Origin of the sequence: Lysinibacillus sphaericus (genome assembly GCF_015844675.1) — a bacterium.
Taxonomy (GTDB): domain Bacteria; phylum Bacillota; class Bacilli; order Bacillales_A; family Planococcaceae; genus Lysinibacillus; species Lysinibacillus sphaericus_E.
Map to the genome: position 1 here is coordinate 57,672 of NZ_LDGC01000062.1, position 52,926 is coordinate 110,597.

The 52,926-nt window shown below is 37.3% G+C and carries 50 protein-coding genes (1 of these 50 cut by a window edge); 11 read left to right on the forward strand and 39 right to left on the reverse strand.

Annotation, left to right across the window (positions count from 1 at the left end):
• Together feoB and ABE34_RS15410 are read left to right on the forward strand one after the other, a co-directional pair.
• Positions 1-1,633, forward strand: the 3' portion of a protein-coding gene (gene feoB, locus ABE34_RS15405) for a ferrous iron transport protein B (protein ID WP_197143388.1). It extends 347 nt beyond the left edge of the window; 1,633 of the gene's 1,980 nt are visible here — the last part of the coding sequence; the start codon falls outside the window, past its left edge; it ends in the stop codon at positions 1,631-1,633.
• A 10-nt stretch (positions 1,634-1,643) separates the two neighbouring features.
• Positions 1,644-1,823, forward strand: a complete 180-nt coding sequence (locus ABE34_RS15410; RefSeq protein WP_197143389.1) for a FeoB-associated Cys-rich membrane protein — start codon at positions 1,644-1,646, stop codon at positions 1,821-1,823.
• A gap of 187 nt (positions 1,824-2,010) precedes the next feature.
• Here ABE34_RS15410 and ABE34_RS15415 read toward each other — a convergent pair whose 3' ends face one another.
• On the reverse strand, positions 2,011-3,699 hold the full coding sequence (locus ABE34_RS15415) for a methyl-accepting chemotaxis protein (RefSeq protein WP_197143390.1): 1,689 nt from the start codon (positions 3,697-3,699) through the stop codon (positions 2,011-2,013).
• 307 nt (positions 3,700-4,006) lie between these two features.
• Between ABE34_RS15415 and vrrA the strand changes: the two genes are divergently transcribed.
• Both vrrA and ABE34_RS15425 read left to right on the forward strand, forming a co-directional pair.
• The gene (gene vrrA, locus ABE34_RS15420; RefSeq protein WP_197143391.1) at positions 4,007-4,549 is read left to right on the forward strand and encodes a VrrA/YqfQ family protein; all 543 of its coding nucleotides are present in this window, start codon (positions 4,007-4,009) and stop codon (positions 4,547-4,549) included.
• A gap of 73 nt (positions 4,550-4,622) precedes the next feature.
• The gene (locus tag ABE34_RS15425; protein ID WP_197143392.1) at positions 4,623-5,591 is read left to right on the forward strand and encodes a 4-hydroxy-3-methylbut-2-enyl diphosphate reductase; all 969 of its coding nucleotides are present in this window, start codon (positions 4,623-4,625) and stop codon (positions 5,589-5,591) included.
• 43 nt (positions 5,592-5,634) lie between these two features.
• Here the strand turns inward: ABE34_RS15425 and ABE34_RS15430 are convergent, their stop codons facing one another.
• Together ABE34_RS15430 and ABE34_RS15435 are read right to left on the reverse strand one after the other, a co-directional pair.
• On the reverse strand, positions 5,635-6,336 hold the full coding sequence (locus ABE34_RS15430) for a response regulator (protein ID WP_197143393.1): 702 nt from the start codon (positions 6,334-6,336) through the stop codon (positions 5,635-5,637).
• A 190-nt stretch (positions 6,337-6,526) separates the two neighbouring features.
• A complete protein-coding gene (locus tag ABE34_RS15435; RefSeq protein WP_430982169.1) occupies positions 6,527-8,107 on the reverse strand; it encodes an ATP-binding protein in 1,581 nt (526 codons plus the stop codon).
• Between the two features lie 112 nt (positions 8,108-8,219).
• Between ABE34_RS15435 and ABE34_RS15440 the strand changes: the two genes are divergently transcribed.
• The 4 genes from ABE34_RS15440 to ABE34_RS15455 all read left to right on the forward strand — a co-directional run bounded on the left by ABE34_RS15440 (position 8,220) and on the right by ABE34_RS15455 (position 12,176).
• Positions 8,220-9,269 (forward strand): TRAP transporter substrate-binding protein, encoded by a 1,050-nt coding sequence (locus ABE34_RS15440; protein ID WP_197143394.1) that lies wholly within the window; start codon positions 8,220-8,222, stop codon positions 9,267-9,269.
• Positions 9,270-9,567: 298 nt separating this feature from the next.
• Positions 9,568-10,830 carry a dicarboxylate/amino acid:cation symporter gene (locus ABE34_RS15445; RefSeq protein WP_197143395.1) on the forward strand — a complete coding sequence of 421 codons (1,263 nt, stop codon included), beginning with the start codon at positions 9,568-9,570 and terminating at the stop codon, positions 10,828-10,830.
• 200 nt (positions 10,831-11,030) lie between these two features.
• Complete coding sequence (locus ABE34_RS15450) at positions 11,031-11,570, forward strand: tubby C-terminal domain-like protein (RefSeq protein ID WP_197143396.1); 540 nt, start codon at positions 11,031-11,033, stop codon at positions 11,568-11,570.
• Positions 11,571-11,996: 426 nt separating this feature from the next.
• Complete coding sequence (locus ABE34_RS15455) at positions 11,997-12,176, forward strand: hypothetical protein (RefSeq protein ID WP_197143397.1); 180 nt, start codon at positions 11,997-11,999, stop codon at positions 12,174-12,176.
• Positions 12,177-12,226: 50 nt separating this feature from the next.
• Here ABE34_RS15455 and ABE34_RS15460 read toward each other — a convergent pair whose 3' ends face one another.
• The 18 genes from ABE34_RS15460 to ABE34_RS15550 all read right to left on the reverse strand — a co-directional run bounded on the left by ABE34_RS15460 (position 12,227) and on the right by ABE34_RS15550 (position 31,202).
• On the reverse strand, positions 12,227-13,120 hold the full coding sequence (locus tag ABE34_RS15460) for a PhzF family phenazine biosynthesis isomerase (protein WP_197143398.1): 894 nt from the start codon (positions 13,118-13,120) through the stop codon (positions 12,227-12,229).
• A gap of 52 nt (positions 13,121-13,172) precedes the next feature.
• Positions 13,173-13,739 carry a signal peptidase I gene (gene lepB / locus ABE34_RS15465; RefSeq protein ID WP_197143399.1) on the reverse strand — a complete coding sequence of 189 codons (567 nt, stop codon included), beginning with the start codon at positions 13,737-13,739 and terminating at the stop codon, positions 13,173-13,175.
• Between the two features lie 200 nt (positions 13,740-13,939).
• Positions 13,940-15,283, reverse strand: a complete 1,344-nt coding sequence (locus ABE34_RS15470) for a purine-cytosine permease family protein (protein WP_197143400.1) — start codon at positions 15,281-15,283, stop codon at positions 13,940-13,942.
• Between the two features lie 79 nt (positions 15,284-15,362).
• Positions 15,363-15,680: a cupin domain-containing protein gene (locus ABE34_RS15475; protein ID WP_197143401.1), complete on the reverse strand. Its 318-nt coding sequence runs from the start codon at positions 15,678-15,680 to the stop codon at positions 15,363-15,365.
• Positions 15,681-15,696: 16 nt separating this feature from the next.
• Positions 15,697-17,436 (reverse strand): hydantoinase B/oxoprolinase family protein, encoded by a 1,740-nt coding sequence (locus ABE34_RS15480; protein ID WP_197143402.1) that lies wholly within the window; start codon positions 17,434-17,436, stop codon positions 15,697-15,699.
• Positions 17,436-19,478: a hydantoinase/oxoprolinase family protein gene (locus ABE34_RS15485; RefSeq protein WP_197143403.1), complete on the reverse strand. Its 2,043-nt coding sequence runs from the start codon at positions 19,476-19,478 to the stop codon at positions 17,436-17,438. The genes ABE34_RS15480 and ABE34_RS15485 overlap by 1 nt, the downstream gene beginning before the upstream one ends.
• Positions 19,479-19,508: 30 nt before the next feature.
• Positions 19,509-20,054 carry a helix-turn-helix domain-containing protein gene (locus ABE34_RS15490; RefSeq protein ID WP_197143404.1) on the reverse strand — a complete coding sequence of 182 codons (546 nt, stop codon included), beginning with the start codon at positions 20,052-20,054 and terminating at the stop codon, positions 19,509-19,511.
• A 432-nt stretch (positions 20,055-20,486) separates the two neighbouring features.
• Positions 20,487-21,023 (reverse strand): NADPH-dependent FMN reductase, encoded by a 537-nt coding sequence (locus ABE34_RS15495; RefSeq protein WP_197143405.1) that lies wholly within the window; start codon positions 21,021-21,023, stop codon positions 20,487-20,489.
• 213 nt (positions 21,024-21,236) lie between these two features.
• The gene (locus tag ABE34_RS15500) at positions 21,237-21,485 is read right to left on the reverse strand and encodes a DUF2164 domain-containing protein (protein ID WP_197143406.1); all 249 of its coding nucleotides are present in this window, start codon (positions 21,483-21,485) and stop codon (positions 21,237-21,239) included.
• A gap of 861 nt (positions 21,486-22,346) precedes the next feature.
• Positions 22,347-22,571, reverse strand: a complete 225-nt coding sequence (locus tag ABE34_RS15510) for a hypothetical protein (protein ID WP_197143408.1) — start codon at positions 22,569-22,571, stop codon at positions 22,347-22,349.
• A gap of 15 nt (positions 22,572-22,586) precedes the next feature.
• Complete coding sequence (locus ABE34_RS15515; protein ID WP_197143409.1) at positions 22,587-23,708, reverse strand: Nif3-like dinuclear metal center hexameric protein; 1,122 nt, start codon at positions 23,706-23,708, stop codon at positions 22,587-22,589.
• Position 23,709: 1 nt separating this feature from the next.
• Complete coding sequence (locus tag ABE34_RS15520; protein ID WP_197143410.1) at positions 23,710-24,402, reverse strand: tRNA (adenine(22)-N(1))-methyltransferase; 693 nt, start codon at positions 24,400-24,402, stop codon at positions 23,710-23,712.
• 171 nt (positions 24,403-24,573) lie between these two features.
• Positions 24,574-24,924, reverse strand: a complete 351-nt coding sequence (locus ABE34_RS15525; protein WP_197143411.1) for a c-type cytochrome — start codon at positions 24,922-24,924, stop codon at positions 24,574-24,576.
• Positions 24,925-25,720: 796 nt separating this feature from the next.
• Positions 25,721-26,284 carry a hypothetical protein gene (locus tag ABE34_RS15530; protein ID WP_197143412.1) on the reverse strand — a complete coding sequence of 188 codons (564 nt, stop codon included), beginning with the start codon at positions 26,282-26,284 and terminating at the stop codon, positions 25,721-25,723.
• A gap of 250 nt (positions 26,285-26,534) precedes the next feature.
• The gene (gene rpoD / locus ABE34_RS15535) at positions 26,535-27,662 is read right to left on the reverse strand and encodes an RNA polymerase sigma factor RpoD (RefSeq protein WP_079563872.1); all 1,128 of its coding nucleotides are present in this window, start codon (positions 27,660-27,662) and stop codon (positions 26,535-26,537) included.
• 32 nt (positions 27,663-27,694) lie between these two features.
• On the reverse strand, positions 27,695-29,527 hold the full coding sequence (gene dnaG / locus ABE34_RS15540) for a DNA primase (protein ID WP_197143431.1): 1,833 nt from the start codon (positions 29,525-29,527) through the stop codon (positions 27,695-27,697).
• 207 nt (positions 29,528-29,734) lie between these two features.
• Entirely contained in the window at positions 29,735-30,547 is an 813-nt protein-coding gene (locus ABE34_RS15545; protein WP_197143413.1) for a pyruvate, water dikinase regulatory protein, read from the reverse strand.
• Between the two features lie 22 nt (positions 30,548-30,569).
• Complete coding sequence (locus ABE34_RS15550) at positions 30,570-31,202, reverse strand: helix-turn-helix transcriptional regulator (protein WP_079563877.1); 633 nt, start codon at positions 31,200-31,202, stop codon at positions 30,570-30,572.
• Between the two features lie 456 nt (positions 31,203-31,658).
• Here ABE34_RS15550 and ABE34_RS15555 point away from each other — a divergent pair, with 456 nt between their 5' ends.
• Positions 31,659-33,044 carry a glycine--tRNA ligase gene (locus ABE34_RS15555; RefSeq protein ID WP_079563879.1) on the forward strand — a complete coding sequence of 462 codons (1,386 nt, stop codon included), beginning with the start codon at positions 31,659-31,661 and terminating at the stop codon, positions 33,042-33,044.
• Between the two features lie 219 nt (positions 33,045-33,263).
• On the opposite strand, the gene ABE34_RS15560 is transcribed toward ABE34_RS15555, so the two are convergent.
• The 14 genes from ABE34_RS15560 to rpsU form a co-directional block, all read right to left on the reverse strand.
• On the reverse strand, positions 33,264-34,982 hold the full coding sequence (locus ABE34_RS15560) for an HD-GYP domain-containing protein (RefSeq protein WP_197143432.1): 1,719 nt from the start codon (positions 34,980-34,982) through the stop codon (positions 33,264-33,266).
• An 813-nt stretch (positions 34,983-35,795) separates the two neighbouring features.
• Positions 35,796-36,590, reverse strand: coding sequence for a DNA repair protein RecO (recO, locus tag ABE34_RS15565; protein ID WP_197143414.1), 795 nt, complete (start codon positions 36,588-36,590; stop codon positions 35,796-35,798).
• A 131-nt stretch (positions 36,591-36,721) separates the two neighbouring features.
• Positions 36,722-37,639: a GTPase Era gene (gene era, locus ABE34_RS15570; RefSeq protein WP_197143415.1), complete on the reverse strand. Its 918-nt coding sequence runs from the start codon at positions 37,637-37,639 to the stop codon at positions 36,722-36,724.
• Entirely contained in the window at positions 37,626-38,039 is a 414-nt protein-coding gene (locus ABE34_RS15575; RefSeq protein ID WP_197143416.1) for a cytidine deaminase, read from the reverse strand. Before ABE34_RS15575 ends, era begins: the two co-directional genes overlap by 14 nt.
• A 457-nt stretch (positions 38,040-38,496) precedes the next feature.
• The gene (locus ABE34_RS15580) at positions 38,497-38,847 is read right to left on the reverse strand and encodes a diacylglycerol kinase family protein (protein WP_197143417.1); all 351 of its coding nucleotides are present in this window, start codon (positions 38,845-38,847) and stop codon (positions 38,497-38,499) included.
• Positions 38,848-39,321 (reverse strand): rRNA maturation RNase YbeY, encoded by a 474-nt coding sequence (gene ybeY / locus ABE34_RS15585; RefSeq protein WP_079563471.1) that lies wholly within the window; start codon positions 39,319-39,321, stop codon positions 38,848-38,850.
• Between the two features lie 8 nt (positions 39,322-39,329).
• Entirely contained in the window at positions 39,330-41,450 is a 2,121-nt protein-coding gene (locus ABE34_RS15590; RefSeq protein ID WP_197143418.1) for an HD family phosphohydrolase, read from the reverse strand.
• 259 nt (positions 41,451-41,709) lie between these two features.
• Positions 41,710-42,666: a PhoH family protein gene (locus ABE34_RS15595; RefSeq protein ID WP_079563473.1), complete on the reverse strand. Its 957-nt coding sequence runs from the start codon at positions 42,664-42,666 to the stop codon at positions 41,710-41,712.
• Positions 42,667-42,668: 2 nt separating this feature from the next.
• On the reverse strand, positions 42,669-43,787 hold the full coding sequence (locus tag ABE34_RS15600; RefSeq protein ID WP_197143419.1) for a sporulation protein YqfD: 1,119 nt from the start codon (positions 43,785-43,787) through the stop codon (positions 42,669-42,671).
• The gene (locus ABE34_RS15605; RefSeq protein ID WP_079563475.1) at positions 43,777-44,037 is read right to left on the reverse strand and encodes a hypothetical protein; all 261 of its coding nucleotides are present in this window, start codon (positions 44,035-44,037) and stop codon (positions 43,777-43,779) included. The genes ABE34_RS15600 and ABE34_RS15605 overlap by 11 nt, the downstream gene beginning before the upstream one ends.
• A 276-nt stretch (positions 44,038-44,313) precedes the next feature.
• Positions 44,314-44,574, reverse strand: coding sequence for a hypothetical protein (locus ABE34_RS25180; protein ID WP_241756709.1), 261 nt, complete (start codon positions 44,572-44,574; stop codon positions 44,314-44,316).
• A gap of 26 nt (positions 44,575-44,600) precedes the next feature.
• A complete protein-coding gene (floA, locus tag ABE34_RS15615; protein WP_197143420.1) occupies positions 44,601-45,605 on the reverse strand; it encodes a flotillin-like protein FloA in 1,005 nt (334 codons plus the stop codon).
• A 3-nt stretch (positions 45,606-45,608) separates the two neighbouring features.
• Entirely contained in the window at positions 45,609-46,940 is a 1,332-nt protein-coding gene (locus ABE34_RS15620) for an NfeD family protein (RefSeq protein ID WP_197143421.1), read from the reverse strand.
• Between the two features lie 332 nt (positions 46,941-47,272).
• A complete protein-coding gene (rpsU, locus tag ABE34_RS15625; RefSeq protein ID WP_004227078.1) occupies positions 47,273-47,446 on the reverse strand; it encodes a 30S ribosomal protein S21 in 174 nt (57 codons plus the stop codon).
• A 222-nt stretch (positions 47,447-47,668) separates the two neighbouring features.
• Here rpsU and ABE34_RS15630 point away from each other — a divergent pair, with 222 nt between their 5' ends.
• Together ABE34_RS15630 and ABE34_RS15635 are read left to right on the forward strand one after the other, a co-directional pair.
• Entirely contained in the window at positions 47,669-49,006 is a 1,338-nt protein-coding gene (locus ABE34_RS15630; protein WP_197143422.1) for a TrkH family potassium uptake protein, read from the forward strand.
• Between the two features lie 25 nt (positions 49,007-49,031).
• The gene (locus ABE34_RS15635; RefSeq protein WP_197143423.1) at positions 49,032-49,688 is read left to right on the forward strand and encodes a potassium channel family protein; all 657 of its coding nucleotides are present in this window, start codon (positions 49,032-49,034) and stop codon (positions 49,686-49,688) included.
• Between the two features lie 68 nt (positions 49,689-49,756).
• Here ABE34_RS15635 and ABE34_RS15640 read toward each other — a convergent pair whose 3' ends face one another.
• The 4 genes from ABE34_RS15640 to ABE34_RS15655 all read right to left on the reverse strand — a co-directional run bounded on the left by ABE34_RS15640 (position 49,757) and on the right by ABE34_RS15655 (position 52,807).
• Positions 49,757-50,326 carry a manganese catalase family protein gene (locus ABE34_RS15640; RefSeq protein WP_079563480.1) on the reverse strand — a complete coding sequence of 190 codons (570 nt, stop codon included), beginning with the start codon at positions 50,324-50,326 and terminating at the stop codon, positions 49,757-49,759.
• A gap of 127 nt (positions 50,327-50,453) precedes the next feature.
• Positions 50,454-50,717, reverse strand: coding sequence for a spore coat protein CotJB (locus tag ABE34_RS15645; RefSeq protein ID WP_079563481.1), 264 nt, complete (start codon positions 50,715-50,717; stop codon positions 50,454-50,456).
• Positions 50,710-50,937 (reverse strand): spore coat associated protein CotJA, encoded by a 228-nt coding sequence (locus ABE34_RS15650; protein ID WP_197143424.1) that lies wholly within the window; start codon positions 50,935-50,937, stop codon positions 50,710-50,712. The genes ABE34_RS15645 and ABE34_RS15650 overlap by 8 nt, the downstream gene beginning before the upstream one ends.
• A gap of 539 nt (positions 50,938-51,476) precedes the next feature.
• A protein-coding gene (locus tag ABE34_RS15655; RefSeq protein WP_197143425.1) for an IS3 family transposase occupies positions 51,477-52,807 on the reverse strand; the annotation gives its coding sequence in 2 pieces (ribosomal slippage) (positions 51,477-52,429 and positions 52,429-52,807; 1,332 coding nt in all).
• Between the last annotated feature and the right edge of the window lie 119 nt (positions 52,808-52,926).

Below are 52,926 nucleotides of genomic sequence, written 5' to 3' on the forward strand. Positions count from 1 at the left end.
TGCAAAAAAGAAAGGCATTTCAATTGATGTCGAGAAATTACAGCGTTCTTTGGGAGTACCTGTTATTCCAATAAGTGCTCGTACTGGGAAAGGTGTTGAAGGTATTTATGCCGCGATTCAAGACTCAGATCGTACCCAAAAACATTTTACATTAACCTATGATGACCTAATTGAAGAAGGTATCGCAAAAATTGAAGCAATATTTCAGCATATACCTGAGGAACAAAAAAGATGGTGTACTATTCAATTTTTAATAGGGAATGAAGCTGTTGATGCTTATTTGAAAGATAAGGAATACTTTGAACAGCTAGCTGCAGTACGTGATGCTTTAGAGAAGCAAATTGGTGAACCATTAAATAAAACTATTGCTAAAAAACGTGATTTATATATTGCTAACATCTACAACGAAGTAATCATACAAGAGAAAAGTGAAACACAATGGACAGAGAAAGTTGATAACATTCTAACACATCCGATTTTAGGTATTCCGATTTTCTTAGCACTTATGTTTTTAATGTTTCAAGCAACATTTGCATGGATTGGTACTCCTCTATCGGATTACTTGGATGGGATTGTAGGCGGGCCTCTTACAGATACTGTTACTCAAGGCTTAGAAGCTATTGGTGCAGCCCCTTTTATTATTAATTTAATATGTGATGGGATCATTGCAGGGGTTGGTGGCGTCTTAGTTTTCATTCCACAAATCTTTGTACTATTTTTCTTTATTTCACTATTAGAAGATTCGGGGTATATGGCGAGAATTGCTGTTGTTATGGATCGTCTTATGGAATTTTTCGGCTTAAACGGCAAGGCCTTTATACCGATGATTGTAAGCTTTGGATGTAATGTTCCAGGTGTAATGGCTGCGAGAACAATTGAACAGCCAAGAGAACGACTATTAACTATTCTTGTAGCTCCGTTTATGAGCTGTTCAGCAAGGTTACCTGTATATGCTTTGTTCGGTGCAGCATTTTTTACTGCACATCAATCTTTAGTCGTATTCTCCCTATATGTAATGGGTATAGTGGTAGCGCTTATTGTAACAAAATTATTATCGATGACGATCTTAAAAAATGAAACTTCAGTTTTTATTGTTGAATTACCAGCCTATCATGTACCACAGCTAAAAACACTTTGGCGTTCCACTTGGGAAAAAGGGAAAGGATTTTTCCGCAAAGCTGGTACTATAATCTTTGCGGGCTCCGTGATTATTTGGCTTCTTTCTTATTTAGGACCACATGGCGCTAATGTCAATATGGATGATAGCTTTTTAGCAATTATTGGAGGCGCTTTCGGTGTGTTGTTTATCCCACTTGGCTTCGGAACATGGCAAGCCGGTGCATCCCTTATTGCCGGATTCCTGGCAAAAGAAGTGATTGTTTCGACAATGGCGATTATTTATGGCGTAAGTGAAGGTGTTTTATCGTCTACAATGACAACTCATTTTTCAGCTTTAAGTGCTTATACATTCTTGGCCTTTGTTTTACTGTACATGCCTTGTTTAGCCACTGTAGGTGCAATAAAAAGAGAAACACAATCTGTGAAATGGACATTATTCGCAACTATCTATCCATTTGTTGTTGCCTATTTAATTGCACTTATGATTTATGGTATTGGGAATTTATTGATGTGAGGTGTATAGAATGTCTTTATTGATTAATATATTAATCGGTAGCATTATATTTGGCTATGCTGGTATTACCTTATATAAGAGCATTAAGAAGCAGAAGAAGGGCAAATGCGCAGCTTGCTCCATACAGAAAAGTTGCTCCTCTAACGTTTGTGTTCCTCCTTCAAAACTGAAAGATTCTACTACTAAATAAATAGAGCGAGGTATTTCCAAACTGTTATTTCGTTGGAGATTACCTCGCTTTTTTGTGACCTTTTAGACATGAAGGGTAGGAATTTTGAAAGGACATTTTTCTAAAATTCATACCATGTGAATAAGTTGATTGGTGTTAAGGCTGGGCGACTCATTGGACGTAACCCCTCTTTATGGTGATGAGCATCTTAAATTTTAAATTTATTGATTTCTTCCTTCACGGACACCGCTTCTGCACTTAATGCCTTTGCAACAGCGTTAATTTCTAGAATAGTCGCAGCCTGCTCTTCTATTGTCGATGCTATTGTTTCAGATTGTAGTGCAGTATTACTGGAAGTAGTGGACATTTCATTGACCGATGCTGCTATTTCTTCAACACTTGCAGAAATTTGTTGTGTAGAAGCAGACACATCCTCAATCTGAGATGTCATATCACTAATCGATTTTAAAATTCCTTCAAAAGCATTTTGGGCATTCTGAATAAATGTGACACCCTCATCCACATTCAATACAGTTACACTTACAGCCTTTTGTACTTCCTGCGTTTCTTGCTGAATAAGCGATATTACATCTACTATTTGATTGGCAGATGCTTTGGATTCCTCTGCTAATTTGCGTACTTCATCTGCTACTACCGCGAAGCCTTTACCTTGCTCTCCTGCACGTGCCGCCTCAATCGCAGCATTTAGTGCTAAAAGATTTGTTTGCTCTGTAATCTCAGTAATTACATTCGTAATATTAACGATTTCAGATGATTGTGTGCTTAACTTCTTAATACGCTCATTTGTTGTATTAGAAGATTGTTGGATAATCGACATTTGCTCTTCTGCGACTTGCAACGTTTTTTCACCATTATTTGCAATAGATTGTGTGTCGACTGCTTTAGAATGAAGCATTTGAGTAGACTCTGCAATACGTTGAACACCCTGGGCAGTTTCATCCATTGCGATCGAACTTTCACGACTAGTAATAGCTGCTCGGCTATCACTAATTACCATTTTCTCCACAAGATTTGCAATATCATGAGCGGAATTTGAAATTTCATCTGTACTTGCTGCTAACTCTTCAGCTGCTGATGTTGTATGCTCTACATTTGCAGTCATGCTATGTATTAATGAATGTAAATTAGACTTCATCAAATTAAAAGAATCTGCCAAATCTTTAATTTCATCCTTCGTTCTAACTTCGATATCCTTTTGGCATAAGTCCCCTTTAGCAATTACCTTTGCTGCAGAAGTTAGCTTATTAACAGGAACAACTATAGAACGTACAAATAGTAACCCAACAACTATACAAATCATTACAATAATACAGAACATCCATAAGAACCACTGCTTATTATCATTAATAAGGTTCTCAACATGTGCTAAAGAATTTTGCATGTCTGTAATGTTTTCTTGTTGAAACAAATCTACTTTGTCATTAATTTCAATTGATGTAGTATCAAATTTTAGCATTATTTTATTTCCTAGCTCAGGCCCTCCTTGAATATAATTATGAGCCATTTTCTGACCGGAACTATAATATTCATCAAACGCTATTTTAATCGCATCTAATTGTTCCTGCTCTTCCGGATGCATTTTTTTCACTTGTTCCAAATCTTCATAGAAAATTTTGCTATACTTATCTGCTTGCTCAAATCCATCATCTAAATTATTGAGTGCTCTTGTGGCACTGATATCCGTCAGATACTGCTGAACCTGTACGACTGCTAGCTTCATTTCATCTGCTAATAACGTCGTTTCAAGTGTTTTTTCTTTTATCAAACCAACTTGCTCTAGTTGGGATTTGGCATTTTGTTGCTGAAAAATCCCCAACAGTAAAACTAATACGACGATAAGACCAAACGACACTATACTTCTCAGTTTAATTGACACAGTATACCTCCTATTTTTACCCTCTGCTATTTTAGTCTAGTAACTTCAAAATCATCTTTTTGTAAACTTAATGATACATTATACCTTTCTCATCGACCGAAAGAGTGAAAAAATGTGAAGTTTTTAAGAATTTTCCACCACTTACTAACTACCTATGAAATAAGTAAACCTGACAGAATATAGCGAGGTACATTTACAATCGCCCTTGTTATTTTTTTGTGTGTCGAACGCTAACTTACCCTTCTGCATATCATATTTATAATCAGGTATGTCATCAATGATAAATCACTATTGAAAGGAGATCGTTATGGTATTTAGACCACCTTATCAGTTCCCAATGTATTCTGGTGGCATGGGGATGCCAAGAATGCCCATGCAAATGCCGATGCAAATGCCAATGCAAATGCCTCCACAGATGTCACCACAGTCCTTTTTCCCGCCCGGAGGCTTCCCAAATCAAGCACGAATGCCGGGTGGCTTTCCAATGTCTAGTGGAATAGGATCATTTGGAGGACAAATGCCAATGCCATCTATGCAGGAACCGTCAAAAATTGGTTCATTTCTACAACAGGCGAATAGCTTATTTAACTCAGCGAAAACATATACGCCTTACATTCAGCAAGCAATGCCAATGGTGAAAAATATTCCGTCACTTTTAAAGTTGTATAAAGGATTTCAAGGGCTTCCTTCTGCAGGAGCTGCCGCAGGGGCTGGAGCAGTGGCAGCTGAAGCAGCAGCTAGCGGAGGAGGAGGTTCTAGCAAAAGTCGAAAAGCGTCTCGAGAAAATACATCATATACGCCAGCTAATCCACTCCCGTCTAAACCTCGTATTTTCCAGCCACCTATGTAGATGAAGGTTTCTTTGTATTCGCCGTTCTTGTCCGTTATAATGTAGATAGGTAAGCTTGAAAGGAGTCACAACCATGCAAGTATTAAAAATTAATCCACGTGGCTATTGCTACGGTGTTGTTGATGCGATGGTCATCGCTCGAAACGCCGCATTAGATAAAACATTACCAAGACCTATCTACATTTTAGGTATGATTGTGCATAATAAACATGTCACGGATGCATTTGAAGAAGATGGCATCATCACATTAGATGGCGAGAATCGTTTAGAAATTATTGAACAAGTTGAAACTGGCACTGTTATTTTCACAGCGCACGGTGTTTCACCTGAAATTCGTGAAATTGCGAAGCGAAAAGGCTTAGTATCCATTGATGCTACATGTCCTGACGTAACAGTTACACACGATTTAATTCGTGAAAAATCATCAAATGGCTATGATATTATTTATATCGGTAAAAAAGGCCATCCTGAGCCAGAAGGAGCAATTGGCGTTGCACCAGATCACGTGCATTTAGTGCAATCATCCACCGATATTGATGCATTAAATTTAACGAATGATAAATTACTAGTAACGAATCAAACGACGATGAGTCAATGGGATGTCGCTCATTTAATGGATAGTTTAAAAGAGAAATTCCCACATATTGAAGTTCATAAGGAGATTTGTTTGGCAACCCAGGTACGTCAAGAGGCAGTTGCTCAGCAAGCCGGGGAAGCAGAATTACTTATTGTTGTTGGTGACCCAAAATCCAATAACTCAAATCGTTTAACACAAGTATCTGTTGAAATAGCAGGTACGCCCTCTTATCGAATTGCAGACGTTTCTGAGCTAAAAATTGAATGGTTAAAAGGCATTAAGTCCGTCGCTGTCACTGCAGGGGCGTCAACGCCAACACCAATTGTAAAAGAGGTTATTTCATTCCTTGAGCAATTCGATGAAAATGATGAATCAACACATAACATTAAGCGTACAGTTACAATAGATAAAATTTTACCTAAAATTAAAACGCCAAAGCCTGTTGATAAAATTATGCCGAACTAACTGCAAAATCCTGATTGTCTGTTTCGACAATCAGGATTTTGCATTATTTACTAAAATAATAGTTGACCGGTCGACCAATGCCACCATAATGTACATCCATCGTAATTTCCTTTTGTTTTTCTAAATAATCTAAGTATCGTCTTGCTGTTACGCGTGCAATACCTACACCACTAGCAACTTCTTCGGCCGATGCTCCTTCTACAGATTGCAAATAGTGCACAACTTTCTCTAGTGTTGCACGATTAAAACCTTTAGGTAAACTTTTTTCCGGGCGTACGACATTTGTATGCTGCACCTCATTATGCCCATCATGATAATGGAATAATTGATCGAGCTCCCCCTGTGTTAACTCGCGCTCTGTTTGTATTTGCTTTTTGAAGCGCAAATAATTTTCAAGCGTACCTTGCACTCGTTCAAATGAAAAAGGTTTCATAATATAATCAAAGACACCAAGATGCAGGACCTGTTTGACCGTTTCCATATCATTAGCAGCGGTTACCGTAATTACATCTACTGGTAATTCAAGTTCACGAATTTTTCGTAAGCTTGTCACTCCATCCTGCTCTGGCATGAAAATATCCATAAATACTAATTCTGGTTTAAGTTTTCGAATTTGAGCAATCCCCTCTACTCCATTTGAAGCTTGTCCAATTACTTCAAAACCAGCTATCTTTTCAATAAATTGGCGATTAACTTCTCGCACCATTGGATCGTCCTCTATTAATAAAACCTTTGTTTGTGTCACTGTTAGCCCTCCATACACTCTGTTCTATCTCTATATGTGTAAATTTTCACTAAAGTATGCTTCTAAAGAGAGTCACACTGTTCCCATAGAATTTTTCGCTTCCTCTTCAATTATAAATACTTACATCCCTTAACTTTCAACTTCCTAGAATGACCCATAAGTAGTTGCTCAGCCTTTGGTAATACGCCTATTAAGTATGGTAAAAAGTTATTAAAAAGCTTGTTCCCTTATTCGGCTCACTTATGACTTCTATTTCTCCCTTTCCTTTTTGTACAATTTCATTTATTAAATAAAGTCCAATACCTCGACCTTTTTTCTCTTTTGTTGAATAACCGTTATCAAAAATATGTGATTTTACTTCATTTGTCATGCCTGTACCATTATCTGTTACTAGGATTGCAAGCACATCCTCATCCTCATCAACAGAAACATGGATCATTTTTTCTTCAATTTGTACATCCTTTAATGCATCAAAAGCATTTTCAATTAAGTTACCAAATAAAATAACGAAATCATGATGGTCTAAATTGTTAGGAAATGTTGTCAAACGGCTTTCTCTGTCAATCTCCAGTAGAATTCCTTGCTCTTTCGCATAGGAAATTTTACTAAGGAGAAGCCCTGAAATATTTTCATTTTTAATCCGTTCATTTAAAAAATTTGTAATTTCATCGTGTTCTTCTTTTACTTGCGTTAAGTAAGTAAGTGCTTGTTCATGATGTCCAAGCTGCAAAAGACCAGCAATTGTGTGCAATTTATTTTTATGCTCATGTGTTTGTACGCGTAATGCTTGTACGAATGCCTTAACACCCGTTAATTCCTCTGCAAGCATTTTCACTTCTGTACGATCCTTAAACATGGCCACAGCGCCAACCGTTTTTCCATTAACTTGTATAGGAATACGATTACTCATAATACTGTGATCATTAATATAGAGTTCACGATTGAAAATCGGTTGATCTAGCTCCAAAATTTCCGGTAGTCGTGTATCCGGTAATATATCAAAAATTTTCTTCCCTATTAATGTTGGTGGTTGTTTATGTACACCTAATATTTCACATGCTTTTTCATTAAATATTGTGATTGTCAATTCATTATCTATAGCAATAATTCCTTCATGCATTGCGTTAAAGGTTTCTGTTCGTTCTACATACATTTTAGCAATTTCATGAGGCTCTAACCCAAACATTTGCTTTTTCATATGAAGGCCTAACGTATGAGCCCCCCATGCACTAAAGAAAAGAGACAATGTGATTGTAATGATTAATTCTGTTTGAATCGATTGTAGTAACTCCGCAATAGTTAAAACACTATAGCCTACTACTACTACACCAATTTGTCTTCCTTCTTTACTCATTATCGGAACGAATGCTCGTACCATATCTCCATGTTCACCATGTGCAATAGATGTATAATAATGCTCAGAAAACGCTGCATTTAGATCACCTGATTGCGAAACTCGACCGATCTCTTCTGTTTTTGGATGTGAATACTTGCGCCTTTGCATATCAAGGACAACAATATACTGCGCTCCATTTATATCACGTATTTCTTCCACTACAGGATTAATGTGTTCCGTAGCCTCGTTAAAATTATTATTTGCAATGTACGTTTTTAGCTCAGGAAGCTGTGATACTGTTTTTGCGACAAGCAGAGCCTGATTTCCAAGCTTGTCCTTTTGTTCATTCATGACATACCCTAGCAAAAATGTACCACCTATACTAAAGGAGAGCATGAGAATAAAAAAAGTCAGAGACATAATTTTTCTCTTCATCGATAATTTTTGAAATTTCAAGATGTACGCCTCCCTCCTACTATATTTTAGCTTACTCCATATGTTAGAATAACAAAAACATCAGAAAATACGAATAAATTGGGTGTAATAGATGAAAAAATTTATTATTGGAACAATAGTAACCGTTTTACTATTAACGATAGCGATTGGTGTTCAACAAGGCTTACTATTTGCCAAGCCTCTTCCCTATGACGATGAGCAAAAAGGCTTGGATACACAAATAACGATTCATTTAAGTCATGTGGTGGCTGAGAATACACCAAAAGGACAGGCGGCAAGTAAATTCGCCGAGCTTGTTCAGGAAAAAACAAATGGTGAGGTGAAGGTACACGTCTACCCAAACTCTTCTTTGTTTAATGATGAAAATGAGTTTCAGGCTTTAGAAAATGGAGAAGTAGAAATGATTATCCCTACTTTTTCAAAGATGACATCCTATATACCAAATTGGCAGGTTCTTGATTTACCTTACCTTTTTAATACAGATGATGAGGTCCACGAAGTTCTTACAGGTTCGATTGGTGAAGAATTGTTAAATGAGCTTGAACCTTTTCATATAAAAGGACTAGGTTTTTGGCATAATGGCTTTAAACATTTAACTACTGTCAATCATCCTATTCATACATTTGAAGACTTAAAAGGGCTACGAGTCCGTACAATGCCAAGTAAAACACTTGAAAAGCAATTCGAGGCTGTTGGGGCTACACCAACTCCTATTTCCTTTAGCGAAGTTTTTAATGATTTAGAATCAAATACCATAGATGCTCAGGAAAACACAGCGTCCAATATTTATTCTAAAGGCTTCTATAAAGTGCAGAAGCATATGACCTTAACTAAGCATGGCATTTTAGGATACGCCGTTTTAATTAATGATAAGTTTTGGGAATCTCTACCTGCGAAAATTCAAAAACAGATTATGGAGGCTATGAAAGAAACAACAGACTGGCAATTTGAACAAGCTGTAGAAATGAACGAAGACGATCTGCAAAAACTTGAGCAGCAAGAGAACTTTGAGATTTATACGATGAGTAATAAAGAACGCCAACGCTTTAAAGAACAGCTAGAACCTGCCTATGATTTTTATAGAAATCATGTACAAAATAACGATGTTTTATCGGAAATTGAAAAAATTGTTTCACCTTAAAGTGAAAACTTTAATCATTGAAATGCAGGATCAATACTTTTGTTCATTAATGATAAACTCCTCACTAGCGTGGGGAGTTTTTTCTGTTGTATTATAATAGATTCTAAAATTATAAAACTACTATAAAACAGCTTCAAACCCTTGCTATTACTAGATTTATTCACCCTTCTACTAAAAATGAACAAAATGAACAATAGAAACATTACGGTCATAAAAACTATTGTCGGAAAATTTCAGCTATGATAACCACATGAAAGCGTTCACATAATATTCATAAGTAGTGTAAGGGGAGAACTTTATGCGTATAAATTTTAAAAACTTAACTGTACAAGTACTGATTGCCATCGTGCTAGGCATTATTGTAGGTGCTACGTTTCCAGAGTTCGGAGCGCAGTTAAAAATATTAGCAGATATTTTTATTAAATTGATTAAGATGTTAATAGCTCCTATCATTTTCTTAACAGTTGTTATTGGAATTGGTAGTATGGGCGATGTAAAAAAAGTTGGTAAAATTGGCGGGAAGGCATTAATTTATTTTGAAATTGTCTCTACTTTCGCACTTGCAATCGGCTTAATCGTTGTCAATATTGTACAACCTGGTAAAGGTTTTAATACAGCAGCTGCCAACGGTGCAGATGTTTCTCAATATACAGAGGCGGCAGCCGCTACAGAACATGGTGTTGGTGCATTCATTATGCAAATTATACCTGATAATGTTGTAGGTGCACTTGCAAATGGAGAGTTATTACCTGTTTTATTCTCAGCTGTTTTATTTGGCGTAGCTGCTGCTGCTATTGGTGAACCAGCTAAACCAGTTATTACATTTTTCGAACGAGTAGCAGATATATTCTTTAAAATTGTTAATATGGTCATGAAGGTTTCCCCGATTGGTGCATTTGGTGCAATGAGCTACACAATCGGAAATTTCGGCCTTAAATCACTTGGAAACTTAGGATTTTTAATGCTTTCCGTTTATATTACAATGTTTATTTTTATCGTATTCATCATTGGTCTTATTACACGTTACTTCGGGTTTAGTATTTTTAAGTTTATTAAATATATTAAAGATGAAATTTTTATCGTTATTGGGACATCATCATCAGAATCTGCACTGCCTTCGATGATGCGAAAATTAGAAAACTATGGTTGCTCAAAACAGGTCGTTGGTCTTGTCATTCCAACAGGGTACTCCTTTAACCTTGATGGCACGTCCATTTACTTATCCATGGCGGCTATTTTTATCGCACAAGCTTATGGAGTTGATTTAGATGTTTGGCATCAAATTACATTGCTTGCCATTTTAATGCTAACATCTAAAGGTGCAGCTGGTGTAACAGGCTCAGGCTTTATTACGCTCGCAGCAACATTAGCAGCATTCCCTATGATTCCAGTGGAAGGGATTGCACTTTTAATTGGGGTCGACCGCTTTATGTCAGAGGCTCGCGCCGTGACAAACTTAATTGGTAACGGTGTAGCAACTGTTGTCGTTTCAAAAATGGAAAAAGAATTCGATCCAGAGCAGGAAAAACGTGCTCTCGCAGGAGAAGTCACACCTCAATAATAAAAACGAAGGCTGTCCGAACGTGAAAAATTTCACATTATCGGTCAGCCTTTTTCATTGTTAAACTTTATTTATCTAAAAAACTTACACATTTTATCATTCATTTGTGATTCCTCTCTTTAACTATCTATCAAAATTTTGTTAAAGGTGAAACCTGGAGTTAAGCTTCCCCGTATAGTAAGTAGATTGGAGGCTTTTTTATGACTACATTTACCCTTACCTACCCAAAAGCTTTCGAAAGCTTTGCAAATATCCCTATTGTGAATGAACAAAATGAGACAGTTTGTGTGCTTCAAAAGATTGAACGTTCATCTGTTGGAAAAGTAATCAATGCTGTCATGCTCGTTGCTGCACAACAGACATTACCACATCGGTATGAAACCCGCACTACTTTAGGTGCACCACTTTTTCAAGTTCAATCTACACTATTAACAAAAGGCGTTAGCCATCAGCTTATTATGCCAGATGGATCCATTTTACCGATACAACGGAAGACGGTTCAATTACTTGAATCCTCCTACTCTTTTACAATGGATGGACTCGCTTTTCGCTTTGAAAAGGATTTTACTTCAACCGCCTATTTATATTGTAATGATGAAAAAATTGCAAGTGCTAGTACTATAGAAACTGAACTTGTGCATATTGGGATATCTTTTAAACTTTTTAACTCTGACGATACGCTCTTTGTTGCTTTGCTAGCGACTCTGTATCAGGCTTTATTCTCAATGAGTAATAAGTAGAACGATGCTTCTTTTCCATTCCAATTGGACACTTTCCTATGGGTTTCAGTCGCAAATTCCTAGGAATCGACCGGCCTCGTCTCAATATATACATAAAAATTCGGTTTTAAAAAGATATGAACGCTTAAACTCCTATTGCTGAACTGCGCCCCGATTGTTAGACACATCTAACAATTGGAGGTACAGTTCATTGCTAGGGGTTTTTTTGATGGTAGAAATTATATAAGTAGCTTTATTGCATTTACTACTGCTTGTCGCTAACTTTACATAAAAGCTAGGGTTTATATGTTTTCCTATACTGCTAGAATCATTCAATATATTCCGGGACACGAAATAAATTCGCTTTGTTTTGACCATTTTATGCCTCCCTTCTAAAAAAGGAGTACACTAAAGAGGTAGAAATACTATACTTTGGGGGCATTTAAAATGGATACAAAAGCAGCGGAAATTAAAAATTTAATGACATTAAATCTACTTGTACAAATCCTAGAAGAACGCGGTATTATGACAGATAGGGAATTAAAAGAACGTCTCACTAATAACGTTAAACTTTCCTCTATGGATACAGATTTGAAAGAAAAAGTTATTGAAGAAATAAAACATTAATGGAATGGATGGCATATCAAAAAGGGCCGCTTCCTGTAAGCGGCCCCTTTTTAAATATGCACTTTTAGTTCCTTTACATGTACAGCAGTTCCTGTTATCGAAATATCCAGTTTCTCCTCATATTTTTTTACATGTACATGCACACGACCATCCTTCCCAAGTTCCTGACCCTGTTCTATAGTAAGTGTTTTTGGCAATTGAGCTTCCCGATCGATATAATTTGCAAAATATGCTCCCATTACACCAGAGGCAGTGCCTGTAGTTATATCTTCAATTGTTCCAGAATAAGGTGATGAAAAGTGTCTTGCGTGCATATCTGCATTTTTATCAAATGCCTCTAAGCAAAAAGGATGCACGGATGCTTTTGGCATTTCTTCAAGAATGTCTGGAAAGTCTGCCGTTTGCGGAGTCATTTTTTCAAAGTAGGTTAAATTTTTAATAGGTATTAGCAATGTCCAAATTCCTGTACTTCCATAGACTATCGGCAAATTAGGATGTATCGCTTCCTCTGTTAGTCCAATGGATTGAGCAAGCTTAGTTTTTGAACCATTAAAGGCTTCAAATTGGGGTGCTGCATGCTGCATGGTGATGTAAATTCCCCCTGCTTTTTGTTCTTTAATCTCAATTGCAAGAATTCCTGCCCTCGTCTCGATAGTTAGTTTTGATTTATCTTCTAGTAAACCTTGTGTTTTTAATGCATGTATCGTAGCCATCGTTGCATGCCCACATAAATTCATCTCATGACCTGGTGTGAAATAACGTATACGTATATCTGCTTTATCCGATTTAAGTGCAAAGGCTGTTTCGTTAAAGCCTACTTGCTTAGCAATTGCCTGCATTTCTATTTCACTATACTGATCTCCCTCAACGACGACACCTGCTGGATTTCCCATATTAGGGATCGTGCTAAACGCATCATAATGGTGGACGGTAACCTTTTTCATATACTTTCCTTCCTTTCTTTAGGTTTTACAGCAAAGCTTGTCTACGCTCTAACTAACGTGTACTACCAAGCCTTTCAAACGGCCACAATATAAAGTCCGTTGTTCCTAAAATTGTATTCTGCGAAACAAATCCAACTTCCGAACTCCGACTATCTATGCTTCCTCGGCGGTTATCCCCCAGAACGAAAAAATAGCCCTCTGGTACAGTCTTTTTTCCCAATTGTTCCTCTAAGGTGAAATCATATGTAAAATCACCTTTATCAAGTAGGGCTTTTTTATATTCAGTTAAATAGGGCTCATCAAAAGCCTTTCCGTTTATATATAAAACATCATCTTTATAGGCTATTTGATCGCCTGGTAAACCGATGATTCTTTTAATATAATGCTTATCTTCTTTTGTTTCAAAGACAATAACATCGAAGCGGTCATAATTAGAAATTCGGGGTCCTACTTTATTAACAATAACTTTATCTCCATTTTCAAAAGTCGGCTCCATTGAAGCACCTTCTACAACTACAGGAGATAGAATAAAATAACGTACACCCATTGTAAAAACAATTGCCAGTCCAATCACTTTAAACCATGCCCAAAATTCATTCTTAGTTTGTTTTTGTGTCACACTTTACACTCCGATCCCTTTTATTTAGTTTCCAATTTACTTACATTAATGGATACGAATTTCCTGTTAAAAAAGTTCCATTATTTATTATAAATAATTCTAAAATATCTCCTATAAAAAAGAATTAGTGCAGAGACTTTTTGCCTTAGCACTAATTCTTAGTTTTTAGAACAAGATATTGAAGGGTGATATTTAATTTTCTACTCAGTTTTCCTTACTTCTTGTTCAACCATGAAACCTGTAAATTCATCTGGCGCTACTTGCTTTTTCAATCTCATAGCTATTAAATAGACAATCATTGACACAATTAAAGATTGAACTGCAGGTAAGCCCATTGGGTTAATATATTGGGAGTAGTAGCCTACTGCCACTGCTGCAACTACAGCAATCGTAGCCATCCAGTTCCAGCCCTTAATTTCTTTCCATTGCTTTTTGCGAATAAAGAAAAAATCAGCAAACATTACACCCGCAATTGCTGGATAAAGTAATGCAGTTAAGTATAGGAAATCTGTGAAGTAATCTAGAATCCCCATCAGTGCGATAATAATCGCAATAATTGTACCCACAAATGTGAGTAAAGCTCGTCCTTTTCCGGAAGTAACATTTAAAACGTTTGCTAATGCTAAACCCATACTATAATTATTGACAAGCTGTGATGTCCAAGTAGCTAACCATAAAATAAGGAACCCCCAAACTGGGAAACCTAGATTCATCATGACATTAACGATATCAGCATCGCCCACTCCAACAGACATGATTGCACCTACGATAAATAACGGGAACCCGATTAAAACGATACCGCTTGGAATTAATATATTATCTTTCCATAACGGCTTTGCGTAGCGTGTATAATCGGACGCAATTACCCATTGCGAGACATTTACGCCAATTACAAGACTAATTGCTGCTGCAATAGTCATCGACTGCTCTGGATTCCAAGATGAAATTGTTTCCCATCCTGTATTTTTTAAAGCTAAGTAAATACCACCAACAATTAGTAATAATCCTGACGGAACAGCTAAATAATCTGTCCATTTCATAGAACCGTAACCGATAATTGAAGGTGCTGCAAAAAGTAGACCCGCTATTATTGTTATCACTGCCCAAGCAAACCAATTATGCTTATAGTCGATTCCAAACATGGCAGCCATTGCATTACCAGCAACAGCCGTTTGTAAAGCCCACCATCCAAGAGAAACAACAAATATCGTTAAGCCAACGATTAATTTAGCTTGAATAGTACCAAAGCTTGTTTTTGCTATTACGGAAGATGGAAGACCGGTTTTAGCCCCGATATAGCCTTGTAATGTATTACCTAGCCATTGAAAACCAAATAATGAGATAATCAAGATTAGCAGGATTTTACCTAACCCAAAACTTGCTGTTAAACTAGCTCCTACCATTAAAACTGGTATTGTAAACTCAAGGCCACCAAAAATCATGGTTGGTGTGATCCAATGCTGTCGATCCGTTTCTGGTATTGCAGTTAATGCTGGGTCTTTACCGAGCATTGAAGTTTTTTCTGCATTCACTTCATTTTCCATTTCTACTTAACCCCCTTACTTTATCCAATGATATTATTTTAGTATGTTAGGTTCTCTCGATAAAAACAGAATATTCAATCTATTTAATATCTAATAATGCATAAACAAGCTCCACTATTTCTTCACTATCATTCATACACCAATGTGCTTCTCCAGCTGGAATAAAAGATGCCTCTCCTTGAGAAATTCGATAGTTTTTTCCTCCAGATTCTCCTGTTAGAGAACCTCTCATAATAAAGGAGTACTCATTTTCTATATGTGATGTAGTACCCGATAAAGGCAATCGTTCACCAGGTTTTATTTTGACGAAGCCAAACTTAATTTCACTTTCTTTATACTGATCTTGAAATAAATTTTGTTGAACAACATCTTCTTGTATAATCTCTTTAATTATCATGGCATTTCTCCTTTTACTACGCTTTTCGTTTTGGCAGTTCCTCGTAACTATAGTCCGTTTCATCTACTCGAACAAAAAAGAATGTTTCCGCTTCTTCCTTCGAAAAGTAGCCATTTTTAACATCGTGCGCTACTTGTGCAGCTGGGCGATTACGCGGATTTCCATAGCCTCCACCAGTGCCAGTTATTAATTGAACTACATCGTTCTTATTTAATTTATATCTTGGGTACACACCATATGGACCATCAATTTCACCAGATGCTTTTTTAATGTAAAACTCATTCGGTGAACCATAATTGCCATTATCAATCCCCCATGGTAAAAATTTATTCCGCCCAAATGTTACAGTCACTGCTTGATTATCTGTCATTGCTCTATAGGAACGAATAACCCCTTTACCACCAATATATTCTCCAGCACCTGCTCCATTTCTATCCTCTCTTAAACTATATTCATCAATTAATACGCCATAGCGTGTTTCTGCTACTTCTATTGGTACATTGTAAGTTTCACCATCTGAAAAGCAGAATTGACCAGATGCACCATCTGCATCATTTCCACCACCCCATCCACCTACAGATGGTTCAACAATTAAGAATGGATCTCCTGTATCATGGTGTGTTCCGCTTAATGTCACTGCACAAACCGATAAAAATTGACCAGCTGTTAATCGACTAGGAATGTGTGGAGCTAACGCTTTCCATACTAAATCTAAGCTGCCAAGCAATGTTTCAAAGTAATTGGAAACAGGCACTGGTCTTTCGGCAGACATAATTGATTGTGGAGCAACGATAATTTTTAATGGCTTAAATACACCATCATTTACATCTTGAGCTGGATTTGTAATAGCTAAAAAGATGGCACGTACCGCTGATACTAATCCAGTATAAGAACAATTGACTGGACCTGGTACTTGCGGCGAGCTTCCACTAAAATCACAAATAAATTCATCATCTGTAATGGTTACCTTAACTTTAATGGGAAATGGTCCATTTCCAATGCCATCAGTATCGATAAAATCCTCAGCATAAAATTCACCCTTTGGAAGCTTCACGAGCTCTTGCTTGGACATCAATTCTCCGTGTGCCAAATGATAGTCAATCGCTGCTAAAATAGTTTCTACTGAATGTTTATCACATAATTCATTGACGCGTTTTTCACCTGTTCTAAGAGCAGCAACTTGGGCAAACATATCTCCTAGCGATAGGTCTGGGAATCGCACATTTGAACGAATAATCTCGACAATTGCCTCGTTTAATTTACCTTGGTTATAGAGTTTTATGCACGAAAACTGAAGCCCTTCTTGGAAAATATCTACTGAGTCATTGGTAAACGAACCTGGATCCTTACCTCCAACTTCTGTCCAATGGGCCTTATTTGCAGAAAAAGCAATCAATGTCCCTTTATAAAAGATCGGCATAACGAGTCCGACATCTGACAAATGGGAACCCCCTCCTTGATAAGGATCATTGATAATAATAATATCCCCTTCCTTTAATTTATCGCCTGGATATTTTTTCAACGTTTCCTTAACCATAAAAGTCAGCATACCAATGAAACCTGTAACACCATTACCCTGTGTTAGCAAATTACCTTCTGCATCTGTTAAGCCACTTGCATAGTCTAAAACCTCATAGATTATAGGGCTCATAGAAGTTCGAGCCAAAGCAACGAACATCTCATCTCCAGCAGATAACAGAGCATCTTTCACAATTTCTAACGTAAAAGGATCCATTTGCGTGTTCAATGTAAACATTATATTTCCTCCTTTTCAATAACGATGTTTCCATAAGCGTCTACATAGAGCGACTGACTTTTATAAATCACAGTAGCGGCAGCTTTTTCTTCTACGATAACTGGACCTTTTATCTTTACTTCTATCGGCAGTAACTCGCGATCATAAATATTTGTTTTCACCCAACCATCCTGCTCATAATAAACATTACGTTGTTCTAGCAAAGCATCTTGTAAGCTACTTTGACGATTTATAGTTTTCAGCTTCGGCTTGTGAACCTTACCAAAAGCTGTCACATGGATATTGACAATTTCCGTCTCTGCGTCCGGCAATTTAAACGAAAAATTTTTCTCGTGTAAATGATTAAAATCTGCTATTGCTTCGTCAATTGTTGCTTGATTCCATTGACCACCATCTACAGGCACTTTAACGGTATGTTCTTGGCCCAAATAGCGCATGTCTGCAAAACGTTGGAAAAACACATTGTCCCTACTCATGCTCTCAGCTTCAAAATGTTGAATAGCATTGCTTTCAATTTCCGCCCATACTTTATTCATTTCAGCTAAATCAAGTTCATGCATTCGTTTAATATATGTTTGTATATAATCGTGACGTAAATCTGTCATAAGCATTCCCCATGCAGAAAATACAGGTGATGCAATAGGAATAATGACTTTTTTAACACCTAACTCAAGTGCTAAAGCAGGTGCATGCATCGAACCACCTCCACCAAAAGCAATCATTGTAAAATCTTGAGGATTATGACCTTTCCGAATTGAGATTAACTTTAGTGCATTTAGCATATTAGAATTTGCAATACGAATTATGCCGAGTGCAGCTTCTTCAGCAGACATGTTAAACTGATTCCCTATATTATTCTCAATTACATTTTTAACATTGTCGAGATTGACATTGAATTCAAAATTTTTCGGCGTCAATCTACCTGTTAATAAATTGGCATCGGTTGTTGTTGGTTCTGTTCCACCTTGCCCATAGGCAACTGGGCCAGGACAAGCGCCTGCAGATTGTGGCCCTACTTTTAAAGATCCTGCACTATCTATCCAAGCAATAGAGCCCCCACCATTACCAATCTCTACAATATCAACAACAGGTGTTTTAATTGGATAGCCTGCATGGCGATTATCTTTCTCAATATAATAATCTGTTGAAACCTTCACTTCGCCATTTTCAATTAAAGAGCACTTCGCTGTAGTCCCCCCTATATCAAAAGCAATAATATTTTTTTCATCTAATATTTCACCAAGTACAGCTGCACCTAAAATACCAGCAACTGGGCCGGACTCCACCATGTTTATTGGGGAACGCTTTGCATTATCAAACTTTGTTGTTCCCCCATTTGATTGCATAATATAGCTTTGTTCAATATTCACTGTTTCCTGTAATTTTCGCTCAAGACGATCAATATATGTTGTAGCAGTTGGCTGCACATAAGCATTTAATACTGCCGTATTTGTTCGTTCATATTCACGCCATTCTTGTGTAATCTCACTTGAAGCAGTTACTTGTATCTCTGGCCATAATTCCTTAATTTTTTGCACGGCCGCTTTTTCATGTTCATTGTTAACGTAAGAATGTAAAAAGGAGACGGCAATCGCCTCTACCTGTTCTTTCTTAAAATAGTCCACGATTTCTTCAAGCTCAGTAACATTTATCTCTTCTAATACTTGTCCTTTATAATTAAGTCTTTCAGTAACTTCTCTACGTAAATAACGCTCTACGAACGGTTGGGGTTTTTGGTACTTGACATTAAACAAATCTGGCCGATTTCCTCGTGCAATTTCTAATACATCTCTAAAACCTTTTGTTGTAATTAACCCAGTTTTAGCTCCCTTACGCTCTGTCAATGCATTAATGATTACTGTAGTTCCATGGACAAACATTTCTAACTGTGTTTGATTAACACCGCTTTTTTGAATGACATCTATGACTCCCTGTTCAAAATATGGCGGCGTTGTATTACTTTTCTCATAGCCAAAGTTCCCCTGCCCATCCACATATACTAAATCAGTAAATGTACCCCCGATATCTGTTGCAACTCTCATTTCATACACCCAACCTTCCTTATTAATTTTTTAGAAAATTACTGGCGTTAAAACAGATAAGACAACACTTTCTTCATTCAAAGGATTTTCCCATGAATGTGGTACTTCAGAAGGATAATGAATCGTCTCACCCTCTCGAAGAAAATATTCCTGTCCACCTACCTTAAAAAGTACTGCACCTTTTAGGACATAATAGAATTCCTCACCGGGGTGAATTGATTCTTGATTTATTTCTATCTGACCCGGAGCAAGTTTTACTAGTAACGGCTCAAGATTTCTACCACTAAAATTACCATTGAGACGCGTATACTCTACTGAAGATCCTTCTAGTTTAAAAGGTTTGCGATCCTCCTCCTTCACAACATATGTATTATTTGAAACCGATTCAAAAAAATAAGTGATAGGTACTGAGAAAGCATCGGCTATTTTTTTTAAAGAAGTAATAGCCAATGATGATGAACCTCTTTCAATTTGTGACAGAAAGCTAATCGATAGATTAGTCTTTTCGCTTAAGTTTTTTAGCGTCATGCCTTGCTCTATTCTCGTTTTTTTTATGATTTGATGTATTTCTTCCAAATGGCCACCTCTTTTTTAATTACACTGTAATTTTTAAAGTATCAGTGAAATTTTTTTAATAATACCATATTATTTTCCGAATAGAAAGATAATTCAGATTTTCGATCTACATTTTTCGATGAAATTAGATATTTCTCTTAATCTGTGAATATAAAAACTTTTAATACCCTTTAAAAATCTCCAGCTAGTAATAATTATGCCCCACATAAAAAATAACAACGATACCATTAAGAAAAATGATAGCACAACAAAATTTTTAGGAATATTTGTAACATGGTGATATATAACGAAAGAAACATAAGTAAATCTTAGTTTATAAAAGGACGGAATTACGAAAAAAGGAGCATTAATAAATTTGAAAAAACAACAATCAAAACGAGTCAAATAAAAAAAGCAATATGTACTTTTTACTGTACATACTGCTAAAGATCCCTATCGAATCGTTTTTAATGCTGTTGCCCAAGGAACAAGCTGATCTAACATTTGATTTACTGAATCTGCTTGAACATCCTTCGGTTTAAAGACCGAGCCGTTTTCGAAGTCAGTAAATAAGGATAGAGCGGGATGCACGCGAACATCTGCTACTAATAATTCACCAAGAATTCCACGTAAATGTTCAGCCGCTCTTGCACCACCGACAGAACCGTAAGAAACAATACCTGCGGCCTTATTATTCCATTCCACGCGTAAGTAGTCTAAGGCATTTTTTAGTGCACCGGTAATGGAATGGTTATATTCTCCAACGATAAAAACAAACCCATCACATGCAGCAACACTTTGTGACCACTCAGCTACTCCAGAAGTATTTCCTCCTGGCTCACCTAGCAATGGTAATTTAAAGTTAGCGATATCAATTATTTCATATTCCGCATCACGACGCTTTTCTGCTACTGCCTTTACCCATTCACCAACTTGTGGGCTTAAACGCCCTTCACGAGTACTCCCTAAAATAACCCCAATTTTCAACATATGACTCCTCCTTCATTCATCCCTTAAATTGTGGCCGAATCATTCACTTACATTAAAAACAGTTCTCTTAGCCATGTTATACAGAAATCCATTTCTTTATTCAATACACATATAGTTAATTAAACCATTTTTATTTTGAACTAAATTATCTTTAATCCAAGATAAAAATATCATATATTTATAAAAATTGCCAATTATTTCATTCGAATTAAATTATTTTAATTTAATAGGTCTTTCTAATGCTGCAAGTTCATCCTCAATCGATGCATATTGTCTTTCTACAACATATTTTGTATCCGATATAGCTGCATTATAAATATGCGGTGCAATATTTTCCTTTATAAAATCAAATACTCTCTCTGCTTCAAATTCAGAAATATCCTCATCTCGATGATTGTAGAAAAATCGTTGAATATCAGCTATTATTGTTTCTTGTTGTTCTTTTGTTAATCGAATAAACAATCCAAAACTCTCCTCTCATTGCAATTAATACTCCCTTTCATATCACTCTAAAATTAATCCAAACATAAAAAGACTGAATTATATTAAATACTGTAATTCAGTCTTAGTATTACATATTTTGCAAATTAAATTAAAGTTTCACAATAAATTATGTTCGGCTCTTCGGCAAAACAAGGAGTTGATTTCCGTTCCGGCTGGGCGCTTTGTTGCTGCCGCTACGTTAGCACTACGCTTTCGCACAGAGCAGAGCTTCCTGGGGGCGTCCGATGAGCCGCTTCACTCGCGTTGCTCGCTCCAGGGTCTCATCTATGACGCTAATCCCCGAGGAGTCGCCCAGCCTCCACTCCAATCAACCACTTCACACAGCATGTATCTATTAGCATGTTATTCTAATTTAAAATAATACAACGAAGCAGCGACGGCATCTTTGTGCAAAATCTAAACGTTAGCAATAATAGGTTTACAATTGCGTCATTATTATAAGACTTTTCTGTTTGATCATGGTGAGTAGCAATAGTGTTCCCTGGTGAAATGAATAAAATTGATAAAAGTTATACGTTATTGCTGATTGGAGTGGAAGGCTACTCGGCTCCCGTGGGAAAGCGAGACCTTGAGCCCAACACGATGTTGGTCACGAAGTCGTTGCCACAGGACGTGACGCACTTAGCCTTCGTTCCTTTAGCGGAGGAAGTGGCTCGACGCCCGACCGCAGGAAGCCTTGCTCTGCGCGAAAGCGAAGCGTCAGCGACAAAGCGAGTAGCCTGGAACGGAAATTACCCTCACAAAGATTTCCTTAAGCATTTTGTTTTCAACATAAAAAGGCTGAATTATATTACATACTATAATTCAGCCTTTTTATTATTACTGGTTACATTTAAATGAATAGTTTGTTGATAGAAACTTCTTTTCTTTTGAGACGATGGCTTCGCCGCCATCTTTTTCACATTGCTCGGTCATCGCATCAATTTTTTTTGCATTCATCGTATTTGTCATAAATGTCATGCCTACCCCAAACACAGCAATTAGCAAACCGATCATGATCCATAACTTGCCGCCTTTATTGCCAGCAGGTCTTTCATTCGTCACAGATATTCCCCTCTCTTACACGAATAAAAACGGTTCTGTATGAATAGTAGATTGTACAAATTCCACAGAATATTTTTTATCCTCACACATTCTTGCCATCTTTTTAGCTACACCGGCAATCATCACCTTTTCCACATGATGACCTGGGTCTACGACTTGCAGACCAATTGCTTGAGCGTCCTGGGCAGTATGGAAATACATATCTCCTGTTAAAAATACATCTGCCCCAGCGCGTTTCGCAGAATAGATATATTTATTGCCGTCGCCTCCGACAAGCGCAACTTTTTTTACTTTCGACTGTAAATCGCCAACAACTCGTACAGCAGGTACGTCTAACTGTTTCTTGACAAATTGTGTGAATTCGTGAAGAGTCATTTCTTGTGGTAAATAACCAACTCGCCCTAAGCCCATTACATTTGTTTGCTGGTCTAGACGAATGAGGTCATATGCAGGTTCTTCATATGGATGTGCATTTAACATTGCCTTTAACACACGATTTTTTACGGATTCCGGAAATACTACTTCTATCTTTACTTCTTCTTCAACATGTAATTCACCGATAGCACCTACATGAGGATTTGCACCATCTAATGGACGGAAGCGCCCTTCCCCCATTGTAGTATAACTACACGCTTCATAATCTCCAATACGACCTGCTCCAGCCTTTGCTAATGCCTCACGTAAATCAGTGGCATTTGCAGTCGGTATAAAAACAGCCAGCTTCAACATATTTTCCGCATATGTTTCTTCGAGAATAAAACGGTTTTCAAGCTGGAGAGCATCTGCTAGTAAATCGTTAACACCACCTTCAGCTACATCTAGATTCGTATGTGCTGCATAAACAGCAATATCATTTTTAATAAGCTTCTCATATAAACGCCCAGCTGGATTGTCAGTACGAATATTCGAAAGTCGTCTAAAAATCGGTGGATGATGTGCAATGATTAGTTCGCATCCTTGAGCAATAGCCTCATCGGCTACTTCTTCATTCACATCTAACGTGACTAATACTTTACTTACAGGTTTGTTTAAAGTGCCGATTGCAAGACCAATAGGGTCATTTTCCATACAGGCTAGCTTTTTAGGCGACCATGATTCAAACAATTGAATAATTTCCTGACCGTTTACTGTTTTCATCTCACAGAACCCCTTCCACTAAATTGAGTAGAGCCTCTAACTCTGCACGTTTTTCTTCAATTTCAGGTGTTTGATCTGCCCCTTCAATAGACTGTAATACACGCTGCCAATTTTCTTTTTCACGCGTCCATTTTTTAACAAATGCTGGTGATTTCCGTTGCATTAATCTCGGACCAAATATAATTTCCGGTTCCGTTAACGTCATTGTGCTTCTTTGCAATACAAGAATTTCATAAATTTTTTCGTCTTCTTCTAAAATCTCTTCGTCCTGGATTGCCCAATTATGTGCTAATGCCCATTCGCGAATCACTTTAGCATGAATATTTGGCTGCAAAATAAGCCTTGTTACCCCATTTAATTTTTCAGGATGCTTCTCTAAAATGGAGACAATCAAAGGACCGCCCATTCCAGCAATAGTAACAGTATCAACATGGTCCGTTTCTTCCACTGCCGCTAAACCATTCGCAAGTCGGACTGTAATTTTTTCTGTTAAGCCTTCTTTTTGCACTTGTCCTACTGCTGATTCAAATGGCCCTTTCACAACTTCTCCTGCTACTGCATAAGAAGCAATACCTTTATGAATTAAGTAGCATGGTAAATATGCATGGTCGCTCCCAATATCAGCTACAACTGCGCCTGAGGGAACAAAGCTTGCTACTGTTTCTAATCGTTTTGATAATTTTTGTGCATTCATTTTTTTACCGCCTGTCTTCAATAGTGTTCATTCTTAGTATGTATGATGTCGAGAAAAAAAACAAATGGAGTTGTCTCAAAAATTTTGAGCAACTCCATTAATACTGAAGATAAATAAATTGTAGCTGCACCAATTACGATTAAACGCTTTCAGTACAGCTACATCTTGAAATTATTTTAGAGTTGAAATGTACTTAGCGATTTCTTTTGCTTCCGCTTCAGTTTTCATTCCAGGTGTCATTGGTGTACCTTCGATACCGTTAGTTAAAACGTCTACGATACGAGCCTCATCTAACCCATGTAAGTTTGGACCTACAGAACCAGTTAAGTCAGCAGCGTGACAGCCAATACAAGATTGTACTAAAGCTGAGCCGTCATCAGTAGCTTCTGTCTTCTCGCCACCGCCCTCTTTTTCAGCAGCAATTTCTTTTTTGTTATCTGCACCTGTTAAAGACATGAAGAAAATAAGACCAACACCAAATGCAAGAATTAAGATGTAAGGAACGACTGGATTGTTTTTCATATGTTTCCCCTCCTCATTGTAAATCTACTTCTATTATAATATAGAATCAGTCAACATCTAATATTGTACTTCATTAACCGTGAAACGAAAAGACCATTCGCTAAGTTTTCCTTTGTTTGTAACAAATTCGACATTTCTGTATCTATTGGATAAAATATGTCTTGAAATCGCCAATATTTGGACTATCTATTATCTTTTTAGCAATCAATTATGCCTTTCCAAATTTGCTTCTATAATCGGCTTGAAGAAGTTTAACTTAGATTCTTTACACGTTGTTATCTTTCCTCTATTTACGCATTCATATACCAAGAAAATTAAAATAACTTATTGATATTTGCTAATAGTATAAGCCATAGTAATACTTATTATCATGTCTCATCACCATAAGATATGGTTGATTTCCGTTTCGACTGGGCGCTTTCCTGGGGGCGTCCGATGAGCCGCTTCACTCGCAGGCTCGCACCCGGGTATCGGGCCAATAGGATGTTGGTCACGAGGTGTTATCACCGGACGTGATGATTTTAGCCTTCGTTTCTCTATATCGCTGATCCCCGAGGAGTCGCCCAGTCGTAACGAAAATCGACTTATATAAAAGTCAGCCGCAACTTCCGGTAATTAACCACTAATACTTTATCCAATATCAGTAACAAAATACTCAGGTCATTGTTTTTGTTCTTCAGCAATTTACATGGGCTAAATTTCGAGATTACATTTTGATACAAAAAGAATCTGTAAGCTTTATAAAAGCATACAGATCCTTGTCATTTGTCGGCGAACTAATTTACAAAATGAGTTCTTATAATAAGTTTATGATATAATAGCTAATCAGTGCTAGGAACCCTAGGACACCTGAGACCGTGAAATAAAGTAGCTTCATTTTCAAACCTGACCAAAGCCAAACCCCACAGTTCGCTGCAATCAAGCAAAACAATGCGATATTATTTCCGTTAAAATATGTAGTGTAAATTCGAATAGACATACTGAACAATAAAACAGCGGCTAGCAAATGGAAAACAGGCGCTAATAAATCATTTTTTCGTGCCATTCGAAATGCCGTCAGTAATAACGCTACAGCAGCTATTCCAACAACAACCGTTAATATGATCATGAAAGATGGTATTGTAAAATAAAAAGTTAGCAGAGTAATCATCGCAATACATATACCTGCAATTACAAGTAGCAGCTTTCTCTTTTCAGAAGGCAAAATAGCTTGTTTATGATGTACTGGTTCTAACTCCTCTAAATTTTCCCCCTCTGCATAAAGAGCGGCTAAAAAGTCACAGTAATGTTCTGGTAATAGCTTATTTTGCTTCCAAAACAAAATCTCATTCAAGATTATTTTTTTTCGAGGATTTGTCATAATTTTTGCTCCAAACATTGCTTTATATGGTTGTTATTCCAATTTTATCTCAAAACATTGCACAGCACATCTATATAAAGTAGCAAAAATATTTAGTTTGTCACATTCTAGTACATGATATAAACATTTTCGAAACAATATTTTCTTTTGATAGACTTTGTTTATACGCGTATTCTCCTGATTCAATAGTAGCATAAAAAGAGCTATCCAATTAGTCATCACTAATTAGATAGCCCTAGCCTATATAACCTTATTCTAAGAAATCTTTTAAACGTTTGCTACGAGAAGGGTGGCGTAGCTTTCTAAGTGCCTTAGCCTCAATTTGGCGAATACGTTCACGTGTTACACCAAATACTTTTCCTACCTCTTCTAACGTACGTGTGCGACCATCATCTAGACCGAAACGTAAGCGAAGTACATTTTCTTCACGGTCAGTTAATGTATCTAACACATCCTCTAATTGCTCTTTTAATAATTCATAAGCTGCATGGTCAGATGGAGATTGAGCTTCAGAATCCTCAATAAAGTCTCCTAAATGTGAATCATCTTCTTCTCCAATTGGTGTTTCAAGAGATACTGGTTCTTGCGCAATTTTTAAAATTTCACGTACTTTTTCAGGTGTTAAATCCATTTCTTCCCCAATTTCTTCTGGAGATGGTTCGCGACCTAAGTCTTGTAGTAATTGGCGTTGTACTCGAATTAATTTATTAATTGTTTCGACCATATGCACTGGAATACGAATTGTACGTGCTTGGTCCGCAATAGCACGTGTAATTGCTTGACGGATCCACCATGTTGCATAAGTAGAAAATTTAAAGCCTTTACGGTAGTCAAACTTCTCAACAGCCTTGATAAGCCCCATATTCCCCTCTTGAATTAAATCAAGGAATAGCATTCCACGGCCAACATATCGTTTTGCAATCGATACAACAAGACGTAAGTTTGCTTCCGCTAGACGTTTACGTGCTTCTTCATCACCTTGCTCAATACGCTCAGCTAGAGCGATTTCTTGCTCGGCAGAAAGTAAATCAACTCGACCAATTTCTTTTAAATACATACGTACAGGGTCATTTATTTTAACACCCGGTGGTACACTCAAATCATTTAAATCGAAAGTCTCTTCGTTTGCTTCTTCTTTCATTAAGCTTTCTTCTTCAAACTCTTCTTTTCCAATGATTTGAATGTCTTTTGCCTTTTCAAGATCCTCAGCAAAGTGGAAAATTTCTTCGTTCTCCAATTCATAAGGCGCAAGTTTCTCTGAAATTTCTTTCATTGAAATTTCACCTTCTGTTTTTGCTTTTTCTTGTAGTAGCTTTTTTGCTTCATCTAATGTAATTTCTACTTCTACCTCTTTTGAACGTTCTGACTTGTCCGCCATAAACCTTCCTCCTTCTAAACAACCGAATCGGGTTAAATCGCCGATAACGATTTTCTTAAATGAATAATCTGTTGGGCGATTTCAAGTGCACGCGCATACTCGTGCATCTTCTCCGCTTCCTTTGACTCATGCATCTTTTGTTGAATTTCTTGCTCAATTCTATATTTTTGCAGCTGACGTATTGAGTCTGTGACCTCTGCCTCTGCTTGGTCGGGATCCCGTTCCGTTAAAGCCGCTTCCATTACTATCTTGCGTAATTCAGAGTCATCTAATATTTCAACAAAACGCTGATAATCAGGATGACCATATTCCTCATAAAATCCTACTAAGCGAACAAAAACAGCCAAATAGGCATCTCGTACAAACGGTTCTTTTTGTTCACTACGTAATACCCTGTCCACTACATCTATATTATGAAGCATATGAGCCAGTAATAAACGTTCTGCACGTTCTGCTGCGTCCATAGGCTTATGTTGCTGAGTGACCGGCATCGAAGGCGCCTGAACGGGCATTTCTACTTTTGTAGAACGCACCTGATTTGCCTCTAGCTTTCGGAATTGAGCATAAATCGCTTCTTCCGAGATATTTGTCTCATTCGATAGCTGCCTTATATACAAATCTCGTTCAACTGGTGACGATCTACCTACCAATTGCTCAAGAACTTCTTGAATATATTGAAGCGTATCATTTTCAAACTGAAAGTTCTTATTTCGTCTAGCATGCATCATCATAAAAGCAATATACGCATGAGGGTTTTCCAAAATTTGTTCTTTAAATGCTTGTCCACCTAAACTACGAATGTATTCATCGGGATCTAGCTTATCTGGTAACACCGCAATATTGACTTTCATACGTTCTACTTGAAGTAACTGTGCCGCTCTTTTTGCCGCATCAAAACCTGCATTATCACCGTCATAGCAAACCGTAACCTGCTCTACTAAGCGCTTTAGCTTTGTGATATGCTGATTCGTAAGCGAAGTGCCCATTGTTGCTACAGCATTCGTTACACCAACAGAAGTTGCTGCTAAAACATCCATAAACCCTTCCATCAATACTACTTGACGATTTTTTCTAATGGAGGTTCGTGCTTTATCTAGGTTATATAGCACTTCACTCTTTTGAAAAATCGGTGATTCTGGACTATTTAAATATTTTGCCTCTTCACCAGTAGACGTAAGAATTCGTCCTGAGAATGCTATAATCTTACCGTTCTCATCACGGATGGGAAACATAATACGCCCTCTAAAACGATCAAAATAGCGCTCTTCCCCTTCACGCTTAATCACTAAACCGCTTTCCGCGATTTCTTGTAAGTTATAACCTTTTCTTTCAAGCAATATCGTTAATGCATCAAAGCTTGGAAGAGACCATCCAATGCTATTAGATTCTATAAGTTCCCTTGTAAATCCTCTTTCTAGCAAATAATTTAAAGGTTCTTCACCATCTTCCGTATTTAACAGTAAATGATGAAAAAAATCTGCTGCAAAAGCGTGTGCTTCTTTCATCCTTTCTTCTGCTTTAGATACCTTTTTCGTTACTTCTGGTAAACTTGGCCCAACATCTAAATGTATGCCAATACGTTCACCAAGTTTCACAACAGCGTCAGGAAAAGAAATACCTTCTATATCCATGACAAAAGTAACAGCATTACCACCCGCACCACAACCGAAGCAATGAAAAATTTGTTTGTCTGATGACACAGAAAAAGATGGCGTTTGTTCTCCATGAAAAGGACAGAGTCCAAACCAATTTCGCCCACGCTTAGTAAGCTGCATGTATTCGCTTATGACATCAATAATATCCGATTGTGTGCGAATCTGTTCAATCACTTCTTCAGGAATCTTCCCTGCCACATCCATCACCATCTTTAAATTACGTTCTAAAACACAATTCGCTATCCGATTTAAAAATCCTTTATTTCTCGACAAAAAAATAGGATTTTTCTCTTAATAAATATTTTTACCACAATTTTATTATTATAAAACATAAATTAGTTTTTATCTATACTATTTTCAAACCCGACTCAAAAAAACCGCCTCTTATAACCGAGGTGGTTTATCATCATTCGTTTCTTATTTACAGTTTAAAATATGCTCAATAATGACGTTTGCTGTTTCTTCAACAGCTTTGTTTGTCACATCAATCACTTTACAACCAATTTTTGAGACAATTTTTTCAAAATGCTGGATTTCATCTAATATTCGATTATGCTGCGCATAGATAGCATCATCATTCAATCCTAGAGACATCAATCTCTCTTTTCGAATTGAGTTTAATTTATCAGGAGAAATAATTAAACCAAAACATTTTTTCGGATCAATTTTTAAAAGTTCTTCAGGTGGCTCCACTTCTGGTACTAAGGGTACGTTCGCCACCTTATAGCGTTTATGTGCTAAATATTGTGATAGCGGTGTTTTAGAGGTACGGGAAACACCAACTAGCACGATATCAGCCTGTAAAAGACCACGTGGATCTCTACCATCATCATATTTTACTGCAAATTCAATAGCCTCTATTTTTTTAAAATAATCATCATCTAGCTGGTGAACAATTCCTGGAGCCTCTAATGGGAATTCTTCTACAAAGGTTGCCATTGTTTTTAAAGCAGGCCCTAAAATATCGACAGCATATACATTTTCTTGCTCACACAGTTCACATAATAACGATCGCATCTCCTGTCGAACTAGTGTATATACAATAAATGCCTTCTGTTTCGCTGCGAGGCATACAATTTTACGAATGAGCTCCTCTGATTGTATATGAGGAAAACGCCGAATTATCGTGTTTTCCAAACCAGGTCGAAACTGACTAATAACCGCTTTCGCTACTTGGTCACCAGTTTCACCGACTGAATCAGATATAACAAAAACGCGTAGTCTTTTCATATTACTGCTCTCCTTCAACTATTTAGTCATTTTGTGCAAGTGATAAGAAAGCTCGTGTAATCGTCGTTTTTGTTAGACGTCCAACAATCGTCAATCCACCTTCTTGTGGCTCAACTACTGGTAGCGAATCAACTTCTCGATCAATTAGTTTATTCGCTGCGACGACTAAAGAATCTGATCTTTCACAGTACGATATATTTGGCATGCGTGTCATAATTATATGTACAGGAATTTTGTTTAAATCCTGCGTGCCAATACTTGTACGTAGTAAATCCTTACGAGAAAGTACCCCTGTCAAAAATTCATTCTTATCTACGACAAATAGTGTACCAACATCCTCAGAAAACATGAAGCAAATCGCATCATAAACAGTCATTGTTTCTGGTACAACAACAGGTCCTGAATGAAAATCTTTCACCTTTAAATTGTTAATACTATCCGTCAATGTAACGGACGTTTTTTTACCTGAATAGAAATAGCCAACACGAGGTCTAGCATCTAAAAAGCCCGCCATTGTGAGTATTGCTAAATCTGGTCTTAAAGTTGCTCTTGTCAGATTGAGACGTTCTGCAATATGTTCGCCTGTGATAGGGCCGTTTTCTTTCACAATTTGTAAAATGTCTTCCTGACGTTTATTGAGTTCGATTGGACTCACCGCCTCAAATCTAATAGTGTTATACTTATGCTCAATTATTATATACTATTTTAATAATTATTGCGAAGAAAAGAACTACATGCTACAATATTGACACATACGCTTGCTCTCGATGTATTTTCGAGTGATTTGCGTTATATAGGCGATGACGGGAAAAAAGTATCTGTTCCATTTTAAAGCGAGTAGAAGATGGTGAAAGTCTACACAGTAACAGAGAAAAGGCACTCCTTGAGCTAACTTTTCGAAAAGAGGTTTTAAACAATTCGTTTAAAACAATCAGGGTGGAACCGCGGGTTTTAGCACTCGTCCCTGGGCATTTATTGTGCCCGGAGACGGGTGCTATTTTTAATTTAGTCCTACCTAAATTAAAAATATTTAGCGAATTTATCAATTGTATAAGTACGCTAAAACAAAATCAAAGTTCACTCTTTGAAAACTATAAAGGAGGCTATTTTTATGGCTAACAAATCAATGGAAACAATTGTATCATTAGCGAAGCATCGCGGCTTTGTCTTCCCAGGTTCTGAAATCTACGGAGGCTTAGCAAACACTTGGGATTACGGTCCACTAGGTGTTGAATTAAAAAACAATGTAAAAAAAGCATGGTGGCAAAAATTTGTCCAAGAATCAGAGCACAACGTTGGGATCGATGCTGCAATTTTAATGAATCCAAAAGCTTGGGTTGCTTCTGGTCACGTTGGTAACTTTAATGATCCAATGATCGATTGTAAGGCATGTAAAGCACGTCATCGTGCTGACAAAATCATCGAGGATGCTGCGCTAGCTAAAGGCGATGAAATCATTGTCGATGGTATGACATTTGATCAAATGAAAGAAACAATGGTTAAATATGACGTAGTTTGCCCGGATTGCGGTAAAGCTGATTTTACAGATATTCGTCAATTTAATTTAATGTTTAAAACATTCCAAGGTGTAACAGAATCTTCTACTAACGAAATTTATTTACGCCCAGAAACAGCACAAGGTATTTTCGTGAACTTTAAAAATGTACAACGTTCTATGCGTAAACGTACACCATTCGGTATTGCACAAATCGGTAAGTCTTTCCGTAACGAAATTACGCCAGGTAACTTCACTTTCCGTACACGTGAATTTGAACAAATGGAACTTGAATTTTTCTGTAAACCAGGCGAAGATCTTGAATGGCACGCATACTGGAAAGAGTTTTGTAAAAATTGGTTATTAAATTTAGGCATGAAGGAAGAGTCTATGCGCCTTCGTGATCATGAAGAAGACGAATTATCTCACTACTCGAATGCTACAACTGATATCGAATTCAAATTTCCATTTGGCTGGGGCGAGCTTTGGGGCGTAGCGGATCGTACAGATTACGATTTAAAACAGCATATGGAGCATTCTGGTGAAGATTTCACTTACATCGATCCAGTATCAAACGAACGTTATGTACCATATTGCATCGAGCCATCTTTAGGTGCAGACCGTGTGACATTAGCATTCCTTTGCGATGCTTATGACGAGGAAGAGCTTGAAGGCGACGATAAACGTACAGTTTTACGCTTCCACCCTGCTCTAGCGCCATTTAAAGCTGCGGTCCTACCACTTTCTAAAAAGCTTTCTGATGAAGCTACTGATGTTTGGGCAGAGCTTCGTAAATCATTCCCAGTTGACTTTGACGAGTCACAATCAATCGGTAAACGTTACCGTCGTCAAGATGAAATTGGTACACCATTCTGTATCACTTACGACTTTGACTCAAAAGAGGATGGTCAAGTTACAGTACGTCACCGCGACTCAATGTCTCAAGTTCGTATGCCAATTACAGATGTTAAAGCATATATTGAAAAACATCTTCAATTCTAAATTCATAAGATATAAAAAGGGAGTCGCATTTTAAGCGACTCCTTTTTTCTGCGGAAAAATGACTACTCGCACAAATGGTGAAGAACCAGTGATTTTCCTCGGACTCCAGCAAGAGACTTGCACTGAAAGCATCTGGAAAGTAGAGGCCAAGCCCGCAGAAATTGCCCACTCGGAGTGAAAATCAACCTTTATTTAATGGATACACATTTCATTCTTTTGTCAGATCTTAATTGATGAAAACAAGCGCTCTTGCATCTTCTCCTCAAATGAAAACCTTTTCATACTCATACCTACTAAGCTTATTAAAATTTCCTCGATATCTACAAGCGTATAATAAAGGAATGTTCCTTCTCGCATTGGTCGAACCCTCTTATCGATTGTTAGTTTATCCTCAATAAAGTAAGCAACATTTACGTTACAATGTTCCATCAATTGCGAAATACGTTGGTCATCATCTGGATTAATAAAAAACGGAACAATTTTGTCAATGTATAAAATACTTTGCACAAGTTTTATAAAGAAATTTTCACGAAGTTCAGTTTCCACAACTACTACAGTTGTTTTTTCATGCTGGTAATCCATATACAATATATTTATTTGCTCTTCTAATAATTTTTTTAGAATATCAATAGAATTTCTATACTTCGTCATATCCGTTTGGATTTCTCTTGTTAATAAACGTAGAATTCGAAAAGCAGGTAAAAATATTTTTAAAACAATTTCTTTAGGATGTAAATGATCTATTAATTTTTTAAAGTAAACTCTTAAGCTATTTTCATCACAGCGAATTAATTGTTCTACAAATAAGTTAAAAATCTCTTCAAAGCTGTTAGTACGATAATCTATAATTTTCGAAATTTTCACACTATAATTCAAAGGCAAAATCATAGACTTTTGCTCATCTAATAACTTAACTTTAGGCAATGTCGGGAATAAATCATAGACAAGTTCTACTTGTGCACTTCGATTATCTGATAATTGAACGACTGAGTTGACAGGATAAATTCCTAAGCACTCAACAAATTTATGCATAAATTTTTCGTTATATAAATGTCGATCACGATATAAAACAGCTAATGCATCTGTTGCAGCATATCCCGAATGATATACTCGCTTTGATGTCATCGCTGAATAAACATCAATAATCTGCAGTATTTGAACTCCCTCACACATATCATCCTCACAAAGCTGATTCGGATAACCTTTACCAGCAAAGCGTTCATGATGATCACGTGCTAAATAGGCAATATCCTCTTCTCCATTTTCGATGAGTAGCTCATAACCTTTAGTCGTATGAGTTTTGACAATATCAAACTCATCTTCCGATAATTTTCGTTTTAAATTTAATATTTCTTGCGGAATACATACTTTCCCAATATCGTGGAATAAATAGCCTCTTGCTAGCGTTTCAATATCCATTAAACCTAATTCTCGAGCAAAGATTGTACCTAAAACGAAAACATCAAATGAATGAACAAAAGAATATTCATCCCATTCTTTTAATCGCATGAGTAATTCATAGCGATGTTTCTTTTCTAAAATTTTTTCAAAAACACCTCGTACATAAGCGGTATCTTGGATGCTTTTTAAAACTTGGCCATAGCGTAATTCATGCACAACATTCTCTAATGTAGTCATAAAAAGCTGACTTACTGTTTCTTTATACTCATCTACATCATCATTTTTATCCATTAGCGGTGCAAATACATCCTCGTAATCCTTTGAACGTTGAACACTCAAATCATGAACAATTCGGACTGAATTAGTCGGTAAATAAACAGATAATTCGTCAACTTTTCTAAGTTTAAGTAATGCAATAATTCGTTCTGTTAAAACAAGATCTTTTTTAGCTAATAAACGATAATCAGAAAAAATATCTTCAGCTAAAATATCATCCGCTTCAACTTCATCAATACTTAACGTCACTTTTCTTAGCATAATTTCTGCCACATACGCAATGCTTAAGCATTATGTGACTCCCTCCTTCTCCCGTAAGACTGCGTTGTTCGTTGTTCGTCAATTATACCTCGGCATAATTGGTTCGGAATTGGCTTTTTATTTAGGCCTGCAAATGTTTTTTGTGCGAAAGCAAGGCGACAGCAGCAATATGAAGACCAACACGATGTCGGTTCGGTAATGCCACGGCATGGCTTTTTGCAGGCCCATTAGCTGTTATCACACGGATGAGATGGTTTTAGGCTAACATCCAACGCTAACTCCTTACCGATTCCATGACATCTGCGGGAGGCTTTAACTTCTTTCACATGTGTAACTTTCGCTACAGTGAATATTTACTGTAAGAAGTTAAAGATCATCATCTATATCAATTACAATATCATAGATTAAAATGTCTTTTCAACTAGTATATGGCATCAGAATGAATAGTTTCTACTATGTTTATATTAAAAACTCTACTAAAATTAATATTTTATACCTAACGAATCACTTTGTACTACTTGTTAATTTGAAATAAAAAGAATATAAAGACCTGTTTATAAAGAATTATTAGTTTTTATTTATAAGTTTTAGTTAAATTTCTCTCATAAATAATATTTCTACAATTGATAACGGCTTAATCAATTTGTCCTAATGCCATTTACAAAAATCAATGCACCTACAAAATAAATAGCATTTTGATAAAATAACTACCAAGCATGCGAATAGGACATTAGAAAATCCCATTTTTCCTGTGTTTCACCAAAAGTAGCGGATGACATTTGTTAAAAACGTAAAAATGCCAGAAGATCAATGTTAATGGTCTTCTGGCGTTTTTTCTTGTTCTGTATTTGTTCTTAACTGAAATTCAGGTGTTCGCTCTAGCTGTTCAATAAATTTTTTAGTCTTAAAACGAATACCCGTTTGTTCCTCGTAAATGGTTGTAATTATTTTTTTAATAAAATATTTTGTTTCCTTTTTCAGGTCTAGTTTCCCAATCTGGTCAATTGGTACAGTATAGAACATCCGAATAAGCTTAAGCTGGGTCGGTGTTAATCGAATGATATAAGGATCCTGGTGATAACAGCGATGACACAAAAAACCACCCTGTGTAAAAGAAAATGCAAATTCACCGTCTACGGCACCACAAGCAGCACAAGCATGTAAAATAGGCTGTACACCTGTATAGGGTAGCATTTTCCATTCTACGAACAATGTAATAGCCTCCGGGTCATAACCTTCCTCAATGGCTTGTAATGCTTGTAGGAGCACATCAAATGCATATGGCTCAGGCTTCCCCTCTTCTACTACTCGCTCGACAAGTTCCATTATAAAACTTGCATATGCTGTTGCCATAATATCCTCACGAATATGGCGCATTGAATTGAGATGCTCACCTTGTTGCAATGTTCCCATACCAGTATGATGCTGCACCATAAACATGCCATACGTAAATGGCTGTGTCACAGATGCTAGTCTACTAGAAGGCTTCTTCGCTCCTCGAGCCATCGTCGCAACCTTACCCGCTTCTCTTGTTAGTAATGTTACAATTTTATTTGATTCTCCATATGCACGCACCTTTAGGACAATCCCTTCCCATTTATGAAGCATCGATCCCCCTCCTTTCTACAAGCTTCGCATGAAAATAGAGCTCTCCAATAAATTTATTGGACAGCTCCATTTAAAACTACAGCGACAATAAGATTGTTGTAAAGTTGCTTCTTACCTTTAAACAGATCCTATTAATATTCATCATCACGGAAACCGAAGTCACGTAAATGCGTTGATTTATTTCGCCAATCCTTTTGCACCTTTACCCAAAGCTCTAAATACACTTTTGAACCAAGAAGCATCTCAATATCTTTTCTTGCACGTATCCCTACTTCTTTTAATAGCGCACCACGTTTACCAATGACAATCCCTTTTTGCGAATCTCTTTCCACGATAATCGTTGCTGCTACACGAATTTTATCTTCATTTTCTTCATCACGGCGAATTTTATCAATCACAACAGCGATGGAATGAGGTATTTCTTCGCGCGTTAAATGCAACACTTTTTCACGGATTAACTCTGAAATAATGAAACGTTCAGGATGATCCGTTACTTGATCTGCTGGATAATATTGCGGACCCTCTGGTAAATATTTCGTTATTGTCGTTAATAAATCTTCTACATTATTCCCTTGTAATGCTGAAATCGGCACTATTTCAGCAAAGTCATAACGGTCTTTGTAGCTTTCAATAATCCCTATTAATTCATCAGGATGAATTTGATCGATTTTATTGATTACCAGGAAGACAGGCGTTGGATTACCTGCTAGCATTTCAAGGATGAATTCGTCACCCTTTCCAAGTTTCTGCTCTGCATTAACCATGAACATAATAACATCCACTTCACGCAATGTATTTTTAGAAACCTTTAGCATAAAATCCCCTAGCTTATGTTTCGGCTTGTGGATTCCTGGTGTATCTATAAAAATCATTTGGCTATCATTTGATGTTAGTACACCTTGTACTTTATTTCGTGTTGTTTGTGGCTTATCACTCATAATCGCAATTTTTTGACCAATAACACGGTTTAAAAATGTTGATTTCCCAACATTCGGTCGACCGATTATGGAGATAAAACCTGACTTATAGCCATTATTATTTTCCAGCATTCTCTAAATCCTCCGTTGTAAATGCAAACGGTAGTAATTCGCCTACAGACGTTACCGTGACATCACCTTTTAAATTTGTTAAATATACAGGCATAGTTGGCTTACAAAACTCAATCATCACTTGACGACAAGCTCCGCATGGCGCACACGGTCCATCCGTATCAGCTACAATAGCAATCGCCTCAAAATCATAAATACCTTCTGACACAGCTTTGAAAAATGCTGTACGCTCAGCACAATTCGTCATACTATAGCCTGCATTTTCAATATTGCAGCCATGAATGACCTCTCCATCTTTCGTTAAAATCGCCGCGCCAACTTTAAATTTTGAGTAAGGTACATAAGCCTTTTCACGCGCTTTTTTTGATTCTTCTAGTAATGCATGCATATCAATTGTCATCAATGTTCACCTCTACATAATCAATTTCGCCTCGGCGTAATTGCGTCCAGATTTCGAAATGTGACTAGGCCTGCACGAGGGCCGACACGATGTCGGTCATTCCCGTAATGCCACAGGACGTGGCGTTTTTACCGAGGCAGGTCAGCTAGCCGTTTTCGCAGTATGCAAAGTTGTTAGGCTAACATCCTTTGTACATTCCTTTCACAATCCGTGACATCCGCCGAGGCTTTATCTTCATTAATGAAGATAAATAGCTCATCACCTTAAAAGCGGGGTTGATTCCCGCTCCGGTTGGCACTTTCCTAAGGGTGTCAGATGAGCCCCAAGGAGTTGCCCAACTTCCACTCCAATCAACTTATAATTCATTTTAACAAATGACATCCCAAACTTTTGGTGAGTCTAATAAATCATAAATTCTCCAGCACAATTGCTACTACTTCATGACCGAATAGTAGTATTATAACCACTTCGGTATAAATATGAGTAATCCGATTATAGCACTGAATATCGCAAATACAAGTACTGCACCCGCAGCAAGATCTTTCGCCTGTTTAGCAAGCGGATGGATCGTAGGTGAAACTAAATCCACTACTCGTTCAATTGCTGTATTAATCATTTCAAGTGCAAACATTAAAGCAATTAATAACAATACAATATACCATTCTATACGTGATAAACCCGTAAAATAGCCAGCAATCAAAACTATTCCCGCACTAAGTAAGTGGGATTTAAAATTTTGCTCCGCACAGGCTGTAATAATACCTTTAAAGGCATACCCAAAAGAGCGTACAAATTTGCGAACATTCATTTATTCTCGTCCTAAGCCGAAAGATTGTAAAATCTCATCCTGCTTACCGAACATCACCTTTTCATCTTCTGGCACCATATGATCATAGCCAAGTAAATGTAAGAAACCGTGGACTGCTAAAAAGCCTAATTCTCGCTCAAATGTATGCCCATATTCCGCTGCTTGTTCTTTTGTACGATCTGTTGAAATAATAATATCTCCTAATATACGAGGCATCCCTTCAAATGTTACTTCCATTTCTCCCTCACCTAATTCCTCCAGGGCAAAAGAGATAACATCTGTCGGTTGATCCTTGTCACGATATTCTCGGTTTATTTCTTGAATCGCTTCATTTGTAACGAACGTCACAGACACTTCCGTTTCCGGTTCAATATTCTCTAGTTTAGCAGCTAGCTGCAAAAGCTTTTCAACAAGCTCCATATGCTCAGTAGCCACTTCATTTGTTTCATCTGTAAAATCAATTGTTAAAATCATAGATCCTCCTACTTATCTGCCTTTGGATATTCAATTCGTGAGTGGAAAATTCCATTCAACGTTTCACAAAGTGCTCTCTCTATACATTTTAACTCTTTTATCGAAATATCGCATTCATCAAACTGACTGTCTTGTACTCGATCATCAATAATTGCTCGTACCAACTTTTGAATTTTCTCTGCATTCGGTTCCTTCATCGATCGAACCGCTGCCTCAACGCTATCTGCAACACTAATAACTGCCGCTTCCTTCGTTTGTGGTTTCGGACCTGGATATCTGTACGTTGTATCATCTAAGCATTTTCCTTCTTCCTTCGCTTTAAAGTAGAAGTATTTTAACAAACTAGATCCGTGATGCTGCAAAGCAATATCAATAATTTCCTGTGGCATCTTATATCGTTTTAGCATTTCAGCTCCATCAGTAGTATGCGCAATTATAATTTCCGCGCTTTTTTCCGGAGACAATGAATCATGGGGATTAATACCAGACATTTGATTCTCGATGAAAAAGGCAGGACGCTTCGTTTTGCCAATATCATGATAATAGCATCCTACACGAGCTAGTAATCCATCTGCTCCAATTTCCTCACAAGCAGCCTCCGCTAAGTTCGCCACCATAACACTATGATGATATGTTCCCGGAGCCTCCATTAGTAATTTTTTCAGCAATGGATGGTTCGGGTTCGACAATTCAATTAAACGCAATGACGACAATAAGCTAAATGCTGATTCAAAGAATGGTAAGAGACCCATTGTAAGAGCTCCTGATAATAAAGCCGATATCATTGCCGCGATAAAGTAAAACACTAACTCTGACAAGCCATAGGAAGATTGTGTCATCAGTAAATAAAATGCAATAAATAACATATTTACGAGCCCTATAATACCTACACTATGTAGAATATGCGAACGCTTTTCCATACTTTGTAAAAAGAATAAACTCGCAAATCCTCCAAAAATTATATACAGTGTAATTTCCATCTGCATAACAGATGAATAACCCTCTTGGAATATAACACCCGCAGATGCTGCTGTCATAACCGTAATAAGAACCGCAGCCCGGTCATCCGCTAGTAACCGTACTAGCATTGTTGCCAAAGCTGTTGGGAAAAGGAAGGCAATCGTAACATCGAAACTTCCTGAGACTAGACTAATAAATTTCATCAGAAGGATCGATAAACTATAAACAATTACTGTTACCAACAGGGCATTACGTTTCTTGTACTCATCTATATGCCAGCGTTCGAATAAAACAAACATGAACATCATTTCAAGAAGTATTAAAATAATCAGCCCTGCAATCGGTTTCATCGATGCCTTATTACTTACCATACCAAGAAGTTCTAATTGTCGGAATGCCTCATTATCAATAATTTGACCTTCCTGTACGATGATTTGACCTTGAAGAATTCGAGTTGGTTCAACTGATTCCTTCACTTGTTCCTTTCGAATTTTCGTTTGTTCCTCGTTTATTGTCTCGTTTTCAATAATACTCGTACGACCAATTAAAACTACCGTATTAAATATTTTATCAGGATAGCCTCGTTGCCCACGAATTTTTGTCTCAAAATCATTTTGAGACGCAAACACATTTTCAGATCGAATGGATTTTTGTAAATATTCCTGTACGAGTTTTGATAGTTGCGTACTTGTTCTTTTTAAATCCGCCTCACTTTGTACTAACAATCCTTCTAGTTGTGAATCAGTGAAGACAATAGGCATTTGCTCTGAATCTATAGATTCAAGTTTTTTACGAAGCTGCGCCACTTGATCGACAACAGGAATAGGTTCTTTGCTACTCTCAACATCTGCTTTTACCTCAAGAACATAGTCGAATAAAGACGTTACAATCGAAGCTCGCTGTTTAGCAACATCTGCAGAAAATTGATAGACTGGCGCAACTGCATTTGTTGCTTTTTCTCGTTCCTGTTGCGTTTTATAAGTATCTTCTATCGTTTTAGTAGATCGTACGGTTTCAGGCGCTAGTTGTAATGGTTTAAAATCATATGTAACACCTTTAACATTGCCATACATAAAAGTAAATTGTAGGGCTCCTGTTAAGATGAGAACGACAATTAAAAAGTAGCGAAAGCCAATAAGTTCTGTTATTTTTTTTAATTGTTTCTCCATCTTGCACCTCCTCTATCTACCTTCTATCATACCAATTCAAAAAACATTTTTCCCGAAAAATGTATAAGAAAGTAAAAAAACAGCTATACACATCGTATAGCCGTCACAAATTTTTCCATTTTTAAACCATTTTCTATTTGTTTGTTCTTTTATATCCGCGGCTAAGCTTATAATGCAGACTTTCTAAAACCGTTGCACCTGTCGTTACGTTTCACTTCACTTTCGGTGCAGACTTTAATATGACCGCTAAGCGGTCATATTAAAGTTGCTGCTCTTCGTAGGCTTGGATGATTTTTGCTACGATTGGGTGGCGTACTACATCACCTTGTTCTAAAATTTGGAAATGTATAGATTTTACGTACTTTAATGTTCGTTCTGCTACGATTAATCCAGATTCCATATTTTTTGGTAGGTCAATTTGTGTTTTGTCGCCGGTAATGACCATTTTCGAGCCAAATCCTAGTCGCGTTAAAAACATTTTCATTTGCTGATGCGTCGTATTTTGAGCTTCATCTAAAATAACAAAGGCATCATCTAATGTGCGACCACGCATATATGCTAAAGGCGCAATTTCTATTGTGCCTCGTTCAATAAGCCTTTGTGTTTGTTCTGATCCGTAAATATCGTTTAAAGCGTCATAAAGAGGGCGTAAATATGGATCTACCTTTTCCTTCAAATCCCCCGGAAGAAAGCCTAGTGACTCGCCTGCCTCTACTGCAGGGCGTGTTAAAATAATACGCTTAACGTGCCCGTTTTTTAGCGCCTGTGTTGCCATGACTACCGCTAAATACGTTTTCCCAGTACCGGCTGGTCCGATACCAAAAACAACGTCTTTATGACGGATTGCTTGTATGTATTCTCGTTGACCTATTGTCTTTGCACGAATAGGTTTACCTTTCGTCGTGCGAGCTATTTCTTCATCATAAAGTTCTGCAAAGTATTCAATCGTTCCTTTTTGTGTCATTTCAATTGCTGTTGCAACATCACGTTGATCAATATTAATTCCTTTACGAATGACCTTTAAAAGAGCATGTAAAAGGAATGTTGCTTGTTCCTTTGCATCCTCTTCACCAGCAAGCTGAATTTGTTCACCACGTGTAATAATATGGACTTTTAGAGCCTCTTCGATTAATTTCATATTTGCATCGGAAATTCCGAGTAGCATGACCGCTTCGTTTGGATTATCCACTTGTAATACAGTTAAATGTTCTGACATAATCATTCTCCTTGTAGGCCTTGTATTGGACTGGCAATGTTTTCATTGACTAAAAATAGAACTTTCCCTTCAACTGTACCATTCCCCCACTTTACCTGTAAAAGGTTTTCTTTTTTAATAACCGTTTTCGCAGGTAGTGAACGAAGTACCTTTTCATGAAGCAATGGTATGAGCAATGAATCTATTTTGGATTCATTAAGCTCTACTTGCACTTTTTTTGTGTACTGCTCCTCAACAACCGAAACATATGGATCTAGCCAATCAGGTAAATCTTTCTTTTGCACATAGTCAACTTTATCTTTTTTTTCATGAATGCCTTTCACTAATACGCGCCACTGCTTTTGTTGTAGCGTTTCCATCGTTAGTTTTGTTGGAATTTTAAATGAACATTCAAGCCAATAATCTGCGTAAACTTCTCCCTTAGCCCCAACAAAGACTTGATCTTCACCACTTTCAATTACACCGCTCACGAGAACATCACCTTCGTAAGCCGTATCGTTAACTGAAATTTTCCGTTCTCCATTTTGAATATTAAAGTGAGTAATTACACCACTTTTTGTTGCTACTAAATGCTCCGCTAACTTTTCATTCGTTTGTTTAGTTTGTTTCGGGGACTCCTGAGGTCGTAAAATTACACGTCCACCGTATTTTTCAATATGCACCCACGAAAGGTCTCGATGCCCTTCTAATAGCTTCTGTCGCATGACTGCATCTGAGGGTAAGCTTTTTTTAGAAATGGGTGTTTCTAATTGAAAGGTATCTTGAAAGGTCTTTCCTAGACGCTCCTCTAACTCCGGTGTTGCCGCTTTAATATCAATCCGCCAAATAACCTGCGCACATAGTAATGGTATTAATATCATCAACGCTAGGCCAAGCAAAGTCCAAAGCTGCGCTCGAAAAACTTGAAGTTCATCTGAATAATAGATCGCCATTTTTAGTCGGTAACGCCTACGCACACGTCGAATCTTTGGTAGATAATGCATAGTTGTTTCAAAGGCAACCTCTTGCTCACGAAAAACAACACGCTTTAATGGCACATGTTGTGCATGCAATGCTTGAATAAAAGGATGAACATTTTCATGACGCTTTATACGTATGATAATTGGCCGATTATTCCACATTATCGCTCACACCCATATTCTTTGTCATTTTCATCTGAAGCTCCTGTAAATCCTCTACAGAAAGATGCAGCATATCTTCTTTAAGAGCATTAATTTCTACTGATTTTCCACGCACAGTAATATGATAGTCTGCATAGATAAAAGAGCACGATGAAGCATCAGCATGTAGAAAACGATACGGGCCAATGATTTTTAGTGTTTCATATTGTAATAATTCAAGTAGTGGCGTTAATTGAAATAGTTTTCTCATAAAAAAATGCCTCCTTCTTCGGCAATATATGCACCGAAAAAGGAGGACATGCTAGTTATTTTCTTTTTGCTTTTGGAGGGCCTAAAACTTCTGCCATTACAACAGCCTGCATGAATGATTTTTTTGATTTCGGTAATTGAAAAGCCGATTGTGATTCAGTTACTTCCGCGACTTTCTTTCCAGCTGCCAAACGGCCAATACTTTCTCTATTCGAAGTACGACCCACTTTCTCAGTCGGGACTAAAGAGGGAGCTACATAGCTCGGTGTTTTTTCAATTACTGTTTTTTCGACATTTTTTTCGGCTCTTCGAATGGGGGCTGTTCATTTTCCCATTCACCTAAAAATCCACGTGCAAAATCCTCAAAACTCTGTGGTTTAGATTGTTGCTGTTGCGTCACCTCTGCTCTTTTTATAACAGGAGGCTCTACTTGTGAATCCTTGTTAAAAGGAGGCATTGGTTTTTGTTCTTTCTTTTTTGATTTACCGAAAATAGAGCTGACTATGGCAATTATCACAAATATAATTAATTGTTCCATTAACTAGTACCGCTCCTTTCAGTTTTTTATTGGTTGGATTCATTAGTTTCTGATTTATCTGAGCCTACTTTAGAAATGGAGTCTCGCATCGCTGTATCTGCTTGAATGTTACGGTAGTTCATGTAATCCATAATACCAAGATTACCCGAACGTAGAGCCTCTGCCATAGCCTGTGGTACTTCAGCTTCAGCTTCTACTACTTTCGCTTTCATCTCTTGTACGCGTGCAATCATTTCTTGCTCGTTCGCTACAGCCATTGCACGACGTTCTTCAGCCTTAGCTTGTGCAATGTTTTTATCAGCCTGTGCTTGTTCAATTTGTAATTCAGCACCGATGTTTTTGCCGATGTCAACATCAGCAATATCGATCGATAAGATTTCAAATGCCGTACCTGAATCTAAACCTTTTGATAAAACAGTTTGAGAAATCATATCAGGGTTTTCTAAAACTTCTGTATGATGCACAGCCGAACCAATTGTCGAAACGATCCCCTCACCTACACGAGCAATAACCGTTTCTTCACCAGCACCACCGACTAAACGCTCAATGTTTGCTCGTACAGTAATACGTGCCTTCGCTTTTACTTCAATCCCGTTCATCGCAACACCTGAAATAAATGGTGTTTCAATAACTTTCGGGTTAACAGACATTTGTACCGCTTCTAATACGTCACGTCCCGCTAAATCAATAGCTGCACAACGTTCAAATGATAACTCAATATTTGCACGATGAGCCGCGATTAACGCATTTACTACACGGTCAACATTACCACCTGCTAAATAGTGACTTTCAAGTTGATTGATCGTAACAGGTAATCCTGCTTTATGTGCTTTTATTAAAGGGTTCACGATTCGTGATGGGATTACACGACGTAAACGCATACCGATTAATGTGAAAATACTAACACGGACACCTGCAGCAAGTGCAGAAATCCATAGCGCCACTGGTACAAAGGTAAAGAATACCGCGACTACAATGAATAATAAGACTAGCCCTGCAATTGGACCTATTAAACCTAAATCAAAACCCATTTACTATTCCTCCATCTCTTTTTCTGTTCGTCTCACAACAACTCGTGAGCCCTCTACTTTAATAACTTCTACATGATTCCCAGCATCAACATAGCCACCTTCCGATACTACGTCAATGCGTTCACTACCAAATAACATTGTACCCGCCGGACGAAGGGGTGTAATCGCTTTACCCACTTTTCCAAGCAGCTCTGTGCGATTCACGTTAGATACATAGCCCTCTTCCGTCGTTGTCGCATCCATCAAGACAAGCTTGTTTAAAACATGCAATTTTTTACCGAAAAATTTCATCAAGATCACCATTCCTATTATCGCTACAACAAATGCAATGAAAATCGCTATAATCATTTGCATCATGTTTGCACCTGCCAGTATCAGACTTAGTAATATTAGCGCACCACCTAAAATACCAACAATACCACCGGGGACAAAAAACTCCGCTATAACAAGCGCTAAACCTACAATAAATAAAAGTAATGTCTCATAACCTGCCAAGCCCGCCACCATATGACCGAAGAAAAATAATCCTAGCGCTGACAATCCCATTATACCCGGAACACCAAAACCTGGCGAATATAGCTCAACTACAAGCCCCAAGCTTGCAATCGACAATAAAATCGGCACAATAATCGGATTTGTAATAAAACGAGCAAGTTTTTCAGCAAAAGTTGGTTCTACTGGAACGATGTCACTGCCTGTTAATTTCGTTACTTTTAAGAGATCTTGGAAATTTGAAACTGTCCCTTTAGAATAACCAACTTTTTCTGCCTCCGAAGCCGATAAAGTTAATAATTTCCCTTTTTCAGCTCGAAATTCTGGTAAATCAACAGATGATGCATCAGCCATTGCTCGTGCATATTTTGGATCGCGTTTTTTTGATTCTGCAGCCGCCTCCATTTGAGCAACCCATGCACTATGAGCCTTTAAATCTGCTGCATTTCCTGCTGAATCAATAACTGCAGCTGCCCCGATTGTTCCATTTGGCACCATGTAGATTTCATCCGCATGTAAGGCTAAAAAGGCACCTGCAGAATGAGCATCTTTGTTAATATACGCAATTTTACGTATATCCGTTGCATCCATAAGCATTGCAATATCACCTGCTGCATTCACAAAACCACCAGGTGTATGAATGTCTAAAATAATCGCTTCTGCATTGTTTTCTTCCGCCTCTTTAAAAGCTCGTTCTAAAAATGCGTGAAGTCCTCTTTCTACTTCATTATGAATTGGTATGTGGTAGACCTTGCTACTTGCAAAAGCAGACGTTAATGGAAACGCTAACAAAAATGTCATCCAAATAACTAGTAAATAGCTGAGGATTCTCCGTCTTCGCATCTTTTTCCCTCCCTTCTAACATGCTTCTCTCCTGTATATACGACTGACTATGCAAAAAGTTTCATAAATCTTAATAATTTTGTTATATAGTGAATTATTAACTTATGTGGCCCTAATATAACCGGATATAGCTTCTACAATAAGTATGTAACATAAAAGCCGAATGAATCACAAAGATCACATTCGGCTTCTCCAATATGTACGTAAAATTGAGCTAATGTAAAATACCTGAAATTAACCGATATGCGATTAATTTCAGGTATATTTTTGTCTGCTCAGTGAATCATACAATTGCGTGTTATGAACGTAGGGATTTTTAATGGGAAATTAAATTACCACTTACGTTTACGTGCAGCTTCTGATTTCTTTTTACGTTTTACGCTAGGTTTTTCGTAGAACTCGCGCTTTCTAACTTCTTGAATTGTACCACTTTTTGATACAGTACGTTTGAAGCGGCGAAGAGCATCTTCAAGCGATTCGTTTTTGCGAACGACAGTTTTTGACATCTCTCTTTCCCTCCCTCCGAACACACGTCAATACACAAATAGGCTAATAACCATTTGCTGTGTACTAAAGAATTATAACGTATTGTCTAAAAATGGTCAATAGAAAGTGTACGAATTAATCTGGTGAATTTTTGGTTTTTTTCCCTTAAGAATTTTCAGCTCACTTTTGGACAACAATAAACATACAATTTTATTAATTATAGGTTCAATGAGGAGAATAAAATGAAAACATTTATCAATAAATTAAATCCTCCAAAAGCGCTTGTTCTGGGCTTCGCCATCATCATTTTAATCGGAACATTTTTCTTAACGCTCCCCATTGCAACGGTCGATGCTAAAGGTCTTTCATTTTTAGATGCTCTATTTACCGCTACCTCTGCTACTTGTGTAACAGGACTGGTTGTTGTAGATACTGGCGATACATTTTCGATATTTGGAGAATTAGTTATTCTTTTTCTTATCCAAATTGGCGGATTGGGCTTTATGACATTTGCGACGTTATTATTTTTACTATTAGGAAAAAAAATTTCTTTAAAAGAACGACTTTTGTTAAAAGAGGCATTTAATAACGTTACAATAGCTGGCCTAGTTAAATTAGTTAAAAGAATCCTGTTATTTACTGCATTAATTGAATTGATAGGTGGCTTCATTTTATCTATTCGTTTTTCGTTCGATATGCCTGTAGGCAAAGCCTTTTACTTCGGATTTTTCCATGCCATCTCGAATTTTAATAATGCTGGGTTCGATATAATGGGTAACTTTAAGAGCTTAACAGAGTATGCAGATGATCCTTTCGTTGTATTCACTATTTGTGCACTTATTACGATTGGGGGCTTAGGATTTATTGTTATTAATGAACTATATGAATATCGCGGAACGAAGCGACTTTCAGTGCATACAAAAATTGTTTTATCTACAACGTTTATTTTAACAATCGGCTCGACGCTATTAATTTTCTTATTTGAATACAACAATAGTAAAAGCATTGGCCCACTATCTGAATGGGGCAAAATTCTTGGTTCATTATACCAAGCCGTTACACCTAGAACTGCTGGCTCTAATACCCTCCCTATTGGTGATTTAACACATTCAACATTATTTTTAATCATTTGGTTAATGTTCATCGGAGGAGGTTCTGGATCAACTGCTGGAGGTATTAAAATAACGACTTTCGCTGTTTTAGTTGCTACGATGTGGTGTCAAATGAAAGGGAAAGAAGATGTAGTGCTTTTTAAGCGTAGAATTGTTAATGAAACGATTTTGAAAGCTTTAACAGTTACAATGTGTGGGATGATGATTGTCGTAATCGTTACCATCGTCTTAAGTCTTATTGAACAACGTCATAGTTTTATGATGTATTTATTTGAGGCTACTTCTGCATTCGGAACAGCTGGACTTACAATGGGGCTAACTCCCGAGCTATCAACCGGCGGCCGTCTTCTGATTATATTAACAATGTTTGTAGGAAGATTAGGCCCCTTAACAATTGCTTTTGCCATTACAAATCGTCGAAAAACGGAGGCATTCCGTCATCCAAAAGGAAAGATTATGATTGGCTAACCATAATAAAGGAGCGATGCATACAATGACGATCAAACAATATGCTGTTATAGGTCTAGGTAGGTTTGGTGTAAGCGTAGCCCGCAAATTATATGAAGCTGGGAATGAAGTTTTAGGAATCGATATTAATGAGGAAAAAGTCGAAGATGCTGAACCTTATGTTACACACGCAGTAGTTGCTGATACGACAGAAGAAAAAGCACTTAACTCCATTGGAATCAGAAATTTTGATTGTGTCATTGTCGCTATAGGTATTGATATGCAATCAAGTATTTTAACGGTCTCATTATTAAAGGAGATAGGCATAAAAAAAATAATTGCAAAGGCTCTCGGCAAAAGACATGGACAGGTTTTAGAAAAGGTTGGTGCTGATTGGGTTATTTACCCTGAAAGAGATATGGGTGAGCGAGTAGCTAATCAGCTTCTTTCACCAAACATGCTAAATTATATTGAATTATCAAAGGAATACAGTATAGAGGAAATTATGATTCCTTCTAAAATGACCGGACAAAGTTTACGGGATTTAGACATTCGGTCGAAATATAATGTCAGTGTTATTGCCATAGTTCGGGATGGTAATATTACCATCTTACCCTCTCCTGATCAGATTATTGAAGAAAGCGATCTATTAGTTATGATTGGCCATAGAAAGGATCTTACTATATTTTCAAATGTTGAATAGATAAAAGACAAAATATCGAAGGTTGTGTCCAAAGATGATTTCCCCCTTGAAACAGCCTTCGATATTTTTCAGAAGATTTTCTTGCTATCCCTATCGTCTTTTAAAATCTCTACAGCTTCTCTGAAACGTTGAGAATGAACAACTTCTCGTTCACGTAAAAATTTCAAGCTATCATTTAAATCAGTGTCATCTGATAAATCAATAATCCACTGATATGTCGCCCTTGCTTTTTCTTCAGCTGCAATATCCTCATACAAATCAGCAATCGGATCCCCTTTTGCCTGAATATAAGTTGCCGTAAACGGTGATCCAGCTGCATTCTGATAAAATAATGCCCTGTCATGATTAACATAGTGCTCTCCCAGACCTGCCTCTTTTAGCATCTCTGGAGTAGCATCCTTCGTCAGTTTATAAATCATCGTGGCAATCATTTCTAAGTGAGAAAACTCCTCTGTCGCTATATCAGTTAACAGTCCAACTACTTTATCGGGAATCGTATAGCGCTGATTCATATATCGAAGTGCTGCCGCTAATTCCCCGTCTGCACCACCATACTGCTCAATTAAATACTTAGCCAGCATAGGGTTGCACGTACTCACCCTTACTGGATACTGGAGCTTTTTTTCATAATACCACAAAAATAGTTCCTCCTAATTACTCATAATCAATTATGCCTGGAGCATAATTGCATTCAGAATCAGCTTTTGGCGTGCACAAAAAACTCCTAATATATTCGATAGCCGACGTTTCACTTTCAATAAAAAATTAAACTTGCCATGGCCAAGGTGTATCTATCCAATTAAACGGATAATTTGAATAACTTCTCCCAAAATTCATAAGCGGACCAAATTTCTGTTCAAATTCAACCTTAAGTCGCATACTGATTTCAGTGTTTTCGTTAAATTGCTGAATAGCATCAAAATCGTGAGGATGAGTATCTAAATAAAGATTTAATTCCACTATTACAAAATCAATGGCTTGGATTTCTTCAAGTAGCGTATAAAATTCGGGTGGCATCTCCTTACTCATTCTTTATCCCTCCTTGTTGGGGATTTGGATAGGGGCTAAATAATTGAGGCCATAACGTGCCAGATCTGAGAGCTTCTCTAGGGGTTGGATATTGCGGTAGCCCAGGCGGTTGAAAACCCATATATAATTGAGGCGGTGTTGAAAAACTTTTAACCCTTATAGGTGGACATGGATCGAACGGACCAACAAAAGGCTTCCAATACTTATATTGAGTAAACATTGTATCCTCCCTTCTGTATCAATTACATCAGTGGAGTATATGAGGTACATTTAATTTTTATTCAGACGTGTTACGATTTGGAGAAAATCAAATTGTTATGGACTATGTATCGAATCCGTCTTCAAACCTCTCTTACATAGCAATTAAAAACTAATCTAATCTAAAGGTAAAGGATGTTTGAAAACTGTTTTATTTGTAGATCTTTATTATCGTAGGAAATAATTCGCGTATGATGTATAAGTACGAACACGTAATATAACTCGCATTTAAAAAAATTCGAGCTATATTTTATGTTTAGTTTGGTAGGGCCTCTTTGCCCATCAGACGCACAGAAACATTACACCGTATTATTTTTAGGCTGTTCTCTCAGATTGTTGCTGTAAAACATAAAGACAAGTAGCCGGATGAAGAAGAGAAATTTACTGGGAGAAGGATGCATCCATTTAAAGCAGAAAACGGCAGCAAAAAAGAGTTAATCCAACGAAGTGAACTGAACCCTATTTTGTAGACAGTTTAATAAAAAGGGATGTAGTTTTAAGTTAAGCCGCAATGAGTTGGCTTCGGTAAGTTGCCGGAGCCATCTTTTTTAATGTCCATTGCTTTCGTGTGTGATTATAATGGTCCATATAGTCCATCACTATTGTGTGTAATTCTGCCAAACTTTCTGCTTGTTTATAATCTACTTCATCTTTGAAATGACCAAAGAACGATTCTATTGGCGCATTATCAAGACAATTTCCTCTGCGGGACATCGACTGAAGAAGTCCCATTTCTTTTACACGCTGCTGATATTCTGGGTGTGTATAATGAATACCTTGGTCCGAGTGAATCATCGCTTCTGGATGGAGATTGCCGTCTAGATGTGTTTTTAACTTTTCAAGCGTCTTATAGACAAGGGACATCTTTAACGTAGTAGATAATTCATATGCTACAATTTCTCGTGTTGCGACATCTTTCACGCATGATAAATACGCCCTTTGACCACCTCTATATTGCAGATACGTAATATCTGTTAAGAATACTTTTCCTGGCTCCTCTTGCTTAAATGCACGGTTTAAATGGTTCGGTATACGGCGATGCGCCTCTGTTGCTTTTTCTAACAGACGATATGGATTCGCACGACGTACTTTTGCATATAAATTGAACTTACGCATCAGACGAAGAATCTTTTTATGGTTCATCGGTGTGTCCAGCACATCTACCAGTGCCATATAAAATCCACGATAACCAATTTTCCCTTTCGCTTGATCATAAATTGATTTTAATAAGATGTAATCTTGATAATCAGCTTCTTCACGTAAAGCGTGTTTCTCCCTATTTTGAAGCCACTTATAATAGCCGCTTGGACTGACATTCGCTACCTGACAAAGATGACGAGTCATATTTTTTAATTGATATAAACGAATCGTTTCATTGATGGCTTGGTATTTCTCTTTTGGTGTTAAAAACGATTCTTCTTCGCCTGCCTTTCCATTTCGTCGAGCTTTTTTAACAGATTAAGTTCTGCCTCTAATAGTTGAATACGCGCTTCCGCTTTCTCAAGTTTTTTTTCTGCGGATAAGTTTTCAAGGCGTGGACGACCAGTACTCTCTTTTCCACGACGTTCCTCGTAAAAGCCTTCCTTACCATGTGTTTGATATGTTTTCTTCCAACGGCTAATTGCACTTTGAGCTTTCTTAATTCCTATCAGCTCTAAGTCAAATCCTGCTTCTCTGAAGATTTGGACTGGACCTTTTCCTTGTAAATTTGCCTGAACAGCTTTCAATTTAAAGTCGGCTGTATATTGAATTGAGCGGTCGGATACTGAGGCGACATTTGGATTCGCTTCAATTTGTCTGCGTTGGTGCTCGTTAAAAATTATTTTACTCATGATGTTCTCCCGTTCATAAATGGTATGGTTAGTATAACGGGGTTTTCAAACGTTGAAAATAGAAAAACCCCGAATAGGTCCACTTTTTTTAAAGTGTCCACTATTCGGGGTTCAGTTCA

Excerpts from the sequence above, each read along its gene's own strand:
- ABE34_RS15470 (WP_197143400.1), bottom strand. The coding sequence starts at position 15,283 with ATGGAAAATGAAGTGAATGCAGAAAAAACTTCAATGCTCGGTAAAGAC.
- ABE34_RS15455 (WP_197143397.1), top strand. The coding sequence starts at position 11,997 with ATGGATACAAAAGCAGCGGAAATTAAAAATTTAATGACATTAAATCTA.
- ABE34_RS25180 (WP_241756709.1), bottom strand. The coding sequence starts at position 44,574 with ATGGAACAATTAATTATATTTGTGATAATTGCCATAGTCAGCTCTATT.
- ybeY (WP_079563471.1), bottom strand. The coding sequence starts at position 39,321 with ATGATTTTAACAATTGATTTTACAGATGAAACAAATGAAGTGGCTACT.
- ABE34_RS15410 (WP_197143389.1), top strand. The coding sequence starts at position 1,644 with ATGTCTTTATTGATTAATATATTAATCGGTAGCATTATATTTGGCTAT.
- ABE34_RS15460 (WP_197143398.1), bottom strand. The coding sequence starts at position 13,120 with ATGAAAAAGGTTACCGTCCACCATTATGATGCGTTTAGCACGATCCCT.
- ABE34_RS15480 (WP_197143402.1), bottom strand. The coding sequence starts at position 17,436 with ATGTTTACATTGAACACGCAAATGGATCCTTTTACGTTAGAAATTGTG.
- rpoD (WP_079563872.1), bottom strand. The coding sequence starts at position 27,662 with ATGGCGGACAAGTCAGAACGTTCAAAAGAGGTAGAAGTAGAAATTACA.
- ABE34_RS15445 (WP_197143395.1), top strand. The coding sequence starts at position 9,568 with ATGCGTATAAATTTTAAAAACTTAACTGTACAAGTACTGATTGCCATC.
- ABE34_RS15525 (WP_197143411.1), bottom strand. The coding sequence starts at position 24,924 with ATGAAAAACAATCCAGTCGTTCCTTACATCTTAATTCTTGCATTTGGT.
- ABE34_RS15620 (WP_197143421.1), bottom strand. The coding sequence starts at position 46,940 with ATGCGAAGACGGAGAATCCTCAGCTATTTACTAGTTATTTGGATGACA.
- ABE34_RS15545 (WP_197143413.1), bottom strand. The coding sequence starts at position 30,547 with ATGAAAAGACTACGCGTTTTTGTTATATCTGATTCAGTCGGTGAAACT.
- ABE34_RS15590 (WP_197143418.1), bottom strand. The coding sequence starts at position 41,450 with ATGGAGAAACAATTAAAAAAAATAACAGAACTTATTGGCTTTCGCTAC.
- ABE34_RS15580 (WP_197143417.1), bottom strand. The coding sequence starts at position 38,847 with ATGAATGTTCGCAAATTTGTACGCTCTTTTGGGTATGCCTTTAAAGGT.
- ABE34_RS15600 (WP_197143419.1), bottom strand. The coding sequence starts at position 43,787 with ATGTGGAATAATCGGCCAATTATCATACGTATAAAGCGTCATGAAAAT.
- ABE34_RS15635 (WP_197143423.1), top strand. The coding sequence starts at position 49,032 with ATGACGATCAAACAATATGCTGTTATAGGTCTAGGTAGGTTTGGTGTA.
- ABE34_RS15435 (WP_430982169.1), bottom strand. The coding sequence starts at position 8,107 with ATGAAGAGAAAAATTATGTCTCTGACTTTTTTTATTCTCATGCTCTCC.
- recO (WP_197143414.1), bottom strand. The coding sequence starts at position 36,590 with ATGCTTCATAAATGGGAAGGGATTGTCCTAAAGGTGCGTGCATATGGA.
- ABE34_RS15475 (WP_197143401.1), bottom strand. The coding sequence starts at position 15,680 with ATGATAATTAAAGAGATTATACAAGAAGATGTTGTTCAACAAAATTTA.
- ABE34_RS15555 (WP_079563879.1), top strand. The coding sequence starts at position 31,659 with ATGGCTAACAAATCAATGGAAACAATTGTATCATTAGCGAAGCATCGC.
- era (WP_197143415.1), bottom strand. The coding sequence starts at position 37,639 with ATGCTGGAAAATAATAATGGCTATAAGTCAGGTTTTATCTCCATAATC.
- ABE34_RS15450 (WP_197143396.1), top strand. The coding sequence starts at position 11,031 with ATGACTACATTTACCCTTACCTACCCAAAAGCTTTCGAAAGCTTTGCA.
- ABE34_RS15485 (WP_197143403.1), bottom strand. The coding sequence starts at position 19,478 with ATGAGAGTTGCAACAGATATCGGGGGTACATTTACTGATTTAGTATAT.
- ABE34_RS15440 (WP_197143394.1), top strand. The coding sequence starts at position 8,220 with ATGAAAAAATTTATTATTGGAACAATAGTAACCGTTTTACTATTAACG.
- dnaG (WP_197143431.1), bottom strand. The coding sequence starts at position 29,527 with ATGGTGATGGATGTGGCAGGGAAGATTCCTGAAGAAGTGATTGAACAG.
- floA (WP_197143420.1), bottom strand. The coding sequence starts at position 45,605 with ATGGGTTTTGATTTAGGTTTAATAGGTCCAATTGCAGGGCTAGTCTTA.
- ABE34_RS15650 (WP_197143424.1), bottom strand. The coding sequence starts at position 50,937 with ATGTTTACTCAATATAAGTATTGGAAGCCTTTTGTTGGTCCGTTCGAT.
- ABE34_RS15630 (WP_197143422.1), top strand. The coding sequence starts at position 47,669 with ATGAAAACATTTATCAATAAATTAAATCCTCCAAAAGCGCTTGTTCTG.
- ABE34_RS15645 (WP_079563481.1), bottom strand. The coding sequence starts at position 50,717 with ATGAGTAAGGAGATGCCACCCGAATTTTATACGCTACTTGAAGAAATC.
- ABE34_RS15520 (WP_197143410.1), bottom strand. The coding sequence starts at position 24,402 with ATGAATGCACAAAAATTATCAAAACGATTAGAAACAGTAGCAAGCTTT.
- ABE34_RS15425 (WP_197143392.1), top strand. The coding sequence starts at position 4,623 with ATGCAAGTATTAAAAATTAATCCACGTGGCTATTGCTACGGTGTTGTT.
- ABE34_RS15530 (WP_197143412.1), bottom strand. The coding sequence starts at position 26,284 with ATGACAAATCCTCGAAAAAAAATAATCTTGAATGAGATTTTGTTTTGG.
- ABE34_RS15575 (WP_197143416.1), bottom strand. The coding sequence starts at position 38,039 with ATGACAATTGATATGCATGCATTACTAGAAGAATCAAAAAAAGCGCGT.
- ABE34_RS15515 (WP_197143409.1), bottom strand. The coding sequence starts at position 23,708 with ATGAAAACAGTAAACGGTCAGGAAATTATTCAATTGTTTGAATCATGG.
- ABE34_RS15595 (WP_079563473.1), bottom strand. The coding sequence starts at position 42,666 with ATGTCAGAACATTTAACTGTATTACAAGTGGATAATCCAAACGAAGCG.
- ABE34_RS15560 (WP_197143432.1), bottom strand. The coding sequence starts at position 34,982 with ATGCTAAGAAAAGTGACGTTAAGTATTGATGAAGTTGAAGCGGATGAT.
- ABE34_RS15495 (WP_197143405.1), bottom strand. The coding sequence starts at position 21,023 with ATGTTGAAAATTGGGGTTATTTTAGGGAGTACTCGTGAAGGGCGTTTA.
- ABE34_RS15605 (WP_079563475.1), bottom strand. The coding sequence starts at position 44,037 with ATGAGAAAACTATTTCAATTAACGCCACTACTTGAATTATTACAATAT.
- rpsU (WP_004227078.1), bottom strand. The coding sequence starts at position 47,446 with ATGTCAAAAACTGTCGTTCGCAAAAACGAATCGCTTGAAGATGCTCTT.
- vrrA (WP_197143391.1), top strand. The coding sequence starts at position 4,007 with ATGGTATTTAGACCACCTTATCAGTTCCCAATGTATTCTGGTGGCATG.